This is a genomic window from Gordonia marina (assembly GCF_052036135.1).
In the GTDB taxonomy this organism is placed as follows: Bacteria; Actinomycetota; Actinomycetes; order Mycobacteriales; family Mycobacteriaceae; genus Gordonia.
Genome location: NZ_JBPSDN010000006.1, coordinates 106,485 through 163,865 on the forward strand (window position 1 = coordinate 106,485; position 57,381 = coordinate 163,865).

The 57,381-nt window shown below is 70.0% G+C and carries 47 protein-coding genes and 3 tRNA genes (1 of these 50 cut by a window edge); 19 read left to right on the forward strand and 31 right to left on the reverse strand.

The genetic code is table 11. The features are described 5' to 3' along the window. Positions 1 to 49: 49 nt before the first annotated feature. From ACSEEN_RS05310 to gltX, 4 genes are all read right to left on the reverse strand, one after another. A tRNA-Glu gene (locus tag ACSEEN_RS05310) sits at positions 50 to 122 on the reverse strand. A 22-nt stretch (positions 123 to 144) separates the two neighbouring features. Beyond that, a tRNA-Glu gene (locus tag ACSEEN_RS05315) sits at positions 145 to 220 on the reverse strand. A gap of 48 nt (positions 221 to 268) precedes the next feature. Then, a tRNA-Gln gene (locus ACSEEN_RS05320) sits at positions 269 to 340 on the reverse strand. 98 nt (positions 341 to 438) lie between these two features. Beyond that, positions 439 to 1,911, reverse strand: coding sequence for a glutamate--tRNA ligase (gltX, locus tag ACSEEN_RS05325; RefSeq protein WP_440712544.1), 1,473 nt, complete (start codon positions 1,909 to 1,911; stop codon positions 439 to 441). 103 nt (positions 1,912 to 2,014) lie between these two features. On the opposite strand from gltX, the gene ACSEEN_RS05330 reads away from it, so the two are divergent. Both ACSEEN_RS05330 and ACSEEN_RS05335 read left to right on the forward strand, forming a co-directional pair. Beyond that, positions 2,015 to 2,374: a GntR family transcriptional regulator gene (locus tag ACSEEN_RS05330; protein ID WP_247864359.1), complete on the forward strand. Its 360-nt coding sequence runs from the start codon at positions 2,015 to 2,017 to the stop codon at positions 2,372 to 2,374. Then, on the forward strand, positions 2,361 to 3,398 hold the full coding sequence (locus tag ACSEEN_RS05335; RefSeq protein WP_440712545.1) for a DUF1648 domain-containing protein: 1,038 nt from the start codon (positions 2,361 to 2,363) through the stop codon (positions 3,396 to 3,398). Before ACSEEN_RS05330 ends, ACSEEN_RS05335 begins: the two co-directional genes overlap by 14 nt. On the opposite strand, the gene ACSEEN_RS05340 is transcribed toward ACSEEN_RS05335, so the two are convergent. Further along, positions 3,354 to 4,202 carry an alpha/beta fold hydrolase gene (locus tag ACSEEN_RS05340; protein WP_440712546.1) on the reverse strand — a complete coding sequence of 283 codons (849 nt, stop codon included), beginning with the start codon at positions 4,200 to 4,202 and terminating at the stop codon, positions 3,354 to 3,356. The two genes, ACSEEN_RS05335 and ACSEEN_RS05340, sit on opposite strands and share 45 nt — an antisense overlap. Continuing rightward, positions 4,199 to 4,969, reverse strand: a complete 771-nt coding sequence (locus ACSEEN_RS05345; protein ID WP_298445017.1) for a fumarylacetoacetate hydrolase family protein — start codon at positions 4,967 to 4,969, stop codon at positions 4,199 to 4,201. Before ACSEEN_RS05345 ends, ACSEEN_RS05340 begins: the two co-directional genes overlap by 4 nt. Positions 4,970 to 5,130: 161 nt before the next feature. Between ACSEEN_RS05345 and ACSEEN_RS05350 the strand changes: the two genes are divergently transcribed. Both ACSEEN_RS05350 and ACSEEN_RS05355 read left to right on the forward strand, forming a co-directional pair. After that, complete coding sequence (locus ACSEEN_RS05350; RefSeq protein ID WP_440712547.1) at positions 5,131 to 6,357, forward strand: MFS transporter; 1,227 nt, start codon at positions 5,131 to 5,133, stop codon at positions 6,355 to 6,357. Between the two features lie 223 nt (positions 6,358 to 6,580). Further along, positions 6,581 to 7,540 carry an IS481 family transposase gene (locus tag ACSEEN_RS05355; protein ID WP_371306854.1) on the forward strand — a complete coding sequence of 320 codons (960 nt, stop codon included), beginning with the start codon at positions 6,581 to 6,583 and terminating at the stop codon, positions 7,538 to 7,540. Between the two features lie 154 nt (positions 7,541 to 7,694). Here the strand turns inward: ACSEEN_RS05355 and ACSEEN_RS05360 are convergent, their stop codons facing one another. Beyond that, the gene (locus tag ACSEEN_RS05360; RefSeq protein ID WP_440712548.1) at positions 7,695 to 8,723 is read right to left on the reverse strand and encodes a proline racemase family protein; all 1,029 of its coding nucleotides are present in this window, start codon (positions 8,721 to 8,723) and stop codon (positions 7,695 to 7,697) included. Positions 8,724 to 8,725: 2 nt separating this feature from the next. After that, entirely contained in the window at positions 8,726 to 12,298 is a 3,573-nt protein-coding gene (locus tag ACSEEN_RS05365; RefSeq protein WP_440712549.1) for a bifunctional proline dehydrogenase/L-glutamate gamma-semialdehyde dehydrogenase, read from the reverse strand. Positions 12,299 to 12,452: 154 nt separating this feature from the next. Here ACSEEN_RS05365 and ACSEEN_RS05370 point away from each other — a divergent pair, with 154 nt between their 5' ends. Continuing rightward, the gene (locus ACSEEN_RS05370) at positions 12,453 to 13,355 is read left to right on the forward strand and encodes a LysR family transcriptional regulator (protein ID WP_247864369.1); all 903 of its coding nucleotides are present in this window, start codon (positions 12,453 to 12,455) and stop codon (positions 13,353 to 13,355) included. 15 nt (positions 13,356 to 13,370) lie between these two features. Here the strand turns inward: ACSEEN_RS05370 and ACSEEN_RS05375 are convergent, their stop codons facing one another. The 4 genes from ACSEEN_RS05375 to serA form a co-directional block, all read right to left on the reverse strand. Continuing rightward, entirely contained in the window at positions 13,371 to 13,937 is a 567-nt protein-coding gene (locus tag ACSEEN_RS05375; RefSeq protein WP_247864370.1) for a hypothetical protein, read from the reverse strand. 88 nt (positions 13,938 to 14,025) lie between these two features. Next, positions 14,026 to 14,892, reverse strand: a complete 867-nt coding sequence (locus ACSEEN_RS05380) for an SdpI family protein (protein WP_440712550.1) — start codon at positions 14,890 to 14,892, stop codon at positions 14,026 to 14,028. A 125-nt stretch (positions 14,893 to 15,017) separates the two neighbouring features. Further along, the gene (locus ACSEEN_RS05385) at positions 15,018 to 16,028 is read right to left on the reverse strand and encodes a 3-isopropylmalate dehydrogenase (RefSeq protein WP_298443357.1); all 1,011 of its coding nucleotides are present in this window, start codon (positions 16,026 to 16,028) and stop codon (positions 15,018 to 15,020) included. After that, positions 16,025 to 17,620, reverse strand: a complete 1,596-nt coding sequence (gene serA, locus ACSEEN_RS05390) for a phosphoglycerate dehydrogenase (RefSeq protein WP_298443354.1) — start codon at positions 17,618 to 17,620, stop codon at positions 16,025 to 16,027. The genes ACSEEN_RS05385 and serA overlap by 4 nt, the downstream gene beginning before the upstream one ends. 290 nt (positions 17,621 to 17,910) lie before the next feature. Here serA and ACSEEN_RS05395 point away from each other — a divergent pair, with 290 nt between their 5' ends. The 6 genes from ACSEEN_RS05395 (at position 17,911) to ACSEEN_RS05420 (ending at position 23,932) form a co-directional block, all read left to right on the forward strand. Beyond that, complete coding sequence (locus tag ACSEEN_RS05395) at positions 17,911 to 18,588, forward strand: chymotrypsin family serine protease (RefSeq protein WP_247864374.1); 678 nt, start codon at positions 17,911 to 17,913, stop codon at positions 18,586 to 18,588. Between the two features lie 184 nt (positions 18,589 to 18,772). Then, the gene (locus ACSEEN_RS05400; protein WP_298443350.1) at positions 18,773 to 19,999 is read left to right on the forward strand and encodes a CaiB/BaiF CoA transferase family protein; all 1,227 of its coding nucleotides are present in this window, start codon (positions 18,773 to 18,775) and stop codon (positions 19,997 to 19,999) included. Continuing rightward, the gene (locus tag ACSEEN_RS05405) at positions 20,000 to 20,809 is read left to right on the forward strand and encodes an HpcH/HpaI aldolase/citrate lyase family protein (protein ID WP_298443347.1); all 810 of its coding nucleotides are present in this window, start codon (positions 20,000 to 20,002) and stop codon (positions 20,807 to 20,809) included. It begins immediately after the preceding gene. Positions 20,810 to 20,865: 56 nt separating this feature from the next. Then, entirely contained in the window at positions 20,866 to 22,110 is a 1,245-nt protein-coding gene (locus ACSEEN_RS05410) for a M24 family metallopeptidase (RefSeq protein WP_440712551.1), read from the forward strand. Between the two features lies 1 nt (position 22,111). Beyond that, positions 22,112 to 23,362 carry a M24 family metallopeptidase gene (locus tag ACSEEN_RS05415; RefSeq protein ID WP_440712552.1) on the forward strand — a complete coding sequence of 417 codons (1,251 nt, stop codon included), beginning with the start codon at positions 22,112 to 22,114 and terminating at the stop codon, positions 23,360 to 23,362. 63 nt (positions 23,363 to 23,425) lie between these two features. Continuing rightward, entirely contained in the window at positions 23,426 to 23,932 is a 507-nt protein-coding gene (locus ACSEEN_RS05420) for a magnetosome magnetite crystal formation protein family (protein ID WP_440712553.1), read from the forward strand. 114 nt (positions 23,933 to 24,046) lie between these two features. On the opposite strand, the gene ACSEEN_RS05425 is transcribed toward ACSEEN_RS05420, so the two are convergent. The 5 genes from ACSEEN_RS05425 to ACSEEN_RS05445 all read right to left on the reverse strand — a co-directional run bounded on the left by ACSEEN_RS05425 (position 24,047) and on the right by ACSEEN_RS05445 (position 29,437). Continuing rightward, positions 24,047 to 24,805: an NAD(P)-binding domain-containing protein gene (locus ACSEEN_RS05425; protein ID WP_440712554.1), complete on the reverse strand. Its 759-nt coding sequence runs from the start codon at positions 24,803 to 24,805 to the stop codon at positions 24,047 to 24,049. 35 nt (positions 24,806 to 24,840) lie between these two features. Further along, positions 24,841 to 25,902, reverse strand: coding sequence for a proline racemase family protein (locus ACSEEN_RS05430; protein WP_440712555.1), 1,062 nt, complete (start codon positions 25,900 to 25,902; stop codon positions 24,841 to 24,843). Between the two features lie 84 nt (positions 25,903 to 25,986). Beyond that, positions 25,987 to 27,201, reverse strand: a complete 1,215-nt coding sequence (locus ACSEEN_RS05435; RefSeq protein ID WP_440712556.1) for an FAD-binding oxidoreductase — start codon at positions 27,199 to 27,201, stop codon at positions 25,987 to 25,989. Further along, entirely contained in the window at positions 27,198 to 28,487 is a 1,290-nt protein-coding gene (locus ACSEEN_RS05440; protein WP_440712557.1) for an aromatic ring-hydroxylating oxygenase subunit alpha, read from the reverse strand. The genes ACSEEN_RS05435 and ACSEEN_RS05440 overlap by 4 nt, the downstream gene beginning before the upstream one ends. Positions 28,488 to 28,663: 176 nt before the next feature. Then, positions 28,664 to 29,437 (reverse strand): IclR family transcriptional regulator, encoded by a 774-nt coding sequence (locus ACSEEN_RS05445; protein WP_440712558.1) that lies wholly within the window; start codon positions 29,435 to 29,437, stop codon positions 28,664 to 28,666. 276 nt (positions 29,438 to 29,713) lie between these two features. Here ACSEEN_RS05445 and ACSEEN_RS05450 point away from each other — a divergent pair, with 276 nt between their 5' ends. Then, positions 29,714 to 30,733: an Ldh family oxidoreductase gene (locus ACSEEN_RS05450; protein WP_440712559.1), complete on the forward strand. Its 1,020-nt coding sequence runs from the start codon at positions 29,714 to 29,716 to the stop codon at positions 30,731 to 30,733. Here ACSEEN_RS05450 and ACSEEN_RS05455 read toward each other — a convergent pair. The 3 genes from ACSEEN_RS05455 to ACSEEN_RS05465 are packed head-to-tail and all read right to left on the reverse strand — an operon-like array spanning position 30,730 to position 34,472. Next, on the reverse strand, positions 30,730 to 32,097 hold the full coding sequence (locus ACSEEN_RS05455) for a flavin monoamine oxidase family protein (RefSeq protein ID WP_440712560.1): 1,368 nt from the start codon (positions 32,095 to 32,097) through the stop codon (positions 30,730 to 30,732). The two genes, ACSEEN_RS05450 and ACSEEN_RS05455, sit on opposite strands and share 4 nt — an antisense overlap. Positions 32,098 to 32,105: 8 nt before the next feature. Beyond that, complete coding sequence (locus ACSEEN_RS05460; protein ID WP_440712561.1) at positions 32,106 to 32,978, reverse strand: dihydrodipicolinate synthase family protein; 873 nt, start codon at positions 32,976 to 32,978, stop codon at positions 32,106 to 32,108. A gap of 12 nt (positions 32,979 to 32,990) precedes the next feature. Next, positions 32,991 to 34,472, reverse strand: coding sequence for an aldehyde dehydrogenase (locus ACSEEN_RS05465; RefSeq protein WP_440712562.1), 1,482 nt, complete (start codon positions 34,470 to 34,472; stop codon positions 32,991 to 32,993). Positions 34,473 to 34,868: 396 nt separating this feature from the next. Between ACSEEN_RS05465 and pruA the strand changes: the two genes are divergently transcribed. The 4 genes from pruA (at position 34,869) to ACSEEN_RS05485 (ending at position 40,514) form a co-directional block, all read left to right on the forward strand. Then, positions 34,869 to 36,488, forward strand: coding sequence for an L-glutamate gamma-semialdehyde dehydrogenase (gene pruA / locus ACSEEN_RS05470; RefSeq protein ID WP_440712563.1), 1,620 nt, complete (start codon positions 34,869 to 34,871; stop codon positions 36,486 to 36,488). Between the two features lie 24 nt (positions 36,489 to 36,512). Next, entirely contained in the window at positions 36,513 to 37,538 is a 1,026-nt protein-coding gene (locus ACSEEN_RS05475) for a PucR family transcriptional regulator (protein ID WP_440712564.1), read from the forward strand. A gap of 171 nt (positions 37,539 to 37,709) precedes the next feature. Continuing rightward, on the forward strand, positions 37,710 to 38,873 hold the full coding sequence (locus ACSEEN_RS05480) for an NAD(P)/FAD-dependent oxidoreductase (RefSeq protein ID WP_440712565.1): 1,164 nt from the start codon (positions 37,710 to 37,712) through the stop codon (positions 38,871 to 38,873). Between the two features lie 12 nt (positions 38,874 to 38,885). Then, entirely contained in the window at positions 38,886 to 40,514 is a 1,629-nt protein-coding gene (locus tag ACSEEN_RS05485) for a choline dehydrogenase (RefSeq protein WP_440712566.1), read from the forward strand. On the opposite strand, the gene ACSEEN_RS05490 is transcribed toward ACSEEN_RS05485, so the two are convergent. The 7 genes from ACSEEN_RS05490 to ACSEEN_RS05520 form a co-directional block, all read right to left on the reverse strand. Next, positions 40,499 to 41,395, reverse strand: coding sequence for an LLM class flavin-dependent oxidoreductase (locus ACSEEN_RS05490; RefSeq protein ID WP_440712567.1), 897 nt, complete (start codon positions 41,393 to 41,395; stop codon positions 40,499 to 40,501). The genes ACSEEN_RS05485 and ACSEEN_RS05490 overlap by 16 nt on opposite strands. Positions 41,396 to 41,567: 172 nt before the next feature. Then, complete coding sequence (locus ACSEEN_RS05495; RefSeq protein ID WP_440712568.1) at positions 41,568 to 42,995, reverse strand: NAD-binding protein; 1,428 nt, start codon at positions 42,993 to 42,995, stop codon at positions 41,568 to 41,570. Between the two features lie 111 nt (positions 42,996 to 43,106). Continuing rightward, positions 43,107 to 43,715: an MBL fold metallo-hydrolase gene (locus ACSEEN_RS05500; protein WP_247864375.1), complete on the reverse strand. Its 609-nt coding sequence runs from the start codon at positions 43,713 to 43,715 to the stop codon at positions 43,107 to 43,109. After that, positions 43,715 to 44,830 carry an S-(hydroxymethyl)mycothiol dehydrogenase gene (locus tag ACSEEN_RS05505; protein ID WP_440712569.1) on the reverse strand — a complete coding sequence of 372 codons (1,116 nt, stop codon included), beginning with the start codon at positions 44,828 to 44,830 and terminating at the stop codon, positions 43,715 to 43,717. The genes ACSEEN_RS05500 and ACSEEN_RS05505 overlap by 1 nt, the downstream gene beginning before the upstream one ends. 102 nt (positions 44,831 to 44,932) lie before the next feature. Continuing rightward, complete coding sequence (locus ACSEEN_RS05510) at positions 44,933 to 46,915, reverse strand: putative nucleotidyltransferase substrate binding domain-containing protein (protein WP_440712570.1); 1,983 nt, start codon at positions 46,913 to 46,915, stop codon at positions 44,933 to 44,935. Between the two features lie 293 nt (positions 46,916 to 47,208). Continuing rightward, positions 47,209 to 48,579 carry an MFS transporter gene (locus tag ACSEEN_RS05515; RefSeq protein ID WP_440712571.1) on the reverse strand — a complete coding sequence of 457 codons (1,371 nt, stop codon included), beginning with the start codon at positions 48,577 to 48,579 and terminating at the stop codon, positions 47,209 to 47,211. Between the two features lie 114 nt (positions 48,580 to 48,693). Further along, the gene (locus tag ACSEEN_RS05520) at positions 48,694 to 50,745 is read right to left on the reverse strand and encodes an oxidoreductase (protein WP_440712572.1); all 2,052 of its coding nucleotides are present in this window, start codon (positions 50,743 to 50,745) and stop codon (positions 48,694 to 48,696) included. A 166-nt stretch (positions 50,746 to 50,911) separates the two neighbouring features. On the opposite strand from ACSEEN_RS05520, the gene ACSEEN_RS05525 reads away from it, so the two are divergent. After that, positions 50,912 to 52,540, forward strand: coding sequence for a helix-turn-helix domain-containing protein (locus ACSEEN_RS05525; protein ID WP_440712573.1), 1,629 nt, complete (start codon positions 50,912 to 50,914; stop codon positions 52,538 to 52,540). A gap of 56 nt (positions 52,541 to 52,596) precedes the next feature. Here ACSEEN_RS05525 and ACSEEN_RS05530 read toward each other — a convergent pair whose 3' ends face one another. The 3 genes from ACSEEN_RS05530 to ACSEEN_RS05540 are packed head-to-tail and all read right to left on the reverse strand — an operon-like array spanning position 52,597 to position 55,504. Then, positions 52,597 to 53,937, reverse strand: coding sequence for an NAD(P)/FAD-dependent oxidoreductase (locus ACSEEN_RS05530; protein ID WP_440712574.1), 1,341 nt, complete (start codon positions 53,935 to 53,937; stop codon positions 52,597 to 52,599). Between the two features lie 35 nt (positions 53,938 to 53,972). Then, entirely contained in the window at positions 53,973 to 54,266 is a 294-nt protein-coding gene (locus ACSEEN_RS05535; RefSeq protein WP_440712575.1) for a hypothetical protein, read from the reverse strand. Next, positions 54,263 to 55,504, reverse strand: a complete 1,242-nt coding sequence (locus ACSEEN_RS05540) for an aromatic ring-hydroxylating oxygenase subunit alpha (protein ID WP_440712594.1) — start codon at positions 55,502 to 55,504, stop codon at positions 54,263 to 54,265. Before ACSEEN_RS05540 ends, ACSEEN_RS05535 begins: the two co-directional genes overlap by 4 nt. A gap of 302 nt (positions 55,505 to 55,806) precedes the next feature. On the opposite strand from ACSEEN_RS05540, the gene ACSEEN_RS05545 reads away from it, so the two are divergent. After that, positions 55,807 to 56,586: an IclR family transcriptional regulator gene (locus tag ACSEEN_RS05545; protein ID WP_298442029.1), complete on the forward strand. Its 780-nt coding sequence runs from the start codon at positions 55,807 to 55,809 to the stop codon at positions 56,584 to 56,586. Between the two features lie 55 nt (positions 56,587 to 56,641). Here the strand turns inward: ACSEEN_RS05545 and ACSEEN_RS05550 are convergent, their stop codons facing one another. Continuing rightward, positions 56,642 to 57,151, reverse strand: coding sequence for an Lrp/AsnC family transcriptional regulator (locus tag ACSEEN_RS05550; RefSeq protein WP_440712576.1), 510 nt, complete (start codon positions 57,149 to 57,151; stop codon positions 56,642 to 56,644). A gap of 98 nt (positions 57,152 to 57,249) precedes the next feature. On the opposite strand from ACSEEN_RS05550, the gene ald reads away from it, so the two are divergent. Then, positions 57,250 to 57,381, forward strand: partial view of an alanine dehydrogenase gene (ald, locus tag ACSEEN_RS05555; RefSeq protein ID WP_440712577.1) — the start only. It continues 984 nt past the right edge of the window; the window shows 132 of its 1,116 coding nt (coding positions 1–132); the start codon lies at positions 57,250 to 57,252; its stop codon lies off the right edge, out of view.

A 57,381-nucleotide genomic window follows, 5' to 3' on the forward strand; every position in this document is an offset into this window, starting at 1 on the left:
CCCCCCCCCCCCCCCCCCCCCCCCCCCCCCTCCGCCACATTCCTTTACGTACTCCCGACGGGATTTGAACCCGCGCTACCGCCTTGAGAGGGCGGCGTCCTAGGCCGCTAGACGACGGGAGCCTGGACTGCAATTGTTCAATTATGGTAGCCCCGACGGGATTTGAACCCGCGCTACCGCCTTGAGAGGGCGGCGTCCTAGGCCGCTAGACGACGGGGCCCTAGAACAACTGCTCTGGTAAAGCTTCTCGCCGAAGCGATCCGCTTTGCTGGGGTACCAGGACTCGAACCTAGAATGGCGGTACCAGAAACCGCTGTGTTGCCAATTACACCATACCCCAAGGGGTTTCCCGGACTTCGCTTCGCTAGTGCTCCGCGCAGTTCCGGACAACGGAGAAGAGATTACCAACACCCTCCCCCTCCCTCGCAAATCAGCTGGTCAGGACGCCGCGGCCGCGACCTCTCGGGCCTGTGCCAACCGTCGCAGCGTCCTCTCGCGGCCGAGGATCTCCATCGACTCGAAGAGCGGCGGGCTCACCGCCGCACCGGTCACGCCGACCCGCACCGGACCGTAGGCCTTGCGCGGTTTGAGCTCCAGGCCGTCGATCAGCGCCGCCTTCAGCGCCTCCTCCAGCGCGGGCGTGGTCCACTCGGCGACGCCCTCGCACGCGGCGATCGTCGCGTCGAGCACCGGCACCGCATCGGCGGTCAGGTTTTTGGCGGCGGACTTCTCGTCGAACGTGAAGTCGTCGTCGGACACGTAGGCGAACTTGATCAGGCCCCAGGCATCGCCGAGCACCTGCACGCGGGTCTGCACCAGGTCGGCCAGCGGGCGGAACACGGCGTCGTCGATCGGTTCGTCCAGGTGACCGTGCTCGACCAGGAAGTGCCGCAGCCGCCCGGCGAAGTCGGCCGGAGTGAGGCGCCGGATGTGCTCGGCGTTGATCGCGTCGGCCTTCTTCTGATCGAAGCGCGCCGGGTTGGAGTTGACGTTGCGCACGTCGAAGGCGGCGATCATCTCGTCGAGAGTGAAGATGTCGTCGTCGCCGGAGATGCCCCAGCCGAGCAGCGCCAGGTAGTTGAGCAGCCCCTCCGGGATGAAGCCACGGTCGCGGTGATGGAAGAGGTTCGACTCGGGGTCACGCTTGGACAGCTTCTTGTTGCCCTCGCCCATCACGAACGGCAGATGCCCGAACTGCGGCACCGCGTCGGCCACACCGATCTCGATCAGCGCACGATAGAGCGCGATCTGCCGCGGCGTCGACGCGAGCAGATCCTCCCCGCGCAGCACGTGTGTGATCTTCATCATGGCGTCATCGACCGGGTTGACCAGCGTGTACAGCGGATCACCGTTGCCGCGGGTGAGCGCGAAGTCGGGCACCACACCGGCCTTGATCGTGGTCTCGCCGCGGACCAGGTCGGTCCAGGTGATGTCCTCGTCGGGCATGCGAAGCCGGATCACCGGGTTGCGGCCCTCGGCGCGGTGCGCGGCGCGCTGCTCGTCGGTCAGGGTCCGGTCGTAGTTGTCGTAACCGAGCTTCGGATCGCGGCCGGCCTCCCGATGCCGGGCCTCGACCTCCTCCGGCGTCGAATACGCCTCGTACGCGAAGCCGGCCTCCACCAGCCGGTCGACGACGTCGAGGTGCAGCTGCTTGCGCTCGGACTGCCGGTACGGACCGTACGGGCCGCCCACCTCGGGCCCCTCATCCCAGTTCAGGCCCAGCCAGCGCAGCGCGTCGAGGATCGCCTCGTAGCTCTCCTCGCTGTCCCGCGCGGCGTCGGTGTCCTCGATGCGGAAGACGAAGGTCCCGCCGTCGTGACGGGCCTGCGCGAAGTTGAACAAGGCGGTCCGGGCGAGCCCGACATGCGGGGTTCCGGTGGGCGAGGGACAGAAGCGAACACGGACGGTCATGCAGGTCAGCGTAGTGGAACGGCGGAATCGCCGGACACCGGGGACTGCCCGGCCGGAGCCCCCGATCTTGCCTAGTTGTTCTAGTTAAACTAGAATTAATACCATGTTGTTCCGTATCCGGCCGAACAGCGACGCGCCGATCTTCGCGCAGATCGCCGATTCCGTCCGCACCGAGTCGTGCGCCGGCCGGCTGGCCCCCGGCGACCGGCTGCCACCGGCCCGCGAGGTGGCCGCCGCCCTGGAGGTGAACATGCACACCGTGCTCCGCGCCTATCAGGACCTTCGCGACGAGGGCCTGGTGGAGCTGCGCCGCGGACGAGGCGCGGTGATCACCGAGGCCGCCGACCGTCTGCGCTCACTCGACCGCGACATCCGCGCTCTCACCGCCAAGGCCGCGACGTTGCACATCAGCCCCGAAACCCTGTCCGCCCTCGTGAAGGAGGCCTCGCATGTCCCCGAATGATCCGGCCCGGCGCACGCTGACCGACGACGAACTGGCACGACGACGACCGCTCATCGCGTTCGTCACCGTCGCCGTGGTGATCCCCGCCCTCATCGTCGGCGTGGCCACCATCGTGCAGATCTCACTGCTCGGTTCCCTGCCCGCCGACATCGCCGTGCACTGGAATCTGCACGGCGATCCCGACCGCTGGCTGCCGGCCTGGTCGGCGCCGCTGGTCACCGCCCTGCTCGGCTTCGGCCTGATCGGCTTGACCGCGGGGCCCGCGGTCAAGCCGATCGCCGAGGGCGATGCGGGCGCCGTCTACCGGCTCCTGGGCGGGGTCTCCCTCGGATCGTCGATCCTGGTCGCGATCGCCTTGACCGGCAGCGTCTGGTACCAGACCGGCGACGACGCCTCGGTGCCGATCGTGACCGTCGTGGCGGTCGCCGGCCTGCTGGCGGTGGCCGTCGGCGCCCTCGCCGGCCTCCTGCTGCCGCAGGCGCCGCGATCCCGCCGGTCGGTCGCGGTCGATCCCCTGCCGCTCGAGGCCGGGGAGAACACGGTCTGGCTGCGGACCACCACCGCGTCGCCCAGCCTCCTCGCCATCACCGTCGCCGGATTCGTCGTGGCGCTCCTGACCACCCTGTACAGCTGGGCCGACGGTCAGCGCGCCGCGATCGTCATCGGTGCCGCCGTGATCGCCGTCGCCATCGTGGTGGCCGCGGTGGCGACCATCGCCTTCCGGGTCCGGGTCTCCGCCGACGGCCTGCAGGTCCGTTCCCTGGCCGGCTTCCCGCGCCTGCGCGTACCGCTCGACGAGATCGTCGACGTCCGGGTGAACTCCGAGGTGCACCCGATCGGTGATTTCGGCGGCTACGGCATCCGGGTGACCGCGCGGCGCACCGGCGTGGTGCCTCGCGCGGGCGAGGGCATCGTCGTCGACCGCACCGGCGATCGGGAGTTCTGCGTCGTCGTCGACGACGCGGTGACCGGAGCGGCGCTACTGGCCGCTCTGGCCGACCGTGCGAAGGAAGTCGATCAGTAGCTCGTTGACGGTCTCCGGGCGCTCCAGGTAACCGAAGTGGCCAGTGCGCTCCACCTCCTCGTAGCGCGCACCCGGGATCGCCTCGGCCACCTCGCGGGCCAGGAACACCGGCAGCGTCCGGTCGTCGGCGAACCCGACCACCATCGTCGGCCGGGTGATCTCCCGGTACGCCGCCAGCCGGTGCTCCTCGCGCTCGTGCAGGGCCAGCTGGGCCCGCACCCCGGCGCTGCGGGTCTGGCCGCCGAAGCCGATGATGTCGAGCCAGTCCCGCGCGCTCCGGTCGTCGGCGAGGGTGGCCGGTGACAGATTCAGGTGCGCTGTGACCGCCGCGTAGTACTCCGGCGGCAGTTCGATCCCGAGGTCGTAGAGGGCGCGCTCGCCGTGCGAGAAGGCGTCGAGCATCGGGGTGGACCGGCCGTAGGTCGCGAGCATCGCCGCCCCGCGCACCAGATCGGGGCGGGCCAGCGTCAGCTCCTGGGTGATCCGCGCGCCGAGCGAGGTGCCGACCACCAGAGCCGGCCCGGCGCCGAGATGCTCGATGAGCGCCGCGGTGTCGCCGACCATGTCGGCCAGGGTGAACCCCTCCGCGCATTCGCTGGTCGGCGCGATGCCGCGGTTGTCGAAGGTGACCACTCGGAAGCCGGCGGCCAGCAGCGCGGGCTGCTGGTGCGCGTGCCAGACCCGCCCGGGACTGCCGGTGCCCATCACCATCACGACCAGCGGGCCGGACCCGGCGTCGGTGTACGAGAGGGAGATGCCGTTCAGCGGCACCGACACCGGCCGGGCCTGCGCCGGCCGGGTCACTTGTCGACCACGGGGTTGCTGAGCGTCCCGATCCCCTCGACGGTCACCGCGACGGTCTGCCCCGCGGTCATCGGGCCGATCCCGGCCGGGGTGCCGGTGAGGATCACGTCGCCGGGCAGCAGCGTCATGACGCGCGAGATCCACTCGACGATCTCGCCGACGCTGTGCAGCATCAGCGAGGTCCGCGACGACTGGCGGGTCTCACCGTCGAGCGTGGTGGAGATCGCCAGGTCGGACGGGTCGAGCGCGGTCTCGATCCAGGGACCGAGCGGGCAGAACGAGTCGTAGCCCTTGCCGCGCGTCCACTGCCCGTCGGCCTGCTGCTGGTCGCGCGCGGTCACGTCGTTCGCGACGGTGTACCCCAGGATGACGCTCGCCGCTTTGGCGGCGGACACGTCCTTGCAGGGCCGCCCGATCACGACCGCCAGCTCACCCTCGTAGTCGACCCGGTTCGACGACGGCGGGCGCACGATCGGCGCCCCGGGACCGATGATCGACGTGTTCGGCTTCAGGAAGATCACCGGGTCGGCGGGCGGTTCCGAGCCCATCTCCGCGGCGTGATCGGCGTAGTTCTTGCCGATGCAGATCACCTTCGACGCGAGGATCGGCGCGAGCATCCGCGTCTCACCGAGCGGCCAGGTCCGCCCGGTGAACGTCGGTTCCCCGAAGGGATGCTCGGCGATCTCCCTGGCGACCTCGGCGCCCTCGTCACCTTCGATGGCGACGAACGCCACCCCGTCCCGGCTTGCGACACGCCCCAATCTCATAGGGCCAGATTAGGGCATGTCGCCCGCTGCTTTCCCGAGGCACCGGCCGATCCGCCGGACCGTGCCCCTCCCCCGTCGGACCGTCCACCATCTGTACTACGATGTGAAACATAAGTTTCATTATTTGAGATTCCAGTCGTGCCGGTGGAAGGAGCCAGGACATGACGATCGAGGCGGCGACGCTCTCCACCCGGCGCCGGTGGGCCATTCTCGTGTGCGCACTGGTGGCCGCGATGACGACCACCGCCGCCACCAGCGGCTTCGCCTACGTGATCCCGGCCCTGCACGACGGCGGCATGTCGCTGAGCTCGGCGGCGACCCTCGCCGCGGTGCCCACGGTCGGCCTGACGGTGGCGATCATCGCGTGGGGTCTGGCGCTCGACCGGTACGGCGAGCGGCGCATCCTGCTGGTGTCGATACTGATCACGCTGGCCGGCACCATCGGCGCGGTGGTCGCCGTCGCCACCGACGCGGGCACCGTGGCGCTGGGCGCGGCGCTGCTGGTCGGCGGTCTGGGATCGGGTGCCGCCAACGGCGCGAGCGGACGCATCGTGGTCGGGTTCTTCCCGGCCGATCAGCGCGGCACCGCGATGGGCGTGCGGCAGATGGCGCAGCCGCTCGGCATCGCGGTCCTGGCACTGACCGTGCCGGTCATCGCCGCGACGGCGGGCGTGGCCGCGGCGCTGGCGGTCCCGGTCGCGGTCACTGCGATCGGCCTGCTGGCGGTGTACTTCGGCATCGTGGATCCGGCGCTGCCGACGTCTGGACCGGCGACCGCCCCGGCCGGCAATCCCTACCGGTCGAGCGGATACCTCTGGCGGATTCACGGCTTCAGCGTGCTGCTGGTGATCGGTCAGTCCATGCTGTGGACCTTCGTCCCGGCCTGGCTGATCACCGGCCACGGCTGGACGCCGCTGAGCGCGGGCGTCCTGGTCACCGTGACCCAGGTGTTCGCGGCCGGTGGGCGGATCGCGGCCGGCCGCGCCTCCGATCTGTGGGGTTCCCGGATGCGGCCGGTGCGGGTGATCGCGGTGGCCGCGGCGCTCACCATGGCGGCACTCGCGGTCGCCGACCAGTTCGGCAGCGTCTTGGCCCCCGCGATCATGGTGCTCGCCACCATCGCGACCGTCGCCGACAACGGCCTGGCGTTCACCGCGATCGCCGAGTGGGCCGGACCGTCGTGGAGCGGCCGGGCGCTCGGCGTACAGAACACCGCGCAGTACGTGACCATCGCGGTCACCACCCCGATTCTGGGCACGATGATCGAGCGCCTGGGCTATCCGGCGGTCTTCGGGATCGTCGCCGCCGCACCGATTCTGGCGCTGCCGCTGATCCCCCGGGACCCGCGGCCCCGTGAGGAGCCGGTCGACGTGCCGGGTGAGCGTTAACCGACGGCGGAGCCTTCGAGGACGAGCCGACCAAGGGGTCGTTTCGACTCGGCACCTCGCCCTATCGGGCTCGGTGTCGGCTCTACGGGCTGGTACCAGCCCGTTGAGCCGGTCAAGCCGCTAGGTGTACCCGGCCATGAGGTTGGTAGCAGTGCCGTTGACGTGAAGAGAGCCTCCGGGTGAGGTGTGGATTGTCTAGATTCACGCCGCCCAGGAGGCTCTCATGTCCCACCGTAACGCCCGCACTACGTATCAAGGCCGGCTGCTGATCATCGAGCGGCACCGCGCTGGTTGGCCCCAGGCCCACATCGCCAAAGGCATGGGCATCTCCCGTCGATGCGTCGCGAAGTGGATCAACCGCTTTGCGACCGAAGGAGAGTCGGGTTTGACCGATCGATCCTCGCGACCTCACACCTCACCGCGTAGGACCAGTGCCCAGGTCGAGGTGGCGATCGTCGAACTACGCACCCGCGAGCGCCGCGGTCGGGACTGGGTGGCAGCAGAGCTGAACGCTGCTCCGCGGACGGTTTCGCGGGTGTTGGCCCGTCATCGGGTGCCGCGGTTGTGCGAGCTGGATTCGATCACCGGCGAACTGCTGCGCGCATCGAAGAAGACAACGGTGCGCTACGAGCGCGAGCGGCCCGGTGAACTGGTGCACATGGATGTGAAGAAGCTCGGCCGGATCCCCGACGGCGGCGGATGGCGTGCCGAGGGGCAGACCACTCAGAACCACCGCTCGCGGATCAACAAGACACGGGTCGGTTACGACTACGTGCACTCACTGGTCGATGACCACTCCAGGTTGGCCTACAGCGAGGTCCTGCCCGACGAGAAGGGCACCACGTGCGCGGCGTTCCTCGAACGCGCGATCGACTACTTCTCCAATCACGGCATCACCCGCATCGAGCGGTTAATCACCGACAACGCCTGGGCCTACCGCCATTCACTGCGCGAGGTATGTGCCCGGCACAGCATCGCTCAGAAGTTCATCAAGCCCCACTGCCCGTGGCAGAACGGCAAGGTCGAAAGGCTCAACCGCACCCTGCAGACCGAGTGGGCCTACCGCCAGGCCTTCACCAGCAACGACGAGCGGGCAGCAGCCCTTGCGCCCTGGCTCGAACACTACAACACTCAACGTCGCCACAGCTCGCTCGGCGGACTCCCACCGATCAGTCGCCTGTGACCAACGTGTTGGCCGGGTACAGCTAGGCGCAGACCGTGTCGAAACGCCCCCGGGACTGGCGGACGTTTCGACTCGCCCCTCGCCCCTGCGGGGCTCGGGGCGGCTCAACGGGCCATGGGCTCGGGGCTGCTCTACGGGCGGGGCTCGGACCGGGTCACCGGAGGACGAAGCCGACGCCGAGCGGGTCGTCCGGGTCGAGTTCGAACTCGCTGCGGCCGGTCCGGTAGGCCATGCCGGTGACCTGCGGAATCACCGCGGGGAATCCCTCGGCCACGGTCTCCTCGACGATCGTCGCGTGGAAGCGGGTTCCGACGATCGAATCGTGCACCAGAGTCTGGCCCGGTGCCAGCGCGCCCTGCGCGGCCAGCACCGCGACGCGGGAGCACGTGCCGGAGCCGCACGGTGAGCGGTCCACCTCCCCGTCGGCGAAGATCGTGACGTTCCGCTGGTGCGGATCGCCGGACTCCGTGGCCGGAAGGTCCTCGTAGATGATGGTCCCGTAGATGCCGCTCAGCCGCGGGTCGCCGGGGTGCCGGGCCAGCGGGGTGTCGTTCAGCTTCCACTTGATCTCACGGCCCAGCGCGATCAGATCCTGGTAATGCTCCGGTGTCACAGTCAGGCCGACGCTCGCCGCATCGAGGTGTGCGTAGATCGCGCCGCCGAAGGCGATGTCGACGGTGAGCGGTCCGCGCGAGGTGTTCACCGTGACGTCCGCGGCCAGGCGGTAGCTCGGGACGTTCACGAAGTCGACCGCCCCGATGCGGTCACCGTCGGAGTGCACGCGGGCGGTCACCCGGCCGGACGGCACGTCCACCACCACGTCGGTCACTCCGGTCGGCGACGGCGCGACGAGCCCGGATTCGACCGCCCACACGCCGAGCGCGATAGTGCCGTGACCGCAGGCGGTGGAGAACCCGTCCTTGTGCCAGAACAGCACCCCGAGGTGCGCGCCGTCGTCGTCCGGCGGGGTGAGGAAGCCGCCGTACATGTCGGCGTGTCCGCGCGGCTCGAAGCACAGCAGCTTCCGGAGGCCGTCGACGCCGGCGTCGTCGACGGCGGAGACGCGGCGGTTCGCGACGGTGTCCCCGTCGATCGGCACGGGCGGCTCGGCGACGATCCGGAACGGCTCCCCCGCGGTGTGGTAGTCGACGGTGCGGACCGGGCGATTCGATGGTTCGGTCATGATCAGATCAGCCCGTCCGACAGGTGGTTCGGGGTGCCGAAGCGGTGCGCGGTGATCGAGACGGCCTGCTCGTGCAGGTGCGGCAGCATCTCGACGCGACCGGCCGAGACCACCTCGCCGCCGTAGACGGCGATGTCCGGCTTTCCGTCGGTGGCCTCGTACACCGCCGCCACCTGGGCCTCCCGCGAGGGACCGGCGACGATCCGGATCCGGGCGCTCGCGTCCGCGCCGTCCCGCGCGGCGAGGGCCCGCAGGTGATCGGCCCAGCCCGCCTCGTCCTGGTAGCGCAGTTCGACGCCCGCGGCGCGCAGCGCCGACTGGACCGCCTCCGGCAGGGCGAGCGGCGTACTGACCGTCGGGCGCCCGCCCGCGGCCAGCCCCGCCCCGACGACGCGCAGCAACTGGTGCAGCGGCGCGTCGGCGGCGGCCCGGATGGTCACCGGCACCGGCAGGTAGCGCAGCAGATTCCGCTCGACACCCAGCTGCGAGGCGTCGCGGGCGATGCCGAACTCGTCGATCCAGGCGGCGGCGTCGGAGGCCAGCGCCGACGACAGCCACGACATGTCGGCACCGGTCACCCCGGCCTGCTCGGCCGCGGCGAGCAACGGGGCCGCGGCCGGTCGCGGCGCGTTGGCCCCGGCGGTCACCGGAGCGTCGACCCAGTCGACCAGACCGTGCAGGTAGTTGGGCCCGCCGGCCTTGGTGCCCGCGCCGATCGCCGACTTCTTCCAGCCGCCGAACGACTGGCGCCGCACGATGGCACCGGTGATGCCGCGGTTGACGTAGGCGTTGCCCGCCTGGATCCGCCGCAGCCAGGTCGCGAGCTCGTCGCGATCGAGCGAGTGCAGGCCGCTGGTGAGGCCGTAGTCGATCTCGTTGACGATGTCGATCGCCTCGTCGAGCGTCTCGGCGGTCATGATGCCCAGGATGGGACCGAAGTATTCGGTCTTGTGGTACTCCGAGCCGCGGCGCACTCCGTCGCGCACCCCCGGGCTCCACAGCCGGTTGCCGCCCTTCTTGTCCAGGGCGAGCGGGCTGTCGCTGTCGAGCGGTTCGGGCTTGAGCAGCCAGCTCTCCCCCGGGCCGAGCGTGGTGAGGCCGCGCAGCAGCTTGCCCGAGGGCGCGGTGATGATGGTGCCCATCTGCGTCTCGAGGTGCTCGGGGGTGCCGACCTTGAGCGAGGTCACGGCGTCGATCAGCTGGCCGCGGAAGCGCTTGGACCGCGCGACCGAGCCGACCAGGATCACCAGCGAGGCCGCCGAGCACTTCTGCCCGGCGTGCCCGAACGCGGAGAGCGCGACGTCCTTGGCGGCCAGGTCGAGGTCGGCCGACGGGGTGACGATGATCGCGTTCTTGCCGCTGGTCTCGGCGAGGATCGGCAGGTCACGGCGCAGCGCACGGAAGCTCTCGGCGGTCTCGTACGCACCGGTGAGGATCAGCCGGTCCACGCGCGGGTCGGCGACCAGCTCGGAGCCGAGCGTGCGGTCGGCGAACTGCACGAACTGCAGCACCTCGCGCGGCACCCCGGCCTCCCACAGCGCCTCCACCATCACCGCGGCGCTGCGGGCCGAGTTCGACGCCGGCTTGATGATCACCGAGCTGCCCGCGGCGAGGCCGGCGAGGACGCCGCCGGCCGGGATCGCGACCGGGAAGTTCCACGGCGGGATCACCGCGACCAGCTTGCGCGGCCGCGGCGCGGCGCCGTCGGTCTGCTCCAGCAGCTGGCCGAGCATGGCGTAGTAGTTGGCGAAGTCGATCGCCTCGGAAACCTCCGGATCGCCCTGGTCCAGGGTCTTTCCGCACTCCGAGCCCATCACCTCGAGCAGATCGGCGCGCCGGGCTTCCAGCCGTTCCCCGGCCCGGTACAGGATCCGGGCGCGCTCGTCGGCCGAGAGCGACTGCCAGTCGTCGGCGGCGGCCACACCCGCGGCGATCACCGCATCGAGAGCGGCCTCGTCATCGACCATCGACGACGCGACGAGATCGGTGCCGAGCGTCGAGCCGACCATCCGGCCGGCGATCGCGCGGCCCCACGCCCGGTTGCCGGGCAGGTCGGGGTCGGTGTCGGGGGTGTTGTCGAACTCACCGCGGGCCCCGGCGACGACCAGGGCGTCGGCGCGGGCCTGCGCCCCGTCGGCGTCGTAGTGGCCGCGGTCCTGGCGGCGGTTGGGCTCGGGGACCGCATAGTGTTGCCGGTCGCCGTCGGCGGTGATCGCCGCCAGGTCGTCGAGGGAGGCCAGGAAGCGCGCCTTCTCCCGCGCGAACAGGCCGGCGTCGTCGCTCAGTTCGAAGACGGCCGACATGAAGTTCTCCTGGCTCGCGCCCTCCTCCAGGCGGCGGATCAGGTAGGCGATCGCGACGTCGAACTCCTGCGGATGCACCACCGGCGTGTACAGCAGCAGCGAGCCGACCTCGCGCTTGACCGCCTCGGCCTGCGCGGTCGCCATGCCGAGCAGCATCTCGACGTCGATCCCGTCCTGCGCGCCGCGCCGGGTGGCGAGCAGCCAGGCGAGGGCGACGTCGAACAGGTTGTGCCCGGCCACCCCGATCCGCACGTTCGCGACCCGCGCCGGGTCGAGCGCGAAATCGAGCACCGCCTTGTAGCTGGTGTCCGACTCCTGCTTGGAGCCCCAGGTGGCCGACGGCCAGCCGTGGATCGCCGCGTCGACGTGCTCCATCGGGAGATTGGCGCCCTTCACCACGCGCACCTTGATCGGCGCACCGCCGGACGCGACGCGAGCGGCGGCCCAGTCCTGCAGATCCATCATCGCGCCGAGCGCGTCGGGCAGGTACGCCTGCAGGACGATGCCGGCCGAGAGGGACGCGAACTCGGGCCGGTCCAGGATCTTCTTGAAGACCGCGATGGTGAGGCCGAGGTCCTTGTACTCCTCCATGTCCAGGTTGATGAACTTGCTCGGCGACGCCGACGCGGCACGCTCGAAGAGCGGGACCAGCTGTTCGGTGATCGACTCGACGGCCTCGTCGAAGGCCCAGTGGTTGTGCGGCGCGACGGTCGAGGAGACCTTGATGGAGACGTAGTCGACGTCCGGCCGGCCGAGGAGCTTGTGCGTCCCGGCGAGCCGGCGCTCCGCCTCGTGCTCGCCGAGGATCGCCTCGCCGAGGAGATTGATGTTGAGGCGGACGTCGTCGCGCTTGATCTTCGCGATCGCGGGACCGAGCTTGTCGTCGGAGGCGTCGATGATGAGGTGGCTGACCATCTCGCGCAGTACGCGCCGCGCGGTCGGCACCACCACGCCCGGCAGCGACTGCGCCATCACCCCGCCGAGCGAGACCGCGCCGCGCATCGGTGCGGGCAGGAACTTCGGGGTCAGCGGCGCGAGGTTCTTCAGCTTCTTCGCCGCGGCCCGGCGGTCCTCCGGCCGCACCACGCCGTCGACGAATCCGACGGTGAAGTCCAGGCCGTTCGGGTCGCTGAGGACGCCGGTCAGCCGCTTCGCGGAGGCGTCGACCGGATACTGCTCGGCCTCGGTCAGCCAGCGCTGCACCAGCGCGATGGCGTCATCGGCCAGGTCCTGCGGCCGTACCCGCGGCTGCGCCTCGATCGCGTTCGTCATGTCGTCCTCTTCTGTGCTCGGCATGTGCTCCCGCACACGTCCATCGGCCTGATGAAGCCATGGTCACCCCTGTCGCCAATGAAGTACAGCGGAATTATCTGTGCAATATCGTTAAGGAGAGCCGAATGGTGAGACGACGATCGGAAGGCTGCCGATGCTTGAAGTGAAGAGGCTGCGTCTGCTGCGCGAGCTGTCGTCGCGGGGCACCGTGATCGCCGTCGCCGAGGCGCTCAACTACAGCCCGTCCGCGGTGTCCCAGCAGCTCTCACAGCTGGAGCGGGAAGTGGGCGTCCCGCTGTTCCAGCGCAGCGGGCGCCACCTGGCGCTGACCGCGACCGCCAAGTACCTCGCCGCCGAGGCCGACGATCTGCTCAGCCACATCGAACGCATCGAGTCGGGCATCCGGCGGCACCAGGGCACGGTGAGCGGCACCGTCCGGGTGGCCGCGTTCCAGACCGTGATGCTGGCGCTGCTGCCGCAGGTACTCGATCGGCTCCGCACCGAGCACCCGAACCTGCGCATCGACGTGGTGCAGCACGAGCCGGAGACCGCGCACTTCGAGACCTGGGCGCGCGGCTTCGATCTGGTGATCGCCGAGGAGTATCCGGGGCACGCCACGGTGCAGTTCAGCGGCCTCGACCGTCAGCCGCTGACCCGCGACCGGATTCAGCTCGCGGTGCCCGCCGGCCGACCCGAATTCGACGCGGTCGCCACGCTGGCCGATGCGGCCGGGCTGCCGTGGGTGATGGAGCCGCGGCGAGCGGCCTCCCGGCACTGGGCCGAACAACTGTGCCGCAGTGCGGGTTTCGAGCCCGACGTCCGGTTCGAGACGGCCGACCTGCAGGCCCATGTCCGGCTGATCGAGTCGGGGAACGCCGTCGCCCTCCTGCCCGGCCTGGTGCATGCCGGCCGCCGGCCGGAACTCCGGCTGGTGGACCTTCCGGGCGATCCCCTGCGGTCGGTGTTCACCGCGGCGCGGTCGTCCCAGGGCGACGACCCCGCGCTGTCCGCGGTCCGCGCCGCTCTCGCCGCCGAGGCCGCCGTCCTCGCCCCGTGAGGCCGGGCGTCCGCGCTACTTCTGTGCGTCCAGCGCCGCCCGCGCCTCCGCCAGCTGCTCGCCCCGGCGGACGTAGCGCACGAGGTAGAAGCAGACCACCAGGCCGATGACCGCCCCGATGATCACAACCCAGACGCTCGCGGCGCGGAACGCGGGTGCCTGGACGTCGAAGATCCGCTCACCGGCGTGCGCGGCGTTGCTGTCGCCCACCACCACCGACAGGGTCAGCAGATTGGGAATCGCCGCGAGCAGGCCCAGCACGGCGAAGATGATCGCCGGGATCTTGCTGCGCTTGACCAGACTGAGCCCGGCCAAGCCGAGGAAGATCAGCGTGAGCGCCATGCCGAAGGCGCCGATGAGCAGGCCGGTCGACGTCCCCCGCGCGAACGAACCGTCGACGGCATCGCCGATCCGGCCCGCCCACCAGCGCGGCAGGAACGCGGCCAGGATGAAGTAGAGCGCGACCAGCACCGCCAGGGCGATTCCCCACAGCAGCGCCACGTGCAGGCGATCGCGGGCCCGCTCGGCGAAGCCGGGCTCCGGATCCGGCGGCGTCACCGCCGTAGGTTCGTCCTGCGCCATCGGCGTATCCCTCCCCTTGACCTGCCCGGCCCGCGGCCCGCGTCGGGCATGAGGCGAGCGTATCGGATCGGAGCCGGGACCGGCGGTCTCACTCCGTACGGTGCGGTGGCCGGCGGCGGCCGCGAGTCGTCGCATTGATGGCGGCCGCGGCGACGGGCGCGGCGTCGCGCAGTACCGCGATCTCCCGGCGCTGCGAGTCCGGGCCACCGTCGTCGGAATAGACGACGAGCAGGGCGTCGCCGCCGCGCCAGACGAAACCCTTGGCGCCCTTCAGCTTTCCGAACGACGCGACTCGATACCCCCAGCCGCCGAAGTCGCGGAACGGGTCGACCGGCACCACCTCGGCGCGCACCACGCGGTCGAGCGGGACCGTGATCCGCACCAGGCCCCACAGTCCGCGGAAGACGACTCCCGACGAATCCAGCCGCACCTCGACGCCGCCGCCGGACCAGCGCGCGGGCAGCGGCGGCGGATCGTCGCCGGCCGGCACGCTGCCGACCGGATCGAACGATCTGCCCGTCGGCCGCGAGGGCACCGACCACGCGGCGGCCGCGCCGAGCAGCAGACCGGCGATCAACGACGGCGCGATCACCCAGAACGGCATGTGCTCGCCCGCCGCGTCGGCCACCCCGCGCTGCGATCCCGCCACGAAGGTCATCAGGATCAGGACGAAGGCGGCGGTACCGCAACCGATCCCGGCGAGGAGACGCTGCGCGATCGACGGCACCGCGCGGATCAGGGTGACGAGGCAGAGCAGCACGCCCACCGCGGTGATCACGGCGTACGTCCACAACATGCCGGTCACCGAGGTGAAACCGTTCGGGGTGCGGCCGCTCCAGTGGGTGGCCACCGGGTCGGGGAGGTCGTGCCGCCAGGCCATGAGACAGCCGATCCCGGCGCCGCCGACCACGAGGGTCAGCAGCGCCGGGATCAGGACGCGAATCCGTTGTGCCACAGCTTCTCTCATCCGGGGGCCGACCCTTCGACTCGGGCCTCGGCTATCGCCTCGCCCCGGCTCAGGGAGCGGCGGTCACGCCCGGCTCAGGGAGCGGCGGTCACGCCCGGCTCAGGGGGCGACGATCAGACGAGGGCGAGGATCCGTTCGCCGACCTCGGTGGTCGAGCCGCGCTCGTCGCCGCGGGCGGCGACGTCGCGGGCGACCGCCGCCTCGATGCGGGCGGCACCGTCGTCGTCGCCCAGATGACGCAGCAGCAGGGCGACCGAGAGGATCGCCGCGGTCGGGTCCGCCAGGTTCTGCCCGGCGATGTCCGGGGCGCTGCCGTGGACCGGCTCGAACATCGACGGGTTGGCGCGGGTGGCATCGATGTTGCCCGACGCCGCCAGGCCGATACCGCCGGTGACCGCCGCCGCCAGGTCGGTGATGATGTCGCCGAACAGGTTGTCGGTGACGATCACGTCGAAGCGGCCCGGGTCGGTCACCAGGTAGATGGTGGCCGCGTCCACGTGGCAGTAGTCGGTGGCGACCTCGGGGAACTCGGCGGCCACCTCCTCGACGGTGCGAGCCCACAGCGAGCCGGCGAAGGTGAGCACGTTGGTCTTGTGCACCAGGGTCAGCTTCTTACCGCGCGCCTGGGCGCGGGCGAAGGCGTCGCGCACCACGCGCTCCACTCCGAACCGGGTGTTGACGCTGACCTCGGTGGCCACCTCGTGCGGGGTGCCCACGCGGATCGCGCCGCCGTTGCCGGTGTACGGGCCCTCGGTGCCCTCGCGGACCACGACGAAGTCGATCTTCGGGTCGCCGGACAGCGGCGAGGCGACGCCCTCGAAGAGCGTCGACGGCCGCAGGTTGACGTGATGGTCCAGGATGAACCGCAGCTTCAGGAGGAAACCGCGCTCCAGGACACCCGACGGCACCGACGGATCACCGATGGCGCCGAGCAGGATGGCGTCGTGCTCGCGGAGCGAGGCCACGTCGTCGTCGGTCAGCAGCTCGCCGGTCGCGTGGTAGCGGCGGGCGCCGAAGTCGTACTCGGTGGTCTCCACCTCCGGGTGCAGCTTGCGGAGCACGGTCAGGGCCTGTCCGACGACCTCCGGGCCGATGCCGTCGCCGGGAATCACCGCGAGCTTCACGAGAAGTCCACCTGCTTGATCAGGGTGGCCGACACGGCCTGGCCCACGGCCTCGACCACCTCGGGATCCACGGTGCGGTCGACGCGCAGGATGGTGGTGGCGCCGGGGCCTTCCAGGTCCTGGGCCAGCGCCGCGGCGACGATGTCGACACCGGCGTTGCCCAGCAGGGTGCCGATCTTGCCGAGGCTGCCCGGCTGGTCGGTGTAGCTGATGATGAGGTTCTTGCCCTCGGCGCGCAGATCGAAGTTGCGGCCGTTGATGTTCACGATCTTCTCGACCTCGCGCGGCTCGGTCAGGGTGCCGGCCACGTTCACCTGGCTCCCGTCGGCGAAGACGGCCTTGACGTCGATCATGCTGCGGTGGTTCGGGCTCTCGCTCGCGGTGACCACGTCGTAGCTGACGCCGCGTTCGGCGGCGACGCTCGGCGCGTTGACGAAGGTGACCGGCTCGTCGACGACGGCGGAGAACAGGCCGCGGACCGCCGAGAGGCCGAGCACGTCGACCGGGCGGGCCGCGAGCTCGCCGCGGATCTCGACGATGATGTTGGTCGGCTGGCCGTCGGCGACGACGCCGACCAGCTGGCCGAGCTTGCGCGACAGGTCGAGCCAGGGGGCCACCTCGTCGTCCACCGGGCCGCCGGTGATGTTGACGGCGTCGGGCACGAACTGCCCGGACAGCGCCAGCTGCACGCTCTTGGCGACGTCGGTGCCCGCGCGGTCCTGGGCCTCGGCGGTGGAAGCGCCCAGGTGCGGGGTCACCACGACCTGATCCAGGTCGAACAGCGGCGAGTCGGTGCACGGTTCGGTCGCGAAGACGTCCAGGCCGGCGGCGCGCACGTGCCCGGAGGTGATCGCCTCGGCCAGCGCGGCCTCGTCGATCAGGCCGCCGCGCGCGGCGTTGACGATGATCACGCCTTCCTTGGTGCGCTTCAGCTGCTCGGCGCCGATCAGGCCGGCGGTCTCCTTGGTCTTGGGGAGGTGCACGGTGATGAAGTCGGCGCGCTCGAGGAGCTCGTCGAGGCTCACCAGCTCGATACCCAGCTGCGCGGCGCGGGCGGCCGACACGTAGGGGTCGTAGGCGATGAGGTGGGTCTCGAAGGCGCCGAGGCGGGCGGCGACCAGCTGGCCGATACGGCCGAGGCCGACCACGCCGACGGTCTTGTCGAAGAGCTCGACGCCGCTGAACGACGACCGCTTCCAGGTCTTCGCCTTCAGGGTCGCGTCGGCGGCGGGCACCTGACGGGCGGCCGACATCAGCAGCGCGACGGCGTGCTCGGCGGCGGAGTGGATGTTCGACGTCGGGGCGTTGACCACCATGACGCCGCGCTCGGTGGCGGCGGGGACGTCGACGTTGTCCAGGCCCACACCGGCGCGGGCGATGATCTTCAGCTTCGGCCCGGCGTCGAGCACCTCGGCGTCGACGGTGGTGGCCGAGCGGACCAGGATCGCGTCGGCGTCGGCGACGGCCTCCAGCAGCTTCGGGCGGTCCGGACCGTCCACCCAGCGGACCTCGACGTCGCCGCCGAGTGCCTCCACGGTCGACGGGGCGAGCTTGTCGGCGATCAGAACAACAGGACGGCCGGGTGCGGTCACTATGGTTTCTCCAGATTCATCGGGTTCTTCGGTCCGGATGACGGCGGCGCGCAGAGACACGCGTCTGTCGGGACCACTTTAGGCGGCGCCACCTGTGCGGGCACACCCGCCCACCTGCGAGTGTGGTGTGCGACACGGCGTGCCAGGTATATTGACCGCGGTGTCTCATTTCTGTCACAGCCCGATAGCGCTGTGCTTTCCGATGACGGGGATCGGCGAGACCTTCACATAGGGTGAGGCAGTCCCATGCTCCGGCCGCTGTGCCGGGGACAAGCGAGCGGAGTAGTTACATGAAGAAGACCATCCTGGTCTTCGCGGCGGTTTTCGCCGCGATCATCGCCCTGGTGGGCGTCGGACAGGGCACCGCGCAGGCCGCACCCCCGAAGACGGCGGTCGGCGGCGGTACGCCCATCCTGATCCTCAAGGGCGGCAACAACGCGGCGGCGTGCACCGTCACCGCCGTGGGCCGGCCCACCTCGGGCAAGCACCGCGGCGAGCTGATCGCCCTGACCGCAGGCCACTGCGGCAAGGTGGGCCAGCGCGTGCTGTCCGAGCAGTACCCGAACCGCGGTGACATCGGCAAGTTCGTCGTGAGCGACGACGACCTGGACATCGCCGTCATCCAGCTCTACCCGGACAAGGTCCGCCCGGTCCGCACCGTCGGCGGCGTCACCATCACCGGCATCAGCACCGCGCCGGTCAACTTCCCGACCGTCATCTGCAAGGAGGGCCGCACCACCGGTCACACCTGCGGTGTCACCTGGTTCTCCGACAACGTCGCGCACTTCTCGCAGATGTGCGTGATCGAGGGCGACTCGGGCAGCCCGGTGGTCGTGGGCACCAAGCTGGTCGGCATGGTCAACGCCTACTACTTCGTCTCCTGCCTCGGCCCGGAGACCGGTACCAACATGAACGTCATCATGAAGCGCCTGAACCAGCACGGCTACGGCAACTTCCGCGTCGTCTGACCGACGCCGCACAGCAGTCCGAAGGGCGGTCCGGGATTCCCGGGCCGCCCTTCGTCGTCTCCGCATCCCGATCACGGACTTCTGACTCGCCCCGCGGTTACCGCTCCGTACCGGTTCAGCACGTTCACCCCCTGGCCACAGACTGTTTCGCACCCGGTCCACCCGAGAAGCGAAACGAGATCGCATGACCGCCATCATCGACCACCCGACCGACACCGCCCCGGCCACCGGCCCGCTGACCGGTATCCGAGTGCTCGACGTCAGCACCGTGTACGCCGCACCGATCACCGCGATGCTTCTCGGCGACATGGGCGCCGACGTGATCAAGGTGGAGCACCCGAAGGGCGACCCGGCCCGGTCACACGGCCTCAACCGCGACGGCCACGGCCTGTGGTGGAAGGTGATCGCCCGGAACAAGCGCACCATCACCCTGAACATCGGCCGCCCCGAGGGCGCCGACATCCTGCGCGAGCTGGTCGCCGAGGCCGACGTGATCGTCGAGAACTTCCGGCCGGGCGTCCTGGAGGGCTGGGGCGTCGGGCCGGACACGCTGCTGGAGATCAATCCGCGGCTGATCATGCTGCGGGTCACCGGCTTCGGCCAGACCGGCCCGTACGCCCGGCGCCGCGCATTCGGCACCCTGATGGAGGCGATGAGCGGGTTCGCGCACCAGACCGGTCAGGAAGACGGCCCGCCCACCCTGCCGCCGTTCGGCCTGGCCGACGGCGTCGCGGGTCTGACCGGCGCGTACGCCGTGATGACCGCCCTCTACAACCGCGACGTGAACGGCGGCCGCGGCCAGGTGATCGACCTGGCGCTGCTGGAACCGCTGCTGGGCATCCTCGGCCCCGGTCCCACCGTGTACGACCAGCTGGGCATCATCGCCAGCCGACACGGCAACCGGTCGCCGAACAACGCCCCGCGCAACACGTACCTGACGCGCGACGGCCGCTGGGTCGCCATCTCGGCGAGCGCCACCTCGATCGCCGAGCGCGTGATGCGGCTGGTCGGGCGCGAGGACGTGATCGACGAGCCGTGGTTCTCCTCCGCCGGTGAGCGGAGCCGTCGTGCCGAACTGCTCGACGGCGCCGTCCAGTCGTGGATCGCCGCCCGCGACTTCGAGGAGGTGGTCACCTCGTTCGAGGAGGCCGGCGCCGCGATCGCGCCGATCTACAACGTCGAGCAGCTGATGCGCGATCCGCACATCCGCGAGCGGGAGTCGATCACCACCATCGACGACGAGGATCTGGGACCGCTGAAGATGCAGAACCTGATCTTCCGGATGAGCGAGACCCCCGGGTCGATCCGCTGGGGCGGCCGCCGGCTGGGCCAGGACAACGACGCGGTGTTCGCCGAACTCGGGCTGTCCCCCGACCGGGTCTCCGAACTGCACGACGCCGGAGTGATCTGAATGGAACGCAGCTACCTGTTCATTCCGGGGCACAACGAGAAGCTGATCGGCAAGGCGTTCACCGCGGGCGCCGACGCGGTGATGTTCGATCTGGAGGACTCGGTGCCCGAGCCCGACAAGGATCTCGCCCGCACCCGGGTCGCCGCCGCTCTCGAAGCGGCGCCCGACGACGCGCCCGCCTGGGTCCGGATCAACGCCCCGCGCACCGAGACCGCCGCCCGCGACCTGGGTGCGGTGGCCGGGCGGGTCCGCGGCATCCGGATCCCCAAGGTCGAGTCGCCCGGCGACGTCGACTGGGTCCGCCGCCGCGCACCCGGCGTGGCCCTGATCTGCGCCATCGAGAGCGCGCGCGGTCTGCTCGCCGCCCAGGAGATCGCGACCGCACCGAATGTGCGGAACCTGTCGATCGGCGGCGTGGACCTGCGCAAGGACCTGCACACCGACGGCCATCCCCTCGCGCTGCTCCATGCCCGCAGCCACCTGGTGATCTGCTCGCGGGCGGCCGGCATCGAGCCGCCGATCGACAGTGTCTACGCGCGGCTCGACGACGACGCCGGGCTGCGCACGGAGTCGGAGTTCGCGCGCTCGCTCGGCTTCTTCGGCAAGTCCGCGATCCACCCCAAGCAGCTGCCCGCCATCCACGCCGCCTTCACCCCGTCGTCGGACGAGGTGGCCTGGGCCCGCGCCGTGCTCGACGCCTTCGAGCAGGCCGGGCGCGGCGCCCTCCGGATGCCGGACGGCGAGTTCGTCGACCTGCCGGTGGCCCGGCGCGCCGAACGCGTGCTGGCGATGTCGGGCACCGCCCGCTGAGCTCCTCCGGCGACAGCCCCGCCGGAGTATTTTCATCGACAGAGGAGTCGACCGCCATGGAGAGTTCCACCGAGGTCTTTCACGACCCCCGCAAGCGCGCGTATTTCAACCCGGAGGGTGCGGACAAGCCGCTGATCAGCACGATCGGCGACGACGTCCTCGACCGTGCCCGCCGCTATCGGCTCGGCCGCATCCGGGAACAGATCGCCACGCACGGGCACGCCGGAATGCTCCTCTACGATCCGGTGAACATCCGGTACGCGCTGGATTCGTCGAACATGGCGATCTGGACCATGCACGACCCGGTCCGCTACGCGCTGATCATCGCCGACGGCCCCGTCGTGATGTTCGAGTCCGAGGGCGCCCTGCACCTCAGCGCGGGACTCCCCGGTGTCGACGAGATCCGCGAGGCCACGACCTGGATGTTCCTCACCGCCGGCGACGCGGTGAAGACCAAGGTCGAGTCGTGGGCGGCGGAGGTCCGCGAGCTGCTCGGCGGCCGCGGCACGCTCGCGGCGGACCGGCTCGACCGGCCGGGCGTCGACGCGCTGGCGGCGCTGGGCATCGACGTCGTCGACGCCGGACCGCTGACCGAGCGGGCGCGGTCGATCAAGAGCGCCGACGAGCTGGAACTGATGCGCTGGACCATCCGCGTCTGCGAGGCGGGGATGGCCCGCGTCTACGAGGCCTCCGAGCCCGGGCGCACCGAGCAGGAGATCTGGGCCGAGCTGCACTTCGAGAACGCCCGGTCCGGCGGCGAGTACCTGGAGACCAAGCTCCTCTCCTCCGGCCCCCGCACCAATCCGTGGTTCAACGAGTGCTCGTCCCGGAAGGCACGGCTCGGGGAGATCATCGCGTTCGACACCGACATGGTCGGCCCGTACGGGTACCTCGCCGACCTGTCGCGGTCGTGGACGTGCGGGCACGTGCCGTTCACGCCGAAGCAGCGCGAGCTGTACGCGGCGGCCCGCGACCAGATCGAACACAATCTGGCCCTGCTCGCTCCGGGTCTGAGCTTCGAGGAGTTCAACGCGCGCTCGTGGCAGATCCCGGAGAAGTACCAGCCGTACAAGTACACCTGCGCGATCCACGGCAGCGGCATGGCCGACGAATGGCCGTTTATCCCGCTGCACCCCGACTTCGACCCCGATTACAGCCGCGGCGCGTTCGAGGAGAACATGGTGATCAACGTCGAGAGCCTGATCGCCGAACAGGGCAGCGAATCGATCAAACTCGAGACCCAGGTCCTGATCACCGCCGACGGCGCCGTGCGCCTCGACACGTTCCCCTGGGAGGACTGAGATGACCGCGTCGTCCACCGAGGTCTTCCACGATCCGCGCAAGCGTGCCTACCTCAATCCCGAGGGCGCCGACAAACCATTGATCAGCACCATCGGCGACGACGTCCTCGATCGTGCGCGGCGCTACCGGCTCGGCCGGATCCGCGAGCAGCTCGCCGTGCACGACTGCGCCGCCATCCTGCTGTACGACCCGGTGAACATCCGGTACGCGCTGGACTCGTCGAACATGATGGTCTGGACCATGCACGACCCGTGCCGGTACGCGCTGATCGTCGCCGACGGTCCGGCGATCATGTTCGAGTTCGAGGGGGCACTGCACGTCAACGACGGCCTGCCCGGGATCGACGAGGTGCGTCTGGCGACGTCATGGATGTACCTGACCAAGGGCGACGCCGTCGACCGCAGCGTCGAGTCGTGGGCGGCGGAGATCCGCGAAGCACTCGGGCCGGGGCATCGCCAGATCGCCGCCGACCGGATCGATCCGGCCGGCGTCGACGCGCTGGCGAAGCTCGGTGTGGACGTGATCGACGGCGGCCGTCTCACCGAACGGGCGCGGGCGATCAAGAGCGCCGACGAGCTGGAACTGATGCGCTGGACCATCCGGGTCTGCGAGGCCGGAATGGCCCGCGTCTACGAGGCCTCCGAGCCCGGCCGCACCGAGAACGAGATCTGGGCCGAACTGCACTTCGAGAACGCCCGCTCCGGCGGACAGTACCTGGAGACCAAACTCCTGCTGTCCGGTCCGCACACCAATCCGTGGTACTCGGAGTGCTCCGACCGGCGGGTCCAGCTCGGCGAGATCATCGCCTTCGACACCGACATGGTCGGCCCGTACAGCTACCTCGCCGACCTGTCGCGGTCGTGGACGTGCGGGCACGTGCCGTTCACGCCGAAGCAGCGCGAGCTGTACGCCGCCGCCCGCGACCAGATCGAACACAACACGGCTCTGCTGTGGCCCGGCATGTCGTTCGAGGAGTTCAACGCCAAGTCGTGGCGGATCCCGGAGAAGTATCAGCCGTACAAGTACACCTGTGCCGTGCACGGCAGCGGCATGGCCGACGAATGGCCGTTCATCCCGCTGCACCCCGACTTCGACCCGGACTACAGCCGCGGCGGATTCGAGGAGAACATGGTGATCAACGTCGAGAGCCTGATCGCCGAACAGGGCAGCGAATCGATCAAACTCGAGACCCAGGTCCTGATCACCGCCGACGGCCCAGTGCGCCTCGACACCTTCCCCTGGGAGGACTGAGTCGAGCGGAGCCCTTCGGCGGCCGTCCCGGCTAGAAAAGAACATTACGGTACGCTTTTGCGCGTGACCGCACCGCCACCATCAGAACTGCCCGCTCCACAACGCGGGACGACCGGGTACGCGATGCCGGCCGGGTACCGGCCGCCACCGCCGAACGGCACGGTGGCCTGGGCCCTCGGTTTTCTCGCCTACATCCCGATCCCGTTCTTCAACGTGCTCATCGCCGGAGTCGCCCAGGTGATCGCCGGCCGGAAACAGCGCAAGCACGGCGGCCTGGCCGCGGAGAACGGCCGCCGCGCCGCCAACTGGGGCCTCACCCAGCTCACCTGGGCGGTGCTGATGGGCGTCGTCGTGCTCCTCACCCAACTGACCGGAACACCGCGGGAGTCCGGCGGCGTGCAACCGCCCCCGGTGCTGGACGCGATCATGACGGGGTTCATCATCAGCTACTTCGTGCTGGGCGCGATTCAGCTCGTCTACGCGATCACCGGCACGGTGAAAGCCGGCCGGGGACAGCTGGTGTGGCTGCCGGCGATCCCGTTCCTGCCGTCGACGGTGCCGCCCGCCTGACGAGCGCGTCTCCTCGACCGCCCCGTCGCCGCGTTCCTCGTTCTCGCCCCCTCGGCCGAGGGGGCGAGAACGAGGCGGGGGTGCCGGGCACCCTGGACCGGGGTGCCCGACGGGTCAGTCGCGCAAGTCGGTGAGAAGCGCGTCGAGCACGTCGTGCAGGGCGGGTTCAGCGGGCTCGAACCACCGCACGCGCACGCGTTCGTTGGAGCCGCCGGGGGTCTCGTGCTCGTCGCGCAGTTGCGCCAGCGACCGGTCCGGATCGTCCAGCGAGCGGCCGATGCCGGCGAAGAGGCTGCGCAGGAAGCGCTCGGCGTCGTCGCCGGGGATCCCGTGCGCCGTGGCCCAGGCGGCGAGCGCGGTCAGGTATCCGTAATGGGTGCTCATGGTGCCCGAGAGTCCGCAGAAGACGGTGAAGGCCGCCTCGTCGGCGACCGGCAGCGTCCCGCCGAGCAGGTCGAACAGGGCGTCCACGTCGGGGTGCGACGGGAAGGTGACGGTGACGCACCCGCGTTCGCGTACGGCCTGCAGCGGCATGGCCCGCACGATCGGCACCTGCGTCTCGAGCATCTCGCGCAGCTGCGCCGTGCCGACGGAGGCCATCACGTTCACGACCACCTGTTCGGGCCGCAGCCGCAGCCCCGCGACGGCATCCGCGCACTGCTCGGTGCGCAGCGCGATGATCACCAGATCCGCGCCGTCGGCCACCTCTTGATTACTCGCACACACCGCCGCGGTGTCGAAGCGCGCGGCCAGCTCGGCGCCGACCGCCGCGCCGCGCGGTGACAGCAGGACCCGCGGCGGATCCGCCAGGCCGCACAGTCCCTCGACGATCGCCTTCGCGATGCCGCCCACCCCGATGATGCCGATGCGCATGTCGCTCCTCTTGTCCGATGTGCGTGAACTCGTCCTCAGACCTGCGCCCAGATGTCGCCGACGGTGAGGCCCGCCGGGAACGGATCGGTCGGGTCCAGCACGTAGCTGGCGAAGCCGGTGATCCAGGCGTGGCCGGTGATCTCCGGAATGATCGCCGGCACACCGTTCAGGGTGGTCTCCTCCACGATACGGCCGGTGAAGACGGTGCCGGTGACGCTTTCGTGCCGGAACTCCTCCCCCACGCCGAGCCGCCCGCGGGCGTGCAGGGTCGCCATCTTCGCCGAGGTGCCGGTGCCGCACGGTGACCGGTCGATGCAGCCGAGGAAACTGCCCGGCGCATCCCACCGCGCGAGGCCGGAGGGCATGGTCACGGCGTTGCGCCGATGATTCTCCGGCCGGTGCGGCGGGCCGGAGAGCTGCGAGATGCTGACCCCGGCCAGCGAGGGGTCAACCGGATGGACGACGTCGTACTGTTCCCGCGCGGCGAGCGTCAGCTTCTGCCCGCATTCGACGATCCGTCGCCCCTCCTCGGGCAGCAGACTCAGGCCGAACTGGTCGGCGTCGGCGATCGCGTAACACATTCCGCCCCAGGCGATGTCGGCGGTGACGGTGCCGATGCCCGGGATCTCGACCGGTACGTCGAGGTGCGCGGCGTACGCCGGCTGATTGCGGAAGGTGATCGAGGTGGCCTTGCCGTGCTCGACGGTCGCACGGATCCGGATCGGGCCGGCCGGCGCTTCCAGGGTGAACTCGGTGACCGGTTCGGTGACCGGGACCATGCCGGTCTCGATCAGCACGGTGGCCACGCAGATCGTGTTGCTCCCGGACATCGCGGGGTATTCGACGTGCTCCATGATCACGTACCCGTAGTCGGCGTCGGGATGGTTCGACGGCAGCACCAGGTTGGCGCACATCCCCGGGTAGCCGCGCGGCTCGTTGAGCATCAGCTTCCGCAGCCCGTCGGCCTCGGTCTCCAGGTACCGGGCCTTGGCGAGCATGGTGTCGCCGGGCACGTCGCCGACGCCGCCGGTGATGACCCGGCCGGGAAGACCGTCGGCGTGGACGTCGACGGCGTTGATCATGCGGGCGAGGCGCACCACACCCTCCGTTCTCGTGTCGGTCGCGCGCGTCGCCTGCTGTCTGATGGTCGTCCGGCGACCACCAGACAGCAGGCGAGCGGCTCAGTGTTCGATCTGCAGATCACCCTTCGGGGTGGAGCAGCAGAGCAGGATCTTGCCCTCGCGGATCTCCCGGGGGCGGATACCGCCGTTGTGGTTCATGTCGACCTCACCGCACAGCAGCGACGACTTGCAGGTGCCGCACATGCCCTCACCGCAGGCCGAGGCCACCCGGATACCGGCCTTCAACGCCGCGTCGAGGATGGTCTGATCCGGGCGGCAGACCACCGACTTGCCGAGCTTCGGGAAGTCGACGGTGAAGCCGGTCGACGGCTCGTCCGCCGGGTCGGCCGGGACGGCGACGTCGTCCGATCCTTCGACAGGCTCAGGGAGCGGCGAGGACTCCGGGAGCGACGAGGGTTCGGCGACCGCGGGTGCGGCCGCGAAGACGAAGCTCTCCTCGTGGTAGTTCGCCATGTCGAAACCGAGACCGGTCAGGATGTCCTTGACGCCGGCCATGTACGGTCCCGGGCCGCAGGTGAACACGGTGCGCTCACGGAAGTCCGGGACCAGCGCGGACAGCAGCTCCGGGGTGAGACGACCGCGCGGACCGGTCCACACCTCGCTGGCGTGGTCGTCCTCGCAGATGTGGCTGACCGTCAGTCCGGGCATGAGGGCCGCGTGCGCGGAGAGCTCATGCCGGAAGACGATGTCGGCCGGGGTACGTGCGCTGTGCACGAAGGCGACGTCGACGTCGGCGCCCAGATCCGCGAGGGTCCGGGTCATCGACATCAGCGGCGTGATCCCGCTGCCCGCCGACAGGAAGAGGTACTTGCCGTCGGTGTAAGACCCCTCCTCCGGCGGGGTGAAGGTGAACGCTCCGCCGGGAGCGGCGACGGTCAGTTCGGTGCCGGGAACCATGTTGTCGTGCAGCCAGTTCGACACCGGTCCGCCCGGCACTCGCTTGACCGTGATGGCCAGGCGGTGCGGACGGGTCGGCGGCGACGAGATGGTGTAGCACCGGCTGATCGGCATGCCGTCGATCTCCAGCAGCAGGGTGATGAACTGTCCCGGTTCGAAGGAGAAGACCCCGGCCTGCTCGCCCGGCGCCGCGACGGGCTCGAAGACGAAGGAGCGGATGTCGTGCGTCACCGGCAGTACCGCGGCGCAGCGCAGCGTCACGCGGTCCGTGGTCTCCCACACCTCCGGCGCACCCGGGCCCGCGTGCAGACGGGGCTCATCGTCGTAGACGGCGGAGGGTTCCAGCACGGCGGTCATGCGCCCTTCGCCAGTTCTGCGCCGAGACGCTTGATGTACCAGGCGACGAAGGCCTCGACGTCGTCCTCGACCACACCGTAGGGACCGGGCACGTAGCCGGGATCGGCGACGCCGTTCTGCGTCCGCTCGACCAGGCTGCAGTCCTCGGCGTTGGTCTGCTCCCAGACGAAGATCAGCTTGTCGAGGTCGTAGTCGACGCCCTCGACCGCATCCGGATGCACCAGCCAGGTGGACCGGACCAGGGTCTTGTTCGGCGAGACGGGCAGCACTGAGAACACGACGGCGCAGTCGCCGAGCATGTGGAACCACCCGTTGGGCTGGGTGTGGATGTGGAAGTCGCCGAACACCGGGTCGACGATCGAGCCCATCAGCCTGGTGGACAGCTGGGCGCCGTCGTCGCCGTACGACGCACCCTTCCCCTGGAGCGGCATGTGATCGACCATGAAGCCGGTGACCCGGCTGTCGAGTTCGCGGATGTGCGCGGACGGGAAGCCGATGGCCTCGCGTGCGGCCGACAGCGCCTCGTTGGCGGCCTGGTAGCGCTCGAAGACGGGCTTCTGGCGGGCCGGCACCCGCGACTCCTCGAAGCGGTGGAACGGGAAGTACGCGCCCAGCAGCTCCGGGTGGTTGGCCTCGCAGTGGTGGCACTCGCGGTTGTTCTCCATGGTGAGCTTCCAGTTGCCGTCCTCGATGATGGACGTCTGGTGGGCCACCTTGGCACCGCGGAGGTCGTACGGCGCGAGGTAGGGCTCGACGGCCGCGGCGAACTCGTCGATGTCGGTGGGGGCCTCGTCGGCGAGGCACAGGAAGATCAGGCCGGCGATCGCGCGCACGTGGACCGGGCGAAGCCCGAACCTGGTCTTGTCGAAGCCCTCCCCCTGATTCTCGGCGAAACGCAGCGCACCGTCGGTGCCGTAGGTCCACTGGTGGTACGGACAGACGATGTTGCCGACGGCACCGCAGCGGCCGTCGAGCAGCCGGGCACCGCGGTGCCGGCAGACGTTGCGGAAGGCGTTCACGTTCATGTCGTCGTCGCGCACGACGATGACCGACTCGTTGCCGATCTCGACCGTGACGTAGTCGCCCTCCTCCGGGATCTCGGCCTCGGCGGCGACGAAGATCCAGTGGCGGCCGAAGATCAGCTCGACGTCGAGGTCGTAGATGTCCGGGTCGGTGTAGAAGGGGGTCTCCAGACTGAAGCCCGGGACGCGGCGGGCGACCAGCTCGGCGGCGCGGGATCGCGGCGGGACGACGGCGGATTCGGGTGCGGGGAGGATCGCGGTCAACGTCGACTCCTTGTCTTCGTCATGCGTGCGCCGGAGCGGCAGCGCGGTTCTGGGGGCTGAACAGACGCGTGTTTCGTTGTATGAAACACAACCACTGTATGAAACAGTGTGACGGCAGACACCGGCGCCTGTCAACGGCTACCGAAAGGTAGGTTGCCGCAGGCCGGAGTCGGTGCTCAGCCGGGCAGCGGATACCCGTTGCGCGCCGAGATCGACGACGCGGCGGCCAGCAACTCCTCGATGAGTCCGGGCAGCGTCTCCCGGTTGACCCGGAACGACGGTCCCGAGATCGCCAGCGCCGCCTCGACGTCGCCGCGCAGGGAGCGGATCGGCGCGCCGATCGCGGCCAGCCCGATCTCCAGCTCTTCCCCGGTGTACGAGTAGCCCAGTTCGCGGACCCGTTCGATGTCGGCGCGCAGTGCCGCCGGATCGGTGAGCGTGAACTCGGTGTAGCGCGGCAGCGGCGTGGTCAGATACTCGTCGAGCTCGTCGTCGTTCATGGCGGCCAGGAACACCTTGCCGCCGGCGGTGGCGTGCAGCTGCTGGCGCTGCCCGGTCCAGTTGACGGTGGTGATCGCCGAGGCGCCGACCACCTGGTCCAGCGTGACCAGTTCGAAGCCCTCGCGCACGGTGATGTTCACCGTCTCGCCGACCTCTTGGGCCAGTTCGGTGCAGACCGCGCGGCTGATCACCGAGATGTCGTGCCGCTGCGTCACGCCGGCGGCGAGTCCGACCACGCCGTCGCCGAGCCGGTATTCGCCGCGGCTGGCGTTCTGGTCGACCAGGCCGCGCGCCTCCAGGGTGGCGAGCAGGCGGAAGGCCGTGGACTTGTGGATGCCGACCTCCTCGGCGATCCGGCTGACGCCCACCGGGCCGGTCCGGGCGAGCACCTGCAGGATCGACACGGCCCGATGCACCGACCGGACGCCCGAATCAGTGTTCGCACTCATTCGGTCAGCGTATCGTCCGGATTCGGAGCACCGGTGCCGGTGTCATCGACGAACCGCGCTGGCGAACCTCCACCGTGCCGACGGATCTGGATGACGCTGGTCAGGTAGTGCCAGCGTCGTCCAGAATCGGCTGGACGACGCAAGTCCGCCGGCGCGACACGGCAGCCGCCAGACCGGTTCCCCGAAGTGATCCCCGCGGAGCCCGCGCCGGGTCACCATTATCGGTGCGCGCCCAGGGCGCCGCACCGATGATCCAGCCACGAAAGAGACTCGCCCATGTCACTGGCCGCGGAGACGACCGTCAGCCGTTCCGACCTCGCAGCCCTCGCCGACTCCGCCCTCACCGGCGCCGGATTCGCCACCCGCACCGCCGCGGTGCTCACCGAGGCCGCACTCTTCGCCGAGGACCGGGGCAGGCCGGAGGTCGGAGTGACCCATCTGCTCGACTATCTCCGCGCGGCGGAGTCCGGCTCGCTGAACCCGGCGCCGGCACCTGTGCTGACCCGCGTGGCCCCGGGGCTGATCTCCTGCTCCGCGGACAAGGGCCCCTTTCACACCGGCTTCGACGCCGCCTTCGGGGATCTCGTCGAGGCGGCTCGTTCACTCGGCGTGGTCGCCTTCGTCCAATCCGAGGCGTTCGCGAGCGGACAACTCGGCTGGTTCACCGAGCGCCTGGCTTCGGCGGGGCTGGCGGCGGTCGGCGCCGTCAACTCGAACGCCCTCCTGTCCACCGCGCCCGGCACCGGCCGGGTGCTCGGCACCAACCCGCTGGCGTACTCGTTCCCGTCCGGCGCGGGGCGGGTCGTCACCGTCGATCAGGCGTCCAGCGCCACCGCGTACGTCAACATCCGGCGGGCCGCCGAGGCGGGTGAATCGATTCCGGAAGGCTGGGCCGTCGACGCCGACGGGCGTCCGGCGACCGACCCGGTGGCGGCGCTGACCGGCGCCCTGCTGCCCTTCGGCGGCTACAAGGGCGCCAACATCGCCTGGCTGGTGGAACTCCTCGCCACCATGTCGGGAGCCAATTGGTCGGTCGACGCGCCGCCGTTCGACGCCGGCCCGGAGTGCCCCTCGGTCGGCATGTTCCTCCTCGGCGTCGACCTGACGAGACTCGCGCCCGCAGGACCCGAGCGCATCGGCGCACACCTCGAGCGCATCGCCGGTCTCGGGATCCGGCCGCCCGGATCCCCGCGTGCCGAACCGCGGACCGAGTTCACCGTGGCGGACCCGGTGCTGGCCACGCTCCGGGAGTACGCGGCACGACCGCCGCGCACTCCCGGAGCCGAGACGCCTTAGCGCCGGTCGGTGGAGACCACGCTCATCGCCTCCTGAGCGGCGGCGAAGCCGGTGGTGATCGCCGTCTCCGTGTAGAGCGTGCCGAGGAAGTCCCCGGCGAGGAACACGCGGCCGCCCCGGCGGGTCAGCGCCGGCTGCAGCGCACCGCGGCCGGGGAAACAGTACGGCGAGCCCTCGGCCCAGCGTGCCGACCGGGATTCGACGACGTGGTCGGCGACGCCGCCGCCCAGCGCCTCGTCGAGGTCGCGCAAGTGCAGTTCGGCGATCTCCTCGTCGGACTTGTCGAGCAGCGCGACTCCCAGGTGCGCGGGGGCGAAGGTCATCAGACTGCCGCCCGGCTGCCTGGTGCTCTCCTGACCCCGGACGATGCTCGCCTGATTCAGTGCGATGGCGAACGATCGCTTCGGCGCGGTCACGGCGTAGACGTCGTCCCATGTGCGCGGCGTGGTCTCGTCGGTCAGGAAGGCCGAGCTCACATGCGGCCCGTAGCGCACGTTGCCGAGCGCCTCCCGGATGTCGCCGGGAAGGTCGACGCCGACCCGATGCGCGACACCCGCGGTCGTGGCCAGGACGACGGTGCGTGCCTCGACCTCGTGGTCGGTATCACCCTCGCGATAGCGCACCACGACCGAGTCGGACCGGTGCACGATCTCCTGCACCTCGGCACCCAGGTGCAGGCTGTCGCCGAGCGCGACCGCGATCGCCTCGGTGAGCGTCGACGGTCCCCCGACGATCCCGCGACCGAGTCCTTCACCGATGTTGAGGACCAGGCTGAAGTATCCGATACCCGCACCGGCCGAGATCTCGTCCGGCTCGCCGCCCGAGCGGGAGACGGTGGTCCGCAGCATGGCGGCCGCATCCGGCGGCAGGTCGCCGACGAAATCACGGAACGTCCGGCTGCTCTCGAAGTCGTAGATGCGCTGCTGCCGCGCCGCGCCCGACTCGCCGGGACGCTGCTTCACCACCTTCGTGTACTTCGAGAGCACCGCGGCGCCGACCTTGGCACCGGCCTTCATCAGCGCGATCCGGTCGGCCCATGACATCGGGATCCGGAAGGGATAGGTCTCGATGCGGCCCTGGGCGAGGAACGTCCCGTTCATCGACACGGCCTGCAGCGAACCGGGCACGGTGACCGCGGTGATCCCCACCTCGTTGAGCAGCAGGTCGGTCGACGTCCCCGGCCCGGCGAAGACATGGGCGCCCCAATTGAGCCAATACGGTCCGCGGCGCTCGGAGCGGATCCGGCCGCCGACGCGGTCGCCCGCTTCCAGCAGCGCGATGTCGTAGTGGCGCAGACGCCACGCGGCCGAGAGTCCGGCGATTCCGCCTCCGACGATGACGACGTCCTTCATGGCGTCCCCCATTCCGGCGCCTAGACCAGATCACCGAGAGCGGCGCGCAGCGCCGTCTGCCGCTCCGCCGACAGCGCCCGCAGCGGGCGGCGCGGTGAGCCGACCGGGTAGCCGGTCATCGCGGCCGCGGCGTACACGGACTCGACGAAGTTGGCCTGGCAGATGAGGTTCATGACCTCCTCGAGCCCGCGCCACAGGTCACGCACCTGCGTCCAGTCCTCGCGCTTGATGGCGTCCATCACGGCGACGCATTCGCGGGGAGCGAAGTTGGCGCCGCCCCAGATGGTGCCCGCGACACCCGCGTACGCGGCGTAGGGCACCAGGCAGTCCATCCCGTTCATCACCGGCACCCCGGTGCGGATCAGGTCGGTCATCCCGGCGAAGTCGTTGCTGCTGTCCTTGACGGCGGCGAAGTTCGGGATCTCGGCGAGTCGGCGAAGCAGGTCGGGGGTGACCCCGATGCCCACGGCGTCCGGCACGTTGTAGCCGATGATGGGCAGTCCGCCCTCGCCGACCGCGGCGTAGAAGTCGAAGACGCCGTCGTCGTCGCTCGGGCCCTCGAAGAACGGCGGCAGCACCATGATGCCGTCGGCGCCCGAGTCCTTCGCGTGACGCGTGCGGTCGAGGACGTCGTCGAGCAGCAGCGCGGACGTCTGCACGACGACCTTGACGCGGCCGTCGATGATCTTGCTCGCGCGGGTCACGAGCTCGTCGGACTCCGCGCGGGACAGGTAGACGTGCATGCCGGTGCCGGAGCTGAGGACGAAGCCGTCGACGCCGGCCTCGATGTAACGCTCCAGGTTGTTCTCGAGGACGGCGTAGTCGATCTTGCCGTCCTCGTCGAAGGGGGTGGCGACGGCGAGGTTGAGTCCGGAGAAGAGGAAGTCGGTCATGAAGGAGTCTCCTTAGCTGAGGTCGAGCCAGATGGTCTTGAGCTGGGTGTATTGGTCATGGGCGTGGAGCGAGTTGTCGCGCCCGCCGAAGCCGGACTGCTTGTAGCCGCCGAACGGCGTGGTCAGATCGCCCTCGCCGAAGCAGTTGACGGTGACGGTTCCGGCCCGCAGTTCCCGGGCGGCGCGGAGGGCGCGCTTGCCGTTGGCGGTGAAGACCGACGCGGCGAGCCCGTAGTCGGTGTCGTTGGCGACCGCGATGGCCTCCTCCAGGCTGTCGACCACGATCACGCTCGCGATCGGGCCGAAGATCTCCTCGGTCGCCAGCGCCGAATCGCGCGTGATCTCCACGATGGTCGGCTCGATGATGCCCTCGGCGACCACCGCGCCGCCGTAGACCACGTTCTCGGCGCGGGCGGCCTCGAGGTAGCCGTTGACCTTCGCGAAGTGGTCCGGTGAGACCAGGGCGCCGATCCGGACCGCCGGATCGAGCGGATCGCCCACCGGCCACCGGTCGGCCGCCGCCGTCACCTGCTCGAGGAGACGATCCTTGATGTCGCGGTGAACGATCAGCCGGGACGCGGCCGAGCAGTTCTCGCCCATGTTCCAGAAGGCGCCCTCGACCACGTTCTCGGCGACCGACTCGAGGTCCTCGGCGTCGTCCATGACGATGCAGGGGTTCTTGCCACCCATCTCCAGCACGACCTCCTTGAGGTTGCTGTCGGCCGAGTAGTGCAGGAAGCGGCGGCCCGTCTCGGTGGACCCGGTGAAGCTGATCATGTCGACGCCGGGGTGCCGCCCGAGCGGCTCGCCGCATTCGGGGCCGGTGCCCGGGACGACGTTGACGACGCCCGGCGGGATACCCGCCTCGTTCAGCAGCCCGGCCACCGCCAGCGTCGACAGCGAGGTCTCCTCGGCGGGCTTCACCACCACCGAGCAGCCGGCCGCGAGCGCCGGCCCGATCTTCCAGGCGAGCATCATCAGCGGGAAGTTCCAGGGCAGGACCAGTCCGGCGACGCCGATCGGCTCGCGGACGATCATCGCGATGTGGTCGTTGGACGGCGGCGAGACCTGGTCGTAGATCTTGTCGATCGACTCGGCGTGCCACCGGATCACCTCGGCGGTCTCGGGGACGTCGACCGTCTCGCATTCCAGGATCGGCTTGCCGCTGTCGATGCTCTCCAGGAGCGCCAGCGACCGCGAGTTCGCGTCGATCAGATCGGCCAGCCGCAGCAGCACTTTCTTGCGTTCGGCCGGATGGCTGCGCGACCAGACGCCGCCGTCGAACGCGGCGCGCGCGGCGGCCACGGCGTCGTCGACGTCGTCCGCGTCGCAGGCCGCGACCTCGGCGAGCGGGGCGCCGGTCGCCGGATTGCTGCTGGTGAAGGTCCGTCCGGACCGCGCCGGACGAAACTCGCCGCCGATGAAGGCGCCCTGTGGGGCGCTGATCTCGGCGGCGAGCGCGCGGTATTCGTCGGCGGTGAGGAGTTCGCTCATGTGGGCCGTCCCTTGGAGTCGTGTCGAGGCGAGGCAGTCCCTCTTCTGGTCGGACCAAGCGTAAGAACGTCCGCCGCGCCGGACCAGGGCTTCCGGCCTGCGCGGGCGTCAGGGTGCGATCTGAGTCACAAGTCCGTTCGTGGTCTCGAGGTCGCGGGTCCTGAGCATGCGTGGCGGAGCCCTTCGACAAGCTCAGGAACCACCTGTGGCGGCAGCTCCTGAGCGAAGTCGACGGACGCGCGGTCGTACGGCGAGCGGCATGGCCCCACGATGATCGAGCGGAGTCGAGATCCCTCCCAGGGCGAGCGCCCGGTTTCGACACACGTCGAAGGTGCGCGACGAGAGTCCGTCGACGTTCCGAAGCGCCGCCGGCGCGCACGTCCTAGCGTGCGGTCCATGACCAGCACCACCGCCTCATCGCCCGCCGCCCCCTTCATCCCGGCCGCGGGCCGCGCGTACCGGCCGGGATCGGCGGAGCGAGCCGCCCTGGACGCCGAGCTCACCGCGCTGCGCGGCGCGGACTACGACCTGCCGGTGATCGTCGCCGGCCGGGAGGTCCGGACCGGTGCCACGATGCCCATCCGCCTGCCGCACGACCACTCGACCACGCTCGGCCGGTTCCATACCGCGGGCGCGACCGAGGTGGAGTCTGCCATCGAAGCCGCCGCGGCCTGCGCCCACGAGTGGGCCACGACGCCCGCGCAGGAGCGCGCCGCGATCTTCCTGCGGGCCGCGGACCTGATCGAGCAGGACCAGTGGCGTTCCCGGCTGGTGGCCGCGACCATCCTGGAACTGTCCAAGACACCAGGCCAGGCCGACGGCGATGTCGCCGAGGCTGCCGACTTCCTGCGCGCCAACGCGGCCAACCTCGCCACCATCACGGCCGTCCAGCCGTACTCGCCGCCCGGGGTGGCCAATCACGTCGAGTACCGGCCGCTGGAAGGCTTCGTCTTCGCGGTCTCGCCGTTCAACTTCACCTCGATGAACAATCTCGCCTTCGGTCCGGCGCTGCTCGGGAATACCGTGCTGTGGAAGCCCGCAGAGAGCGCGACCCTGGTGGCCCACCTCTCCCTGCAACTGCTCCGAGAGGCCGGCCTGCCCGCCGGCGTGATCTCCCTGCTGCCCGGCGACGGCCGAGTGATCGGCGACGTCGCACTCACCGACCCGCGGCTGTCGGCCGTCCATTTCACCGGATCGAGCGCCACCCTGCGCCACATCTGGAAGACGGTCGGCGAGAACATCGAGAACTACCGTGACTACCCGCGGATCGTCGGAGAGGCCGGTGGTAAGGACTACATCCTCGCCCATCCCACCGCCGACGTGGCGGCACTCGCCGTCGCCTGCGTCCGCGGCGCCTTCGATTACCAGGGCCAGAAGTGCGCGGCCGCATCGCGCCTCTACGTCCCCGCGGCGATGTGGCCGGACTTGCGCGCCCGCATCGAGGAGATGATGTCCGGCCTCGTGGTCGGCGATCCCTCGGCCCCGGGTACGCACCTCGGTGCGGTGATCAGCGAAGCGCAGTTCGCCAAGCACGAGGCTGCCCTCGCGCGGGCCCGCGCCGCGCGGTGTGTGCTGGCCGGCGGTGAGACGGACGGCGAGCGCGGCTGGTTTGTGCAGCCGACGCTGCTGCAAGTGGACGATCCGATGTCCGAGTTCATGGTCGACGAACTCTTCGCGCCGATCCTCGCCGCCTACGTGTACGACGACTGGGACGCCGCGCTCGAGCTGGCCGAAGGATCCAGCGAGTACGGACTCACCGGCGCGGTCTTCGCCGCCGACGAGGCGGTCCTTGCGCATGCCTCCGACGTCCTTCGCTACTCGGCGGGCAACTTCTACCTCAACGACAAACCCACCGGAGCGATCGTCGGCCAGCAGCCGTTCGGCGGCGGCCGCGCATCCGGCACCAACGACAAGGCGGGCACGGAATGGAATCTGATCCGCTTCCTCAGCCCGCGATCGGTCAAACGCACCTACGATCTGGATCGTGACACTCACTTCCCGGCACTGGATGCCTGACGGCGGTGGCCGTCGGTCGACGGTATGACCGCGCCGACGAACATTCAGGCCCTCGTCGACCGGCTGGCCGAGACGCTCGGGCAGTCGGTACTGATCGAGGACGCAAAGCAACAGCCGGTCTGGTGGAGCACCGTCGGCCCGGTCGACCGGACCCGGCTACGGACGGTTCTGCATCGGCGCGTCGATCGCGAGGCCGCCGACGTCGTCGGCCGATTCCGGCTCGCCGACATCCACGAGCCGGAACACGTGCCGGCCGTGCCCGAGGCCGACATGTGGGCCCGCTGGTGCGTGCCCATCCGCCGGAACCACAACCTGCTCGGGCTGCTGTGGATCCTCGACCCGGACGGCGCGATCCGCAGGGAGCAGCTCTCGACCGCCATCGACTGCGCCGAACAGGCCGCCGGGGCGCTGGTGTCGCGTGCGCGGGAGGTCGCCGACCTGGCGCGCGCACGCGACGACCTGGTGGCCCGCCTACTCACCGGGCCGGATGCTGTGGCCGCCGCCGACCTCATCCGGATCGAGGGGCTCGGCCCGGAAACCGCCGTCGTCGTTGACGACCCGGGCACGGACGGATGGCCGCTGCCCGGTGGCGCGACAGCGCGGACCGGCACTCCGGACAGCCTCGGGACCTCGACCAGCGGGCCGCCGCTCCCACTCGCAGATCTCGCCGAGGCCGCCAGGCGCGCGCGGATCACCCGCCGAGCGATCCGTGCGGGGGCCCGGCTCGCGGACGAATCGTGGTCGGCGCTCGGCGCCTGGCTGCTCATCGTGGAGGCACCCGCGTCGGTCAGACCCGCCGACGTCCACCCGGCGGTGGAGGCTCTGCGCGCCACCGCACACACACGACTGCTGGAGACCGCGCTCGCCGTCCTCGACAACGGTGGCGATGTCGCGGGGGCCGCCGCCGACCTGTACCTGCACCGCACCACGCTCTACTACCGACTCGACCGTATCCGGGATCTGACCGGCGTGGATCTGCGCACCGATCCGAGCCGGTTCGATCTCCAGCTCGCCCTGCGGTTGCACGCGTATCGCGCGACCGGCGACTGAGCCACCCGCCCCGGACCACCGTTCGACTGCTGTCGAAAGACGGCGGCGTACCTCCTCCCGACGCCGGTACACCCGGCCACCCGGGCGGTCCTACCGTGCGGGAGAGAACTGACCCGGCCCCACCACCTGTCCGCGTGGCCGCCACCCGGGTCCGGCAACGAACGGAGCATCATGCAGACCGATGTGGCAATCCTCGGTGGAGGGGCGATGGGCGCGTCGACCGCCTATTTCGCGAAACTCCTCGACCCGTCCCTCGACGTCACCGTGATCGAACGGGATCCCACCTACGAGCTGGCGTCGACGCCCCGCGCGTCCGGCGGTATCCGGCGCCTGTTCTCCCTGCCGGAGAACATCGAGCTGTCGAACTTCAGCATCCCGTTCTTCGACCGGTTCGCCGAGACCATGGCGGTCGACGGGGAGCCCGCCGACATCTCGCTGAAGAAGAACGGCTACCTGTTCATCGTGCCACCGGAGGATCTGGGCATCCTCGAAGAGAACTACCGCACCGAACTGGACCACGGCTGCCACGTGATCTGGCTCGAGCCGGATGCCCTCAAGGACCGCTTCCCGTCGATGTACGTCGACGATCTCGGTGCGGCCGTGCTGTCGCCGGACGACGGCTGGCTCGACCCGCACGCCGCCCTGAGCGGTATCCGCCGCAAGGCCATCGACCTCGGCGCGCGGTTCGTCGCCGACGAGGTGGTCGGCATGACGCGCTCGCCACACGCCGTGCGCAGCGCCGAACTCGCCTCGGGCCGGTCGCTGACCGCCACCCACTTCGTGAACGCCGCGGGCGCCTGGGCCAAGGATCTGTGCGAGATGCTCGGGTTCGCGGTGCCGATCGAACCACTCCGCCGCTATGAGCACTACTTCGAGTCACAGGAGCCGATCGAGCCGCTCCCCTACCTGAAGGACCCGCAGCGTCTGGCGTTCCGGCCGGAGGGCGCGGGCTACTCCGGAGGCGTCCCCACTCTGGACGAGCCGCGCGGCTACCACTTCGGCGTCGACCGCGCGTACTTCGAGGACACCGTCTGGCCGATGCTCGCCCACCGCTTCCCGCAGTTCGAGCGGACTCGGTGTCTGGCCACGCTGCCCGGCCTGTACGACCAGAACGACTTCGACGGCAACGCGTTCATCGGCCCCGGCGCCGACGGCCTCGAGAACTTCCACCTGCTCGCCGGCTTCTCCGGGCACGGACTGATGCACGCGCCCGGCTGCGGGCGCGCCGTCGCCGAGCTCATCACCGCGGGCGCCTACCAGACCATCGACCTGACCCGCTTCGGCTGGCAGCGTCTGCTCGACGGAACTCCCCTGCGCGAGCAGGGCATCATCTAAGGACCTCGCCCCATGGACACCCGTTACGACTACCTCGTCATCGGCGCCGGCTCGTCCGGCTGTATCCTCGCCGCCCGCCTCTCCGAGGATCCGGACGTGAACGTGCTGCTCATCGAAGCGGGCGGCTCCGACCGGAACCTGTTCATCACCATGCCGGGCGGACTGCCGTTCGTGTACCAGAACAAGAAGATCGGCTGGGGCTACCAGTCCGGCCCCGAACCGACGCTCGACGGCAAGACCATCGACGAGAAGGCCGGCAAGGTGGTCGGTGGCGGCTCGTCGATCAACGCGATGATCTACAACCGCGGCAACCCGCTCGACTACGACGGCTGGGCCGACGACGGTCTCACCGACTGGAGCTACGCCCACTGCCTGCCGTACTTCCGGAAGATGGAAAGTTTCGTCGACGGTGCCGACGATTGGCGCGGCGACCGCGGTCCGCTGCGGATCACCCGGGCAGCGGCCGAACACTCTCTCTATCAGCGCTTCCTCGCCAGCGGCGCGGCAGCCGGCTTCACGCTGACACCCGACCACAACGGATACCGGCAGGAGGGACTGCACATCGCACAGTCGTTCATCTCCGGCGGCGTTCGGCAGAGCGCCCCGAAGACCTACCTCGCCGATGCGTTGCCCCGGAAGAACCTGCATCTGCTCACCAAGACCGAGGTGCGGCGCATCGTCATCGAGGACGGCCAGGCGGTCGGGGTCGAACTCGCCGGCCCGGACCGCACGATGATCCGCTGCGAGCGCGAGGTGATCCTGGCCGCCGGTGCCATGAACACCCCGCGGCTGCTCCTGCTGTCGGGCGTCGGTCCGGCCGACGAACTCACCGCGCTGGGCATCCCGGTGACCGCCGACGCCCCCGGTGTGGGCCGCAATCTGCAAAACCATCCCGGCGTCGACCTGCAGTTCGCCACCGACGACGCCGACTCCCTGACCTCGAAACTCGGCCTGTTGGGCCGCGCGAAACTGGGTGCCGAGTGGCTGCTGTTCCGCAAGGGACTGGGCGCGAGCAACTTCTTCGAGGCCGGTGCGTTCCTGCGGACCCGCGACGACGTCGCGTTCCCGAACATGCAGTGGGAGTTCCTGCCGCTGACCCGCAAGCTGGTGGGCGACAAGCTGGTGCCGATCCCCGGCTTCCAGTTCTGGATGGACCTGTCGCGGCCGGAGAGCTGCGGTGCGGTGACCCTGCGGTCGGCCGATCCGTCGGTGCCGCCGAGCGTCGTCTTCAACCACTACGAGGCGCCTCAGGACATGCAGGACATGCTCGACGGCATCCGCCTCACCCGGGAGCTCGTCAACACCTCCGAGCTCGCCCGGGTGCTGCGCGGCGAACTCACCCCGGGCGTCGACGTCACCAGCGACGCTGACCTGGCGGCCTTCGTGCGGAAGGCGACCAACACCTCATACCATCCGTCGGGCACCTGCCGGATGGGCTCGGACGATGACGCCGTGGTCGACGGGACGGGCGCGATGAACACCGTCGACGGGCTCCGGATCGTCGATGCGTCGATCATGCCGAAGGTGGTGACCGCCAACCTCAACGCGCCGGTGATGATGATGGCCGAGAAGATCGCCGACCACGTCCGCGGCCGCGAACCGCTGACACCGTCGACGGCCCGGTACTACGTCTCGGCCTGAGCCGGGGAGACCGCCCGCAGCCGGGGCAGGTCGGCGGCGATCTCCTCGATCAGCCGCTCCCGTCCGGCGAAGGGCTGATCCGGGCGCGGCCAGGCGGTGATCACCTCGGTGAAGCCGAGATCGGCGGCGCGCTGCACGTCGTCGCCGAACGCCGCGGCCGAATCGGTGGCGCCGAGCCGATGCGACATGTTGAGAATCCGCGCGAAGCCGGCGGGCACGGCCGTCTCGGCGGTGACCCGGTCGAAGGCTCGGCCCGCGGCGGCGACTCCCGCCCACCAGTCCGTCGCCCCGGCGTTCCGGTCGGCCGTGCCCATCGTCACCCACCCTTGACCGCGGAGGACGGCCAGGCGCATGCTGCGCGGCCCGTTCGCGGCGACGGCGAACGGCGGCCGCGGGCGCTGCACGGGCCCGGGGATGTTCCGCGCCCCCAGCGCGGTGAACCATTCCCCGGACCAGTCGGTCACCGGCGCGGTGAGCAGTGCGTCGAGCACATCGACGAATTCCCGGAATCGCCCGAACGACTCCCCCGGCGTCAGCGGCCGCTCGCCGAGCACCTGCGCGTCGTATCCGGGTGCCCCGGCGCCGAGGCCGACGGTCATCCGGCCCGCCGACAGCACGTCGAGGGTCATCAGGTCCTTGGCAAGCAGAACCGGGTGCCGGAAGTTCGGCGTCGCGACCAGCGGGCCGATCCGCAGCGTGCGGGTGCGCAGCAGCGCCGCGGTGAGCACCGGGACGGTGGCGTGCCACACCGAGTCGGCCCGGCTGCGCCACGCGAGGTGATCGAGCAGCCAGCCGTGGTCGAAGCCGTACTCTTCGATGGCTTGCCACCGTCCGGTATCGGCTGGATCGGTCTCCGGCAGCATCACCACTCCGACGCGCATCGTCGTGTCTCCTTCCGTCCGGCTCCGGCGGGTGCGGACCGCTTGCGCCGACGTTAGAGAGCGGTCCCCGGACACGTCGTCCACCGCGCGTGGGATCTTCCGGCCGCGATTCGACGCCCGTCGGATGTCCGCGCCCCGAGAATCGAGTGGTCTCGGCTCCGCGGAGTCGAGGTCAGAGCGGTCCGCCGATCGGACCGCGGTTCAGGTCGTACCGGAAGAAGCGGCCGGGTCCGGTCTCGACGAACACCTCCGAGTCCCGGGAGACCACGCCGTGCGGCGGCGAACCCAGCAGCGATTCGACGACGTAGACGGCGGTCAGCAGCGAGACGTCCCGCACCACCGCGCCCAGGCGCAGCAGGGACCGGGTGTCGACGATGGTCTCGTGCTCGCCGGCCCGCAGGATCAGCCGCGTCCGCGGCGACACCGCGTGCACGGCGATCGCCACCGCGATGTTGTCCAGGTCGTCGGAGCCGACGGCGGCGACGGCACGCGCCCGATGCACCGCGAGACGTTCGAGCAGGCCGCGATCGCCGCCGTGCCCGGTCACCACGGGAATGTTGAGCAGCCGCGCCAGCCTCAGGTTCTCCGCTTCCGGGTCGCGCTCGACGCCGACCACCCGGACCCCGAGCAGCATCAGCTCGCGGCACAGCCGCAGACCCACCTGCCCGAGTCCGACGACGATCACGTGGCCCGAGCGCGGCAGCACGCGCGGGCCGATCAGCCCGATCAGCCGCGGCCCGAGCAGGCGGTCGACCAGGCCCGCGGTGAACATCGCCGCGAAGACCACGGTCGCCAGCATGGCGGCCGACGCGGCCACCGCGTACCGGGGATGGTCGTGCGCGTCGGCCGCCGGGCCGACGGTGGTGACCACGCGCACCGCGTGGAGAAGCGCGTCGTGCGGGGCCTGGTGCTCGCCGAAGACCAGCCACAGCCAGTCGAGAATCAGGATCGCGAGCATGCCGAACAGACCGATCGACAGCATCCGGGTGCCCTGGTCCGGGGTCCGCAGCAGGCCCGCGACGTGAGCCGTCGCGGTGCGCCACAGTGATTTCCGGAGCGGTTTGTCGCGGCGGCGCACCGGCAGGCCGCCGAGCACCTCGATCCGTTCCATCGCATCCCCGGCGCGGCCCGCCGCGAGGAGGCCCTCCGCGATGCAGGGTCCGGCCAGCGCCGGGGCCGCGAGGTCGGCCGGTGACGTCACGAGGCATTGCGGGAGCAGGACTTCAAGCTGGTCGCCGACGGTGCGGTCGAACACCGTCACCACCATCGGTACCTCCGGCAGCAGGTGCGCGCAGGAGAGGGCGTAACGCAGCGCGACGAGATCGTCGTGCGTGAGGATCGCGATGCCGGCGAGCGATCGGTGCAGGGCGGCGCGGAGTTCGGCGTCGTCGGGGGCGACGAGGTGCACGATCCGGCGGCCGCGGGCCGTCAGGGCGTCGCGGACGCGCCTGGCCAGGTTGCTGTCGCCGATGATGAGGAAGCTGTGGTCTGTCATGTCGGGCCGTTCGGCATCGAGATCGGCATGATCGAGCGGGGTGAGATCCCCACGATGATCGCGCGGAGTCGAGATCACGCGATGATCGAGCGGAGTCGAGATCACGCACCCAAACAAGAGGGGCGGTCTCGACTCCGCTCGACCAGCATGTACTCCGCTCGACCAGCATGTACTCCGCGCGACCAGCATGTACTCCGCGCGACCGGTGAGACGCGGTCAGCCGAGGAGGGCCTTCTCGGCGCCGATGGTGGTGTCGTCGCCGTGGCCCGTGTGCACGACGGTCTCGTCCGGGAGGCCGTAGAGACGATCGCGGATCGACTCCTCGAGCACCTCGCGGCTGGAGAACGACCGGCCGGTGGCGCCCGGGCCGCCGTGGAACAGGGTGTCGCCGGTGAAGACGGCGCCCAGGTCCGGCGCGTAGAGGCACACCCCGCCCGGCGCGTGGCCGGGGGTGTGGATCACCGTCAGCGTGGTGCCGCCGACTTCGATCTCCTGCCCGTCGGCCAGGTCCGCGTCCCACGACCGGCCCGGGTGGGTGAGTTCCCACAGCGGCGCGTCGTCGGGATGCAGCCAGATCGGGGCGCCCGTCGCCTCGGCCAGCTCCGGCGCGTAGCGGACGTGGTCGTCGTGCGCGTGGGTGCAGACGATGGCGAGCACCTTCCGGTCGCCGACGACGTCCAGGATCTCGGAGACCGAGTGCGGGGCATCGAGCACGATGCACTCGGTGTCGTCGCCGATCACCCAGACGTTGTTGTCGACGTCGAAGGTCTCCCCGTCCAGGCTGAAGGTGCCGGACGTCACCGCGTGGTCGACGCGTGCCGGCATCAGAGGACCACCACCGAACGCAGCACGTCGCCGTGATGCATCTTCTCGAACGCGGCCTCGACGTCGCCGATACCGATCTCCTCGGTGACGAAGGCGTCCAGGTCGAGCCGGCCGTTCCGGTACAGGTCGACGAGCATCGGGAAGTCCTTGCTGGGCAGGCAGTCGCCGTACCAGCTGGACTTGAGCTGCCCGCCGCGGCCGAAGACGTCGATCAGCGGGATCTCCGGGACCTTCATCTCCGGGTTCGGCACGCCGACCAGCACCACGGTGCCGGCCAGGTCGCGGGCATAGAAGGCCTGCTTCCAGGTCTCCGGGCGGCCCACCGCGTCGACGACGACGTCGGCGCCCTCGGCGCCCGGGTAGTACTTGTCGCAGATCTCGGCGATGGCCTCGACCGGATCGACCTTCGACGAGTCGACGGTGTGGGTGGCACCGAGCTCCTTGGCCTTCTCCAGCTTCTTGGCGTCGATGTCGACCGCGATGATCGGCATCGAACCGGCCAGCGAGGCGCCGGCGATCGCGGCGACGCCGACGCCGCCGCAACCGATCACGGCGACGGACTTGCCGCGTCCGGCCTCACCGGTGTTGATCGCCGCGCCGAGGCCGGCCATCACGCCGCAGCCGAGCAGGCCGGCCGCGGCCGGGCTGGCCTCCGGGTCGACCTTGGTGCACTGTCCGGCGGCGACCAGCGTCTTCTCGATGAACGCGCCGATGCCGAGCGCCGGGCTCAGCTCGGTGCCCGCACCCTCGCCGTCGGCGATGGTCATCTTCTGCTCGGCGTTCTTCGAGTTGAAGCAGTACTTCGGCTCGCCGCGGCGGCAGGCGCGGCACTCACCGCAGACGGCGCGCCAGTTGAGGACGACGAAGTCGCCCGGCTCCACCTCGGTGACGCCCTCGCCGACGGTCTCCACGATGCCCGCGGCCTCGTGGCCGAGCAGGAACGGGAACTCGTCGTTGATGCCACCCTCGCGGTAGTGCAGATCGGTGTGGCAGACACCGCAGGTCAGGATCTTCACGACGGCCTCGCCCGGCCCGGGGTCGGGCACGGTGATGTTGACGAGTTCCACCGATGCACCCTTGGCGCGGGCGATGACTCCCTGGACGACCTGGCTCATAGATACCTCTCCTTCATGTGGTCATGGTTCATGGTGTTGCATTATGTGATGCCTAGTTGCAGTATGTGCTGCCACCGGCGGTCTGTGCGGGAAACGGTCCGGTCAGCGTTTACCCGGCCGTAGCCCGCCGGGCAGTCGCACCTTCTTCTCCGGCTTCTTGTCGGCCGCCGCGACGGCGGCCGGCGCGGGCGAGGTGACCGGCGGCTTCCCGGCCGGCTTGCCCTGATCGACCAGCGCCTGACCGGAGACCATGTGCGCCACCCGGCCCATGTGCCGCTGCACGGTGGCGATCTCCCGCACCGTCTGCTCGATGACGCTGCGCTCGATGGGGGTCAGCTCATCGAGGTCGATCAGATCGTCCGGCGTCCGGCCCTCCTCGGTCTGCCGCAGCTGATGCTCGAGGCGGAGCAGCTGGAGCTCGTCGAACGCCTCGACGAGGCGGCGGGCGGACCGGTCGGACAGCACCTTGGACCCGGCGGCGACACGCAGCCGGTTCGTGGTGTGCAGTTCGGCCGAGCCCACGCTCAGGGCCGCCCAGCGTGCGACGTTCACGATGGGCAGCAGGCCGCGGGCCTTGATGTCGAAGGTCTCGCCGCGGCCGGTGATCCGGTCGCGCACCGACATCAGCCGGGCACGGCGCGAGAGCGAATCGATCAGCAGCAGTTCGACGGTCGCGGGGTGACTGTTGAAGTCGCTGAACACGCGGGCCGGTTCGGGCAGGCTCGGGTCGCCGAAGATGGGCCGGGCGTCGACCATCAGGCACGCCATGATGGTGCCCTGGTTGGCCTGCGGGTTGGCCAGCCAGCCCTGCGCCGCCGCCCGCCACTGCGAATGCGTGCGGGAGAAGCCCTTGTGCGACGGGAACGCGCGATTGGCGTCGATGCTGATCCCACACTCGGTGAGCACCTCACCCACCGCCGCGAACGCCTCCCGGTAGCTCGGGATCTCGTCTTCGTACTCGTCGGCGAAGGTGACCGCCGCATCGACGTCGGACGAGATCACCGCCTCGCGACGGCCGTTGCTGCCGAGGGAGAGCCACGTGAACGCCTCGACGGAGAGGTCGTCGCGCTCGGCGAAGACCAGGGTGATGGCGCGCCGGATGATCGAGTCGACGATCGCCGAGTTCACGGTGATCACACGATCGGCGGCCAGACCGCGCGCGAGCAGGTCGCCGAGCATCGCCGGCACCCGCCGGGCGTGGCGGATCAGGTCGGCGACGGTGTGGGACTGGCGGATCTGCTCGTTGATGCTGACGCCCGCGGTGGTGGGCGCGAGCATGAAGTCGCGCTCCCCGACCGCGCCGACCAGCCGACCGTCGTCGCCCTTCACCAGGAGGAATTCGACGTCGCGGTCGAGCATCTCGATCAGCGCGTCGCCGGTGGGCATGATGCGGGGCACCGTGGCGGCGGGGAACGCCATCACCTCGCCGGCCGGGGTCTGCCGGGACAGGCCCTCGGCGAGGACCCGGCGGCGCAGCGCCTCGTCGGTCACCAGACCGAATCCGCGATCCCCGGCATGCACCGCGGCGTACGGGAGGGCCCGTTCGGTCATCCGCCGAGCCACCTCGGTGACCGGCGTCGCCTCCCCCACCACCAGCGGCTCCTGCTGCACCAGGTCGGCGACGAGCGTGTAGATCGGCTGCGCGGCCTTGAGTCCGCGCACCCGCGTGATGTGCTCGGACAGGAACCGGGCGCCACCGCGGGAGGTGAACGCACCGATCGCCACGTCGACCGGCAGCCGCACCACGGTCGTCGCGGTGTCGGCGACCGCTCGCGGGCCGACCGGCTCCTCGGCGAGCACCGCGGTGAACCCCAGCGCCGCACCGCGCCGGTAGCGGTCGGCGGGTCCCTCGGCGACGCGCTCGGCGTCGTACCAGAGGTTCACCTGACCGGAGGCGACCACGAAGATGTCCGACGGCACCCCGGCGAAGGCGTCGACGATCACCTCGCCGGGGGCGAACTCCAGGATCTCCCCGACCGCCGCCGCCGCCGCGATGTCCGCCGGACTCATCGAATCGAACGGCTGGTAGCTCGCGAGCAGTTCCGCGATCTCGGTGGCCACTCGATCCGCTGCCTCAGTGGACATGCTCACGACCTCTCGGTGGGTGCTGCGGGTGATACGCGGGTTGATGGTGCACCGGCGACGGACCCGGTGCGCGGGGTGACGATGCCTCCCCCAATGATGCCGTGCCGGGCGGGGCACTGGCGCCCTATTGATGTGCTTGTCGTCATAGTCGTGCCGGGCGTAACAGAAATTCGTCGATGGATTCTCCCGCCCCGGCCACCGCCGGCGCGGGACGACACCGACCGAACCCGGGCCGGGTGGCGAATGGCACCACCCGTGCGGCTCCGGGTCCGGTCGGCGACGGCCGTTCGACGTCAGTGACTGACGTCGGCGGCCAGCTCACTCAGGCTCTTGCCACTGGTCTCCGGGGCGAGGATCTGCGACACGATCGCGCCGGCGAAGGCGACGATGCCGGCGAATACCATGGTCCAGGTGAAGCCCAGGTGATCCATCGACAGCGGGATCAGGAACAGGCCCGCGGCCGCACCGAGGCGGCTGACGGCGGCGGCGAAGCCGGTGCCGATCGCCCGCACCTCGGTCGGGAAGACCTCGGCCGGGTAGATCGTCGTCATGCAGTTGTAGACGGCGTTCATGAACGAGTACGCCAGGAACAGCAGCAGCATGACGATCGACGCCACGCCGATCTGGTCCACCGGGAGCACGAAGTAGCCCATCACCGCGATCGCCACCAGCAACCCGCCGGCGATCCACTGCGTAGGCACGGTCATCGTGCGGCGCGAGAACCTGTCGATCACCAGCGTGGTGCAGATGACGCCGATCCAGGCGAACACCGACAGGATGACGCCGCGAGCCAGGCCCTTCATACCGATGTCGCCGAGCAGCGAGTCGGCGAAGGTCGCGATCGCGAAGTACGGGGCGACGGCACACGCCCAGAAGATCGACATGAAGACCGTCGAACGCCAGACGGCGGGCGAGAACAGCATCTTGAAGGTGCCCTTCGGGCCACCGCTGGCCGCCTTCTCCATGTCGGTGCGGTACACGGTGTCCAGGTACTCGTCGACGAGCGCGTGTGCTTCATCGGTCCGGCCCTGAGACCACAACCATCGTGGTGATTCGGGCAATCCGATTCGGCCGAGGAGCAGGGCTACCGCGATGATCGTGCTGGTACCCAGTGTGATCCTCCAGTCCACCCCAGCCTTGTCCATGTAGTAGCCGATGATGAAGGCCACCATGAAGCCGCCGTACCAGGCGATCAGGGTGGTGCACAGCAGCTTGCCGCGCAGGCGGTCCGGCACGAACTCGGCGAGCATCGGCCAGCCGACCGCGTACTCGATACCGACGGCCAGACCCATGCCCAGACGCACCAGGAACAGCTGCCACGGTCCATCGACGAAGAACTGAAGCGCCGAGAAGATCGCGAAGATCGCCAGGTCCCAGAACAGGACCGGACGCCGGCCGATCTTGTCGGCCAGCCAGCCGCCGATCGGCGAGCCGATCAGAATACCGATCATGGCCGAAGCGGCTTCCAGGCCGATCCACACCGTGGTGAATCGGTGATCGAGCTCGATGGTGTGGGTCACCGGGCCGATGATGCCCAGGATGTAACCGTCGATGAACATGCCGCCGACCAGCACGATCACCATCCGCATCATGAACCGGCGCTTGCGCGCCAGGGTCGCGGCGTCGTCTTGTCCCTCGCTCCTTGCGGCGTCTACTGCGGACATGGCACGTGCTCCTCGGGAATCGGTTTACCGGACATCGCTACTCCTCTTTCTTGAAGGGGTGTTTCCCTGGAAGGGGTTGGGGCCCAACGTCATCGGTGAGCTCGGACAGGAAGTTCAGATGGCGCTGCACAAGCGCAGCGAGTCGAAGATGGCCGCCGGGATGTTGCGGCTGGCGACGGCGTCGCCGACGCGATACAGCACGTACGACCCGTCCGGATTGGTGTCGGCCGGCTGCGGCCGCCGGGCGAGCAGTTCGGGGACCGCGATCAGGCCGTCGTTCTTGGACGACGACGTCAGCGCGGCGTACAGCTCGGTGTCCGGCTGCGTGCCGTGTTCGACGACGACCGCGTCGACCACCTTCTCCCGGACCGTCTTGGCGTCCTCGGTCTTGAGCTGCACCACCAGGCGGCCGTCGCGCCGCTCGATGCCGACCATCCGCTGCAGGACCGTCGAGCGCACGTCGTGCTCGGCCATCATCGCGAAGTAGCCGATCGCCGGGGAGGCGCCGACGTCCGGGGCGACGCTGCGCTCGGGGGTGACGTATTCGATGGACCCGGTGGTGCGGGTGAGCGCTTCGATCGCGTCGAGCGCCTGGTGGCCGCCGTGGTCGTCGTACACCAGCACCTCGCCGGTGAGCTTGCGAGCGCCGCTGATCACGTCCCAGGTGTCGATCACCAGCTCGTCGCCGGGCACCCCGACCGCCGGGTCCGGCGCCCCGCCGCTGGCGAGGATCACCACGTCGACTCCGGCGAACAGCTCATCGGCCTCGTCCGGATCGACGTAGTGGTTGCGCTTGAGGGTGACGCCGAGCCGCTTGCACTCGGCGACCCGCCAGTCGACGATCCCGATCAGGTCGCGGCGACGCTCGTTCACCGCGGCGAGGGCCACCTGGCCGCCGAACGCGTCGCTCGCCTCGTAGAGGGTCACGGTGTGGCCGCGCTCGGCCAGCACCCGGGCCGCCTCCAGCCCCGCCGGACCGCCGCCGACCACCGCGCAGACCTTGCGGTCGGCCTCGGCCACCGGCGAGATCCGCTGCGGCAGTTCCTCTTCGCGGCCGGTCGCCGGATTGTGGACGCAGTTGGCGCGGCCGCTGGTGTAGATCCCGTCGATGCACAGGCTCGCCCCGACGCACGGCCGGATCTCGTCGGCCCGGCCCTGCTGGGTCTTGATCGGCAGATCCGGATCCGCGATCAGCGCGCGCACCATGCCGACCATGTCGAGCAGGCCCTCGGAGATGGCGAAACGCGCGGTCGCGACGTCGGCGATGCGCCCGGCGTGCATCACCGGGGTGTGCAGCTGCTTCTTGACCCACCCAGCGAACTCCAGGTGCGGCGCCGACGGCGTGAACATCGGCGGGATCATCCGGGTCAGGGCGGCGTCGGTATCGACGTTGCCGCGGGTGATGGAGAAGAAGTCGGCGCCGGCCTCTTCGAAGGCCCGGCACATCACGACGCCCTCGTCGGCGCTGATGCCGAGTCCGTTCTCGTACAGTTCGTCGATCGACAGGCGCCAGCCGACGATGAAGTCGTCACCGACGGCCTCACGGACCGCGGCGTACACCTCGAGCGGGAACCGCAGACGGTTCTCCAGGCTGCCGCCGTACTCGTCGGTGCGGAAGTTGAAGTGCGGCGAAAGGAACTCGGAGAGGAGGTGCCCGCTGTATCCGGAGATCTCGACGCCGTCCAGACCGCCTTCCTTGCAGCGCTGGGCGGTCTCGGCGAACTCGCGGGCGATGCGCTTCAGGTCGGTCTGCTGTGCCACCCGCGAGAACGCCCGGTGGGCGGGCTCTCGGGTGCCCGACGCGGACACCGCCGGAATCCAGTCGCCGGTGTACTCGACCACGCGATGGCCCATGTGGGTCAGCTGGGTCATCACCGCGGCGCCCTGCTCGTGGACGTCGTCGGACAGCGCCTTCAGGTACGGCACCACCTCGTCGCGGTACAGCTCCAGGTTCCCGAACGGCGGCGCGCAGTCGGGGCTGACCAGCGCGCTGCCGCCGATCATGGTGAGCGCGACGCCGCCGCGGGCCTTCTCCCGGTGGTAGGCGCGATAGCGATCCTTGGGCAGGCCGTCGTCGCTGTACGACGGTTCGTGAGAGGTACTCACGATCCGGTTGCGCAGCGTCAGATCCTTGATCGTGAACGGGCTGAACAGCGGGTCGGACATGCGCCCTCCTGACGGTGAATGGCTTCCGGCGGGCCGTGCCGGAATGTTCTGCTATGAGCACCGGGTCCCCGATGCGCTGGGAAACAGAATGTCGGCTGCGCGTGACGGCGGTCACCCTTAGACTCGACATTGATCATCGTGAGTCAAAAGAAGGTGTGAACCTGGGATGAACGACGCCGGACTGCAGCTCGAACCCCGCGACCGGGATCTGCTTCTGCGGACGGCTCGATCGCGCACCGCGCCGCACGGTCTGGTGACGCGTGCGCGGATCGTGCTGGACTGCGCCGAGGTGGGCGCCAGTGAGGCAGCACGGCGGTCCGGCGTCAGCGTCGCGACCGCCAGCAAGTGGGCACGACGGTTCACCGAGTCCGGGCTCGACGGCCTGCGGGACAGCGCCCGCACCGGCCGGCCGTCGATCTCCGACGCCGAGACCGAGCGGGTGCTGAGCTACGCCCTCGCCGATCCGCCGCCGGGCGCCCGGCGCTGGTCGACGCGGGCGGTGGCGCAGGACGGCGGATTCAGCCAGGCCATGGTGAGTCGTGTCCGGCGGCGCTACTTTCCGGAACCGGATTCGGCCACCCGATTGCTGCCCGAGTCGTCGACCTTCGCCCTCACATACGCCGACGTGACCGCCGCGGGCTGCGCGGTGGCCGTCCAGCTCTCCTCGACCGAACCGACCGGCGAGTCGGCACCCGCCGCCCTCGTCGACGCGGTGCAGACCGTCGCCTGCGCGGCGTTCCTGCGCCGGCCGCTGCACGGATACCCGCCGGACCGCGCGCCGGACGCGTTGCGTCTGCTGCACCGGGCCGCCGAGCACATTCCGGCACCGCCGCCGATCACGCTGTTCATCGACGTCCCCCTCGACGACCGGGCGCGCCGCTGGCTGACGCACCACCAGGAGTTCACGGTGCGGGTCGTGGATCCGGCGCAATGGCCGACCGTCGTACATCGGCTCGCCGAGACCCTGGACTCACGTCAGCTCCCCGAGCTGCAGGCGACCGCCCAGCGCATCCGTGCCGTCCGCGCCAACGGCGGCACCGAGTTCACCTGGGCGCGCGCGTCCGCCGCGCGCAGCACCGGGGAACACAGCCTGCGCACCGCACTCGCCGCCACTCCGAATCAGAGCGACGAGTCAGCGGTGGTCGAAGCGCTCTGCGCGGCGCTGCGCGAAGGCGAACTGCTGCCCGGCACCGAGATCGGGATCCGCGGGGTGGCCCGGCGCGCCGGACTGTCTCTCGGCGGGGTGGTCGCCACCCTGGAGCAGCTGAGTTCGGAGTCGCTGCTGTCCCGGGAGGGCTCCAGTTTCATCCTGCCCGTCCCCGAGACGCACGACGTGACCGAGACGTACACGGCGCGCGGCCTGCTCGGGACCGCGATCGCACGGAAGCTCGCCTCGTCGCCGAAGCAATTGCCGCCGACGGTGACCGAACATCTCCAGCACCTGATCCTGTGCGATCGGCTCGGTCTGGCGCAGGAGGCGTACAAGGTGGATCTGGACTTCCAGAACGAGCTGGCCCGGGCCGCGAACCTGCCGCGGATCTCCTGGATGTTCGTGCAGCTCTCGCTGCAACTGCGGCTGCTGACGCACGTGATCGGCCTGGACTACCGGTACCCGACCCAGGAGATCGTCACCGACGGGCAACGGCTGGTCGACGCCTTCAACGGCACCGACGCCGAGGCCGCCGTCACCGCCTGGCGGCGCAAGACGGACAACTGCGCCCGCTACATGATCGGCAATGTGGACGGTGGCCGCTCGTCCGCGGGCGCCGGCGCCGGGGGTCTTTCGAGGAATTGACCCGGCCGGCGGGTCGGCACCTCGAAAGACCCGCAAAGGGACTTTCGCAACACGACCTAACCCATCACCGTTCCGGTCGAGTCCGGGTTGACCGGGCGCCGGCGGGAGAACGCCCCGAGGTCGATGTCCAGACCGGTGTGCTCGCCGCGATGGTGGACCGGCTCGCCGTCGTGGTCGGCCCCGTTCTCGACGGCGGTGATGAGCGTCGTCATCAGGCGGCCGACCAGCGGCGCGTTCTTGAACTGGTTGCCGCTGGTGCCGATCGCCACGTAGAAGCCAGGGCGGTCGGTCTTGTCGTAGATCGGCGCCCAGTCGGTGGAGACGTCGTAGACGCCGGCGATACCACGCGGCTGACTCGGGATGCCGAGTTCAGGGAGCCGTCGTGCGGCCCGCATCACCTGGCGCTCGAATTGCAGCGGCGTCCGGTTCAGGTTGGCGGTGTCCGGGTCGTCGATCCATTCGAGCGGGTCGCACTCGGGTTCGGTGCCGCCGACCAGGAAGCCGCCGCCGGGCTCGGGCCGCATGTAGGTGCCCAGATCGAGGTCGCCGATCGCGGTGCCCAGGCCGTCCGCCGAGTTGTAGCCGGGCGGCGCGCTGACGTGGGCCACCTCCTGCCGCAGCGGCTGGACCGTCACGGTGAAGTCGTCGCCGACACCGGCGAGGCGATTGAGCGCACCGGACCACGGGCCGGCCGCGTTCACCACGATCGGGGCCTCGAGCGTCTCACCGCGATCGGTCTCGACCCGCCACACCCGGTGCCGGGAGCGAAGCGAGCCGGCCGGATCATCGTCCTCCTCGCATGTCGCGGCGAGGACCCTGGTCTTGTACGAGAACGTCGCGCCGTGCGCGACGGCGGCGTCGGCCAGGTTCGCCGCAGCCAGCCGCGGGTCGTCGACGAAGCCGCCGTCCGGGGTGTACAGCGCACCGACCGTGCCCGCGGCGTCATCGAAGAAGTGGTCGTCGTCGATCGCCTTCGGCGGGTAGTAGCTCCCGACGTCCATCAGCGGGTTCCGGGCGGCGAGCGCAGCCGCGTCGAGGTACTCGTAGGGCACCCCGCACGCGTCGAAGAGCGCCATCGACCGCTCGGCCGGCGCCACCGGGGTGTCGAGGAAGGTCCAGCCGCAGCGGTAGAACTTCGCCAGCGGTTCGGCGACCTTCCCGCCGAGATGTTCCGGCCAGGACTGCCAGCACTGCGCCGCCTCCCAGGACGTCGCGACGCCGGTCTGCGTCGAATAGTTGAACCGGATCACCGCGCTCGACGCGCTGGTCGAGCCGTGCCCGGCACCCGGGCCCTTGTCGACGACGCGCACCGAGTGGCCGGCGCGGGCCAGTTCCAGGGCGATCGAACTGCCGATCACCCCGGCGCCGACGATGAGGACATCACTGACAGTGGTCATGGATCTGGTCTCCTTCGGAGATCGTGGTGGCGGACTCAGGTGACGAGGCCGTGCGGATCGATGGTGGGTGTCTCGACGGCACCGCTGTCGAAGTCGACGTCGCCGGCCGGCGCGTCGCCGAGCGAGATCAGCTCGCGTCGGCGGCCGCCGCGATCGAGGCCTTGCCGCGGAGGATAGCGGTCCCCAGCCGACCGCGGCGCCGCTTCAACGGACGGCGGCCGATCACGGACAAGGGCGATTCGGCCCCGCTCGTGCCCCGGGCCCGGACTCGCCGAGAGCGCGCCCGCTCGGACGTCGATCATCGGCGCCGCAACGCCCGGGACCGTCATTCGGCCAGGTGCTCCCGGATGCGCTGGATGTACCAGTTGATGAACGCGTCGACCTGATATTCCGACGGCGCGTAAGGACCGGGCACGTAGGCGGGGTTGAGAACGCCCCGGTGGGCGCGCTCGACGAAAGTCGAGTCCTGCCGGTTGGTGGCGTTCCACGCCCAGGTGAGCTCGTCGAGGTCGTAGTCGACACCCTCGACGGCGTCCGGGTGCACGAGCCATGTGGTGCGCAGCAGGGTCTTGTCCGGCGCGATCGGGATCGCCGAGAAGGTGATGGCGTGATCGGCCATGAAGTGGCACCAGAAGTTCGGTTGCAGATGCATCGAGTTGCGGCCGAGGCGGGCGGTCGGGAATCCGGCCATCAGCTTCTTCACCGCCGCGGTGCCGTCCGGCGTAAACGACTCCCCCGCCTTCTCCAGTGGCTCGCGCATGATGCGGAAGCCGGTGGGCCGGTCGTCGAGGTCCTCGATCTCGGCGTAGGGCAGGTTCAGCGCATCGCAGGTGTCTTCCAGATCCTTGATCGCGGCGAGGTACCGGTCGCGGGCCGGGATGAGACGCGACGGGATGTCGTCGAGATCGAAGCCGTAGACCGGGAAGTACGACTCGAGCAGCTCGGGGTGCCCGCCGGCGCAGTGATAGCACTCGCGGTTGTTCTCCATCGTGAGCTTCCAGTTGCCGTTCTCGATGAGGTCGATCTGCGCGGCGACCTTGGCCTCGGCCAGCCGGTGCGGGGCCAGATAGGGCTCGACGGTGGCGACCACCTCGTCGAAGTCCGGCGGTGTCCGGTCACTGATGCACAGGAAGATCAGACCTGCGACGGACCGCACCTGGACCTTCCGCAAGGCGAAGCAGCTCTTGTCGAAGTCCTCGGCCTGCGCATCGGCGAAGACGAGCGAGCCGTTCATGTCGTACGTCCACTGGTGGTAGCCGCAGACGATGCGGCCGACCGAGCCGCACGCGTCGTTGAGAATGCGAGCACCCCGGTGGCGACAGACGTTGTGGTAGGCGACCACGTTCTCGTCGTCGTCACGCGCGACGATGACCGAGTACCGGCCGATGTCGATGACGACGTAGTCGCCCGCCTCCGGGATCTCCGCCTCGTTCGCGACGAAGATCCACGATTTGGCGAAGATCGCGTCGATGTCGAGGTCGAAGAACTCCGGCGAGATGTAGAACGGCGCCTCCAGGCTCATCCCGGGCTGCCGGCGCGCAGCGAGCTCACGCGGGTCGGCGGCCATCTCGGCGCGGGCGGCGTCGGGGTTGAAAGGGCGCGGCTGGACGGGAGCGCTCACGGGTCGTCTCCTTCGATCGAAACGTGGTGGGAGGTCGGCCGGGCAGGCCGTGAGAGTGGGGCGGAACTCGCCGGACTCCGGGCCGGGCCGGACCCCGAGAGTTGACGTTCCGCATTGCGGTACACAACCACATTGCGGATCAATAATGAGCGTCTCGCGACTGTGATGTCAAGCACTTCCGGGGAACCCTCCGCGGGGCATCACGTCGCCGCGGAGACGACCCCGGCCGACTTCGTAGAATGCGACCCATGACGAGCCCCGAGGGCGCCCGCAGCGGCGTCGTGCAGTCGGTCGATCGCGCCGTCTCGATCCTCGAAGTGGTCGCGCGCACCCGATCGATCGGGGTGACCGCGATCGCGACCGAGCTGGGACTGAGCAAGACCACCGTGTCCCGGCTGCTGGCGACGCTCGAGGGCCGCGGTCTGGTGGAACAGAACGAGGTGCGCGGCGAGTACTCGCTCGGCTACACCGCCTGGATGCTGTCGAGCAGCCCGAAGCGCCGGCCCGATCTGGTCGGTACCTGCCGGCCGTTCGCCGCCGACCTCGCCCGCCGGGCCGGCGAGACCGTGAACATCGCGGTCCTCGACAACGGCGAGGTGATGACCGTGGACCAGGTCGCCGGCGATTCCGCGATCGGCAGCATCGACTGGGTCGGCCGACGGACACCCGCACACGCCACCGCCGCGGGCAAGGTCCTGCTGGCATGCCTGCCGGAGGCGCAGCGAGCCGAATTCCTCCCCGATCCCCTGCCCCGTTTCACCGAGCACACCGTCACCGACCGCACTCGTCTCGCCCGGGAACTGGAGGACGCCGCGGATACCGGTATCGCGTACACCTTCGAGGAGAACGAGATCGGCGAGGTGGCCGTCGGCGCGCCCATCCGCGATTTCGACGGGCACGCGTTCGCCGCGGTGACACTGGCCGGTCCCGCGTTCCGGGTGACCGACAAGCTGCCGATGATGAGCCGCGAAACGGCCAAGACGGCGGCCGAGATCTCCTGGCGTTTCGGCTGGCAGAAGTCCAGCTGACGACCACCCGCGCCGACCGCCTATCCGGCGAAGCGGGGGCACGGCCGGGCGGGATTCACAAGGGCGCAGAGCCGCGCAGATGGTCGAACACCAGCGACGTGTTGGTGCCCGCCACCTCCTCGCGCGCGCTGAGATACTCCACCAGATGCCGCAGGTCGTCCGTGTCGACGGCCGCGACGTGCAGCAGGTAGTCATCGCCGCCGGCCAGGAAGTAGGCGTCGATCACCGGCGGCAGGTCGATGACCGACTCCACGAACTGACGGATCCGGTGCCGCGCCGTCGACCGGAGCGTGACCGCGATCATCGCCCGCAGCGGCCGGCCCACGGCGGCGGGATCGACGTCGGCGAAGAACCCGCGGATCACCCCGGTGTCCTGCAAGCGCCGCAGCCGGGCGTGCACGGTCGACGGCGCCAGGCCCACCTCCTGCGCCAGCGCGGCGTTCGACACGCGGCCGTCGCGCTGGAGCACCAGCAGCATGCGCCGGTCGTAGGTGTCCAGACGCGGTCGACGATCGTTCGACGGATTCGGACGCATCGCCGCGTCGGATGAATATTCCTCGCTCATGGCCCGAATCTACCGATTGATGATCGTTGGTCGTCACATGATTCCGGCTTTTCTTCACACTGGAACTCGTCATCCGTGCACTACGACGAGGAGATCTCATGCGCGTCGGTATCCCCACCGAGATCAAGAACAACGAGTACCGGGTCGCGATCACGCCCGGCGGTGTCGCCGAACTCACCCGGCGCGGTCACGACGTGCTGATCCAGGACGGCGCCGGTCTCGGTTCGGCG

Coding starts and splice junctions, on each gene's coding strand:
- ACSEEN_RS05400 (WP_298443350.1), top strand. CDS start 18,773: ATGACCGCCATCATCGACCACCCGACCGACACCGCCCCGGCCACCGGC.
- ACSEEN_RS05525 (WP_440712573.1), top strand. CDS start 50,912: ATGAACGACGCCGGACTGCAGCTCGAACCCCGCGACCGGGATCTGCTT.
- ACSEEN_RS05375 (WP_247864370.1), bottom strand. CDS start 13,937: ATGGCGCAGGACGAACCTACGGCGGTGACGCCGCCGGATCCGGAGCCC.
- ACSEEN_RS05405 (WP_298443347.1), top strand. CDS start 20,000: ATGGAACGCAGCTACCTGTTCATTCCGGGGCACAACGAGAAGCTGATC.
- ACSEEN_RS05365 (WP_440712549.1), bottom strand. CDS start 12,298: ATGACGAACGCGATCGAGGCGCAGCCGCGGGTACGGCCGCAGGACCTG.
- ACSEEN_RS05490 (WP_440712567.1), bottom strand. CDS start 41,395: ATGCGCGTCGGAGTGGTGATGCTGCCGGAGACCGATCCAGCCGATACC.
- ACSEEN_RS05455 (WP_440712560.1), bottom strand. CDS start 32,097: ATGGGGGACGCCATGAAGGACGTCGTCATCGTCGGAGGCGGAATCGCC.
- ACSEEN_RS05530 (WP_440712574.1), bottom strand. CDS start 53,937: ATGACCACTGTCAGTGATGTCCTCATCGTCGGCGCCGGGGTGATCGGC.
- gltX (WP_440712544.1), bottom strand. CDS start 1,911: ATGACCGTCCGTGTTCGCTTCTGTCCCTCGCCCACCGGAACCCCGCAT.
- ACSEEN_RS05330 (WP_247864359.1), top strand. CDS start 2,015: ATGTTGTTCCGTATCCGGCCGAACAGCGACGCGCCGATCTTCGCGCAG.
- ACSEEN_RS05515 (WP_440712571.1), bottom strand. CDS start 48,579: ATGTCCGCAGTAGACGCCGCAAGGAGCGAGGGACAAGACGACGCCGCG.
- ACSEEN_RS05445 (WP_440712558.1), bottom strand. CDS start 29,437: ATGAGTGCGAACACTGATTCGGGCGTCCGGTCGGTGCATCGGGCCGTG.
- ACSEEN_RS05350 (WP_440712547.1), top strand. CDS start 5,131: ATGACGATCGAGGCGGCGACGCTCTCCACCCGGCGCCGGTGGGCCATT.
- ACSEEN_RS05370 (WP_247864369.1), top strand. CDS start 12,453: ATGCTTGAAGTGAAGAGGCTGCGTCTGCTGCGCGAGCTGTCGTCGCGG.
- ACSEEN_RS05520 (WP_440712572.1), bottom strand. CDS start 50,745: ATGTCCGACCCGCTGTTCAGCCCGTTCACGATCAAGGATCTGACGCTG.
- ACSEEN_RS05500 (WP_247864375.1), bottom strand. CDS start 43,715: ATGCCGGCACGCGTCGACCACGCGGTGACGTCCGGCACCTTCAGCCTG.
- ACSEEN_RS05435 (WP_440712556.1), bottom strand. CDS start 27,201: ATGACCGCCGTGCTGGAACCCTCCGCCGTCTACGACGATGAGCCCCGT.
- ACSEEN_RS05475 (WP_440712564.1), top strand. CDS start 36,513: ATGACCGCGCCGACGAACATTCAGGCCCTCGTCGACCGGCTGGCCGAG.
- ACSEEN_RS05425 (WP_440712554.1), bottom strand. CDS start 24,805: ATGCGCATCGGCATCATCGGGGTGGGCGGCATCGCGAAGGCGATCGTC.
- ACSEEN_RS05535 (WP_440712575.1), bottom strand. CDS start 54,266: ATGACGGTCCCGGGCGTTGCGGCGCCGATGATCGACGTCCGAGCGGGC.
- pruA (WP_440712563.1), top strand. CDS start 34,869: ATGACCAGCACCACCGCCTCATCGCCCGCCGCCCCCTTCATCCCGGCC.
- ACSEEN_RS05450 (WP_440712559.1), top strand. CDS start 29,714: ATGTCACTGGCCGCGGAGACGACCGTCAGCCGTTCCGACCTCGCAGCC.
- ACSEEN_RS05335 (WP_440712545.1), top strand. CDS start 2,361: ATGTCCCCGAATGATCCGGCCCGGCGCACGCTGACCGACGACGAACTG.
- ACSEEN_RS05415 (WP_440712552.1), top strand. CDS start 22,112: ATGACCGCGTCGTCCACCGAGGTCTTCCACGATCCGCGCAAGCGTGCC.
- ACSEEN_RS05545 (WP_298442029.1), top strand. CDS start 55,807: ATGACGAGCCCCGAGGGCGCCCGCAGCGGCGTCGTGCAGTCGGTCGAT.
- ACSEEN_RS05505 (WP_440712569.1), bottom strand. CDS start 44,830: ATGAGCCAGGTCGTCCAGGGAGTCATCGCCCGCGCCAAGGGTGCATCG.
- ACSEEN_RS05355 (WP_371306854.1), top strand. CDS start 6,581: ATGTCCCACCGTAACGCCCGCACTACGTATCAAGGCCGGCTGCTGATC.
- ACSEEN_RS05360 (WP_440712548.1), bottom strand. CDS start 8,723: ATGACCGAACCATCGAATCGCCCGGTCCGCACCGTCGACTACCACACC.
- ACSEEN_RS05540 (WP_440712594.1), bottom strand. CDS start 55,504: ATGGCCGCCGACCCGCGTGAGCTCGCTGCGCGCCGGCAGCCCGGGATG.
- ACSEEN_RS05480 (WP_440712565.1), top strand. CDS start 37,710: ATGCAGACCGATGTGGCAATCCTCGGTGGAGGGGCGATGGGCGCGTCG.
- ACSEEN_RS05550 (WP_440712576.1), bottom strand. CDS start 57,151: ATGAGCGAGGAATATTCATCCGACGCGGCGATGCGTCCGAATCCGTCG.
- ACSEEN_RS05510 (WP_440712570.1), bottom strand. CDS start 46,915: ATGTCCACTGAGGCAGCGGATCGAGTGGCCACCGAGATCGCGGAACTG.
- ACSEEN_RS05345 (WP_298445017.1), bottom strand. CDS start 4,969: ATGAGATTGGGGCGTGTCGCAAGCCGGGACGGGGTGGCGTTCGTCGCC.
- ACSEEN_RS05465 (WP_440712562.1), bottom strand. CDS start 34,472: ATGAGCGAACTCCTCACCGCCGACGAATACCGCGCGCTCGCCGCCGAG.
- ACSEEN_RS05410 (WP_440712551.1), top strand. CDS start 20,866: ATGGAGAGTTCCACCGAGGTCTTTCACGACCCCCGCAAGCGCGCGTAT.
- ACSEEN_RS05395 (WP_247864374.1), top strand. CDS start 17,911: ATGAAGAAGACCATCCTGGTCTTCGCGGCGGTTTTCGCCGCGATCATC.
- ACSEEN_RS05460 (WP_440712561.1), bottom strand. CDS start 32,978: ATGACCGACTTCCTCTTCTCCGGACTCAACCTCGCCGTCGCCACCCCC.
- ACSEEN_RS05485 (WP_440712566.1), top strand. CDS start 38,886: ATGGACACCCGTTACGACTACCTCGTCATCGGCGCCGGCTCGTCCGGC.